We start from the raw sequence: 56303 nt of genomic DNA, 5'->3' as shown, positions 1-56303 counted from the left end.
ACAGATAAACCAAACTGAGTGACCTTGTCAGCAGTTTGGTATTAGTTGATTGTCGAACAGCCTTAGTTTCATTAAGCTAACGGCCACAAATGGACGACAATTCTCCCACAGAATCGCATTCTTGTAATTAAGATAACAATGACCAAATATGGACTCCGTGCCAGGGTCTTCACCCTGACATTAGCACCTACGCTGATTATTGGCCTACTGCTGAGCGCATTTTTCACCATGAGCCGCTATCGGGATCTTGAGCATCAGCTCATCTCAACCGGTGCCAGTATCATCGAACCTCTTGCGATTTCAACCGAATATGGGATGACAGATCACAACCGTGAAGCCGTCCGCCGTCTGATCAGTTACGCCCACCGCAAACATTCTCAGATCATCCGCAGCATTGCTGTCTTCGATGCCAACAACGAGCTGTTCGTCACTTCGAACTTCCACCGTAATTTCGAAGCCCTGATGTACCCGGATGATCAGCCGATCCCGTTGCTACTGGAAACCCGGCTCAATAAGAACTCACTGATCTTAAGGGCTCCAATCCTGAAAGAGGGCCAGTTCAACAACCCGTCTTATCCCGGCTACCGGGCTGAAGCATTGGGATACATCGCACTGGAACTAGATTTAAGCGCCCTGCGCCTGCAGCAATACCAGGAAGTATTCACCGCGCTGATGGTACTCCTGCTAGGCCTGAGTTTGTCATCACTGTTTGCCTACCGTCTGATGAAAGATGTAACTCGGCCGATATCCCATATGGTCAGCGTGGTTGACCGGATCCGGCGCGGCCACCTAGATGTTCGAATTGAAGGCCAACTGCTCGGCGAGCTCGACACCCTGAAAAACGGGATCAATGCGATGGCAGTTTCGCTGTCGGAATACCATATAGAAATGCAACAGAGTATCGACCAAGCAACGTCAGACTTACGTGAGACGCTTGAGCAGCTAGAAATCCAGAACGTTGAACTCGATATTGCTAAAAAACGCGCCCAAGAAGCAGCCCGGGTCAAATCCGAGTTTCTGGCTAATATGTCGCATGAATTGCGTACCCCGCTGAACGGTGTCATCGGCTTTACCCGCCAGATGCTGAAAACCCGCCTTAGCACAAGCCAGCAGGATTACCTGCAAACTATCGAAAAATCAGCCAACAACCTGCTGACGATCATCAATGACATCCTCGACTTCTCGAAATTAGAAGCTGGCAAATTGCTGCTGGAAAACATTCCGTTCGACTTTACTGAGTCACTGGACGAGGTCATGAAACTGTTGGCACCAAGCGCCCACGAGAAAGGACTGGAGCTGACACTGAAAGTCGACAACCGGATCCCGACCGGGTTGATTGGCGATCCATTGCGCATCCAGCAGGTGCTAACCAACCTGATCGGTAACGCCGTGAAATTTACCGAGCGCGGCAACATTGATGTCTATGTCGAGCTCAAAACCGACAAAGACGAAAATGTCGAGTTACAATTCATGGTCCGTGATACAGGTATCGGTATTTCCGAGCGCCAGCAGGCGCAGCTATTCCAGGCCTTCAGCCAAGCTGACGCCAGCATATCACGCCGCTACGGCGGTACCGGCCTCGGCCTTGTGATCACCCAGAAACTGGTTACTCAGATGGGTGGCGAAATCAGCCTGACCAGCCGCCTGCACCAAGGTTCGACCTTCTGGTTCAGCCTTCGTCTGGCCAAAACCGATCTACCCGTTTCCCAGCCGATCGACACCACCTCGCTGACCGACAAAAAACTACTGTTGATCGAGCCGAACATGCAGGCAGCCTCAGTGATCCAGCAACGCCTGATCAAGGCAGGCCTCCATGTAACATACCGCTCAACCATGCCGGACGATGCCGAGCACCACCACTTCGCCCTGCTCAACCTGACACCAGGCGAACAGCCGCCAATCGCTAGCCTGTTGGATATGGTATTCAAAGCCGAACAATTGGCAGACAAAGTGATGGTCAGCCTGCCAACTACTGAGTTGGCGCTGTCCGAGCGACTGGTCAACGCTGGAGTTACTGCCTGCCTGCCTAAACCGCTAGCCCATCGCAAGTTGCTTGAATCTTTGATTAGCGAGCCTGATATGCTGGGTGAGCCGGAACCGCAACTGCCGGAGCCTGCCGACACCATTTTGCCGCTGACCGTCATGGCTGTCGACGATAACCCAGCGAACCTCAAGCTGATTTCAGCTCTGCTCAGTGAACGGGCAGAAACGGTGATCACCGCGACAGGCGGCCGCAAGGCAGTAGAATACGCACACCAAAAAGCATTTGACCTGATCTTCATGGATATCCAGATGCCGGAAATGGACGGCGTCACCGCCAGCCAGGAGATCCACAAAACTGAACTCAATCACACCACACCGGTGATTGCGGTTACTGCTCATGCGATGGCTGGAGAACGGGAACGCCTGATCAATGCCGGCATGGACGACTACCTGACCAAACCTATCGAAGAACATATCCTGCAACAGATCCTAGCCAAGTGGACCCACCCGCAAGATGCAGGCCCTAACCAACCAATGGCCGAGGAAACCGCAGTAACAAAAACGCCAGCTCCAGCCATAGATAGCAATGTGAGCTGGGATTGGGATCTCGCCCTTAAGCAGGCGGCCGGCAAAGAAGATCTTGCTAAAGATATGCTGCAAATGCTGCTCGACTATATGCCCGAAGTCGAAATGCTGGTCAACGAAGCGCTGGATGGCAAGCATATTGAGCTATGGCCACCAATCCACAAGCTACACGGCAGCTGCGCCTATAGCGGCGTCCCTCGCCTGAAGAACCTGTGTTACACCATTGAAACCGAGCTAAAAGCTGAAGCCCCAATTGAAGACATCGAACCCGAACTGTATGAACTGATCGACGAGATGAACAATGTGGTAAAAGCGTCGAAGGCGTATCGGCATTAGAAGTGCGAAGGGTGAGTTTCAAAGATTGAAGTTCAAACAGCGAGAAAAAGAAAGGCGAGCTTAAAAAGCTCGCCTTTTGATTTTATTCGGTCCCAAGTACCTAGGATTCAAGAATCACGGTTGCCACGGCGTATTTTTTTTCATCCGCAATGGTCAGGTGGACATGGTTGGTTCCCATGGCATTGGCAAGCTCAGCCGCTTTGCCCGACAGCGTAAGGAGCGGCTTACCCAGCTCGTCATTGCTGACCGTAAAGTCATGAAAACTGACACCGCAGGCGATACCGGTGCCAATAGCTTTAGAAGCGGCTTCCTTGACCGCAAACCGCTTGGCCAGATAGCGCCCCTTCAGCTTCAGGCTATGGAATATTTCCAGCTCGGACGGTGACAATACCCGCTCGGCAAACGCATCACCAGAACGGGCATAGACCTTCTCTACCCGCTCAATATCAGCAATGTCGGTTCCCAAGCCCACGATGGCCATTAGCGACGCGCTTCCAGCATAATTGCTTTCATATCGGCAACGGCTGTTTGCAAGCCGTCGAAAGCCGCACGGCCGATGATCGAGTGACCAATATTAAGTTCATACAACTCAGGCAGCGCTGCAATCGGCTTAACATTGTGGTAAGTCAGGCCATGGCCCGCATTAACTTTAATACCCTGATCATTTGCATAACTTGCTGCCGCAGCAATCTTTTTCAACTCATCCTGCTGGGCTTCTTCGGTCTCGGCATCTGCATAGTGACCGGTGTGCAATTCAATGTACGGCGCACCACAAGCAACGGCTGCGTCAATCTGTTCACGATCAGCATCAATAAACAGTGAAACTTTAATCCCTGCTTCAGACAACTTTTGGGTTGCTGTCTTAATTTTTTCCAGCTGACCCGCTACATCCAAGCCGCCTTCAGTCGTTAATTCTTCACGCTTTTCTGGTACCAGACACACGAACTCCGGCTTAGTTTCCAGCGCTATCTTGACCATCTCATCAGTCACAGCCATTTCCAGGTTCATTCGGGTCTGGATCGTTTCGCGCAAAATACGAACATCGCGATCTTTGATATGGCGGCGGTCTTCACGCAGGTGAACGGTAATACCGTCAGCACCAGCTCGCTCTGCCACCTCTGCCGCATGAACCGGATCAGGGTAACGAGTACCTCGGGCGTTACGCAAAGTTGCAATATGATCGATATTCACGCCGAGTAAGATGTTATTCATTTTCCGGTACTCCTTCCTCTAGGGATAAATAATTCCCTGCTTTTTAATGGTTTGCCGCCAAGATACGGCTTCAAGGCTATGCGTGTAAAGCGTTTTGCAGCCCGAAGTTGTTCCGGAGTTTCAAAACGCCGGGCAGCAATCGCTTTTAGCTGGTTTCCGCGGAATGACAACTGCCCAAACACCATAGAGGCAATAAAGCCCTTTTGCTCACGGTAGTTGTAGGTCATGTCGTCTTCGACCGGTAAGCCACTGCCGACACAATGAAGAAAATCAATGCCGTAACCAAGATGCTGGAGCAAGGCCAGCTCAAAACGTCGCAATGCCGGCTCTGGATTATCCGCTTGCGCTAATTCTCGCAGCACATTCAGATAATCCAGAAACAACACTGGATAAGGAGTGTCATTTTCCAATACCCGCGCCAGTAGTTCGTTGACATACATCGCGGAATACAAAATATAGCTGCGCATAGGCAGACCGATACTGATCGGTTCGGCATGAGTCAGAACTGGCATGGAACCACGACCAGACCATTTCATAAAAAGTGGAGTGAAGGGCTGAAGTGCCCCTTTAAGATTGGAGCGCTTACGGCGCGCTCCTTTCGATAATAGCGTTATACGGCCTGATTCCTCACTGAAGACATCAAGAATCAGGCTCGTCTCGCTATATGGACGAGTATGAAGGACAAAACAGCGTTGTAGCCCCTCCATGGTGTCCCTTACAGGTCGTCAATATAACCCAGGCTTCGCAATGCACGTTCGTCATCAGCCCAGCCAGATTTCACTTTAACCCAAAGTTCCAGATACACCTTACGCTCGAACAGTTCTTCCATATCAATACGGGCTTCACGGCCAATGACTTTCATTTTTTCGCCATTCTTACCAATCACCATTTTCTTCTGGCCTTTACGCTCAACCAGAATCAATCCATTGATATCAAAACCGTTCGTACGTGGGTTGTAATCAAAACGCTCGATTTCGACCGTTACCGAATATGGCAACTCATCACCCAGAAAACGCATAAGCTTCTCACGGATAATTTCCGATGCCATAAAGCGCTGGGAACGGTCCGTCACATACTCTTCAGGGAAGTAGTATTCACCTTCAGGCAGATGCTGGCGTACGATCTTCTCAACCGCATCGACATTCGTGCCATGCTTAGCCGAAACCGGAACAACATCGACAAATTCCATCTTGCTCGATAGCTCTTGCAAGTGTGGGAACAGCTCGTGTTTATCTTTGACGTTATCAACCTTGTTAACCAACAGCACTGTCGGCAACTGACTCTTCGCCAGCTTGTTCAGTACCATCTCGTCATCTTTGGTCCACATGGTGCCGTCAACAAGAAACAGTACCAACTCAACATCAGTCAGTGAGCTGCTTGCTGCACGGTTCATCAAGCGGTTAATGGTACGCTTTTCTTCAATGTGCAAGCCCGGGGTATCCACGTATACCGCCTGATAACCATCACGGGTATCAACGCCCATGATGCGATGGCGAGTAGTCTGTGGCTTACGCGAGGTGATTGACAATTTCTGGCCAACCAGACGGTTCAATAGCGTCGACTTACCGACATTCGGTCGGCCGACAATGGCAATAAAGCCGCAATGTTGCTTATCTGTCATGATTCCAACTGCTTAAGCGCAATCTCTGCTGCTGCCTGCTCTGCCTTGCGCCGACTGCCGCCCATACCAATAACAGGCTTATCCAGGCCTGTCACTTCGCATTGTACGGTAAACTCTTGATTGTGAGCTTCACCGTGAACCTTAGTTACAGTATATGCCGGAAGCGGCAAACGACGTCCCTGCAGGCACTCCTGCAGACGCGTCTTCGGATCTTTCTGATTGATACCCGGTTGAATCGTATCTAAACGAGACTGATACCAGTCCAGCACGATCTTACGTACGGCCTCAATATCGCTATCAAGGTAAATCGCACCGATAATCGCTTCAACACAGTCCGCCAAAATTGAGTCACGGCGGAAACCGCCACTCTTAAGTTCGCCCGGACCAAGCAGCAGGTGATCACCCAGTTCGAATTCACGACCCAGCTCAGCCAGTGTTTTACCGCGAACCAAAGTGGCACGCATGCGGCTCATATCACCTTCGTCTACCGTTGGGAAGCGATGATACAGGTCGTCCGCGATAACGAAACTCAAGATCGAGTCACCCAAAAATTCCAGGCGTTCGTTATGGGTTCCGTTGGCACTACGGTGAGTCAGTGCCAACGTCATTAAATCAATATTATTAAATTGGTAGCCCAGCTTACGCTGCAGCCTATTTGCAGGAGATGTCATTTTATCCCGATCAGTTTATGCCACCGATGCGACTGAAACGCACACCGGTAGGAATCCAAGATGGAAGTGCGCTATCAGCACCACGTTCAAACTCAAAGCTGATCCAGATCCCGACCGCCTTACCAACCAAGTTGGCTTCAGGCACAAAGCCCCAATAACGGCTATCTGCACTGTTATCGCGGTTATCACCCATCACGAAATACTGGCCTTCCGGTACCACCCACTCGCTCATGCCCGGACGTGGCTGATAAGACAGTGTACGGTCGCGCTTAAGTGGATGAACAAGAATCTGATGCTCTTGCTCGCCTAATTTTTCGTTAAATTGAACCAAACGTGTCATGCCTTGGCTAAACTCGCTGTCGGTCATGCCCTCCAACGGAACAGGCATACACTCAGCAATGCCTTTAGGTGCAACACAAAGCTGCTTATGGGCACTGTAGCGAACAGTATCGCCCGGCATACCCACTACACGTTTGATGTAGTCAATTTGTGGTTGAGGCGGAAATTTAAAGACCACAATATCACCACGCTCTGGCTCGCCGGTTTCTACCAACTTATGACGGAAAACCGGATCACGCAGGCCATAGGCGTATTTCTCAACCAGGATGAAATCCCCCACGAGTAACGTCGGCATCATAGAGCCGGATGGGATCTGGAACGGCTCATAAATAAATGAGCGAAATACCATAATTAGCGCAATCACCGGAAACATCGAACTGGCTGATTCCACCCAGCTCGGTTGCGGTGCTACGGCTTGTAGGGTCTCAGCATCGACTTGATCGCCAGCATTTGCGGCTGCCATTTCAATTTTCAATTGACGTTTCGGTGCCCAGATAAATTTATCCAGAGCCCAAATGATCCCAGTCACCAGCGTCGCCAGTACCAGAATTAGCGAAAAAGTATTTGCCATTTTAATCCCTAATAAATGTAACAGTGCAGCAAGTTAACCTTGCTGCACCGCTCATTGCCAATTGCTTCAGAAAACCGAAGTTAGCTCCAGTTATTGCAATGCATACTGAGGCAATAACAATGAGTAAAGTAGTTACTTACTTGTCTTTTCCGACATGCAGAATAGCCAGGAACGCTTCCTGTGGCAGCTCGACGTTACCGATCTGCTTCATACGCTTCTTACCTTCTTTCTGCTTCTGTAGCAGTTTCTTCTTACGACTGATATCACCACCGTAACACTTGGCAATAACGTTTTTACGTAACTGCTTAACGGTTGCACGGGCAATAATCATACCGCCAATCGCTGCCTGAATCGCGATATCGAACATTTGACGAGGAATAAATTCTTTCATCTTGTCGACTAAATCACGGCCACGACCATGAGCGTTGTCTTTGTGGGTAATGATCGCTAGCGCATCAACACGCTCACCATTGATCATTACGTCAACACGTACCATGTTCGACGCTTCGTAACGCTGGAAGTTGTAATCCAGTGATGCATAACCACGCGAGGTAGACTTCAGACGGTCAAAGAAATCCAGTACCACTTCAGACATCGGAATATCGTATGTCAGGGCAACTTGCTTGCCGTGATATACCATATCCACCTGTACACCACGCTTTTCAATACACAAGGTAATTACGTTACCAAGGTACTCAGATGGTACAAGGATATTACAGCGAGCAATTGGCTCACCGATGATTTCGATATCGTTCACTGCTGGCAGCTTGGACGGGCTATCGACGTAAATCGTTTCACCGTCGGTTTTCTCGACTTCGTATACTACGGTTGGTGCTGTGGTAATTAGCGCTAGGTTATATTCACGCTCTAGACGTTCTTGGATGATCTCCATGTGAAGCATACCCAAGAAGCCACAACGGAAACCAAAGCCTAGTGCCGCAGAGCTTTCTGGCTCATAAAACAATGACGCATCGTTCAGACTTAGTTTGCCAAGTGCATCACGGAAGTTCTCGTAGTCATCTGAAGAGACAGGGAACAAACCAGCATAAACCTGAGGTTTCACTTTTTGGAAGCCCGGCAATGGTTCTTCACAGCCATCTTTCGCTAGCGTGATGGTATCACCAACAGGTGCGCCTAGGATGTCTTTAATACCACAAACAACCCAACCTACTTCGCCGGTATTCAGTTCAGTCGTATCAATTTGTTTTGGTGTAAAGATACCAAGACGATCAATGCCCCATACCTGACCAGTACTCATCATTTTGATCTTAGCGTTTTTCTTCAGTGAGCCGTTTTTCACTCGAACCAAAGAAACAACACCCAGGTAGTTATCAAACCATGAGTCAATAATCAGCGCTTGTAGTGGTGCATCGGGATCACCTTCTGGTGCAGGAATCGCAGTAACGATGTTTTCAAGAACATCTTCAACACCCAAACCGGTTTTCGCAGAACAGCGCGTCGCTTCTAGTGCGTCGATACCTACGATATCTTCAATTTCTTCTGCTACACGTTCAGGATCGGCTGCAGGCAGGTCGATTTTATTCAAAATCGGCACTACTTCCAGTTCCATCTCAATGGCGGTATAACAGTTAGCTAGGGTCTGAGCTTCTACACCCTGACCCGCATCAACCACCAGCAAGGCACCTTCACAGGCAGCCAGTGAACGAGATACTTCATAGGAGAAATCTACGTGTCCCGGTGTGTCGATAAAGTTAAGTTGATAAGTCTCACCATCTTTCGCCTTATAATCGAGCGTCACGCTCTGGGCTTTGATGGTGATACCGCGTTCGCGTTCAAGATCCATGGAATCCAGAACCTGCGCTTCCATTTCACGATCGGAAAGGCCGCCGCAGACTTGGATTAGACGGTCAGATAAAGTCGACTTACCATGGTCGATATGTGCAATAATCGAAAAGTTACGAATGTGCTTCATGAATTGGCGTGACTAACTCGTGATTAAAAATGAATGGGATCTACAGATCAAGTTGGCAGATTCTACCGAATTTCACCGCTAGTCGCTATCTTTCGATGCGGCATTTATCACCCTATCTTTCTGAATAGGATTACCAAGCACCCGAATAAGGTCTGGCTTATAGGCGGAAAGACCTTCCATACGCCTTGCCAGGCGACGCGCCAGCAGCAAACCGATCGCCGCGCTCACCGTGGAAGTCAGGATAACACCCAGCTCACCGCTATCGGCTAAATCGACAAACCACCACTGTCCAAGAACTGCTCCCAAGATCAAGAATAGCAAAGGCAGCACATAAACCAGCATCGCCGAGTGCAGCATGCTTCGCTCCGACAAGCCAATTTCCACGACGTCGCCGAGTGTCACTTGGGTTCGGGTAGGTATTTTTACGAGATGACTGCGGCCCGGTATCGCTTTACTGACAATACCAGTTCCGCAACTGTCACGGGAAGCGCAGTGACCGCAGCTTGTCTGCTGCTGACAGCTAACCGTGATGGCGCCGGGTTCAACCGCCACCACAGTTGCAAGTGAACGCATCATTGTGTGTTTTCTCCTGCCGAATTCACGGCTCCGGCGCTAAACGCAACGGATTCTGCCACACGCCGTGCCGTAGCCGGCGGAATGTCCCCGACGACAGTCACTTCTTTATCTTTCATCAGGTGGCTATGCAATGTCCGACGTCCTTGGCGAACCAGCTGTTCGCGGACAGTAAAGCTATCAGCCGCCGAGACATAAATAGAGAAACTGAACAAACCATCAGAAAACATTTTGCTCTCCACCGGACGCTCGGTCAGCATCAGGCGGTGACGATTACGGGAAACCGACTCAAAACCCTGCGGCAACCAGTTAACCTGCCAGCCTAGATTCGCCTGAGGCTGTGGCGGCAACTGTACTACTGCCGGCAACTCGACTGTTTTCAGGCTTTGCAGGACTTCTCCTACCTTCGGATTCACAACGTACGATACCGCGCGGTACTGCTCCAACGGCTCACCATCACGATCAAGTAAATCAGCCCTCATCACCAATTTGCTACGGGTATCAATCCAAAGCAAGTAGGAATAGCGTGCGCCATCCTTAGGAGCAACGCGCACTACATCACAGGCAACGCCGGCCTCGCGGGCCCGCCCCATCGGGATAAAGTCATAGTAACCGGCCAGCGCATCAATGTCCGATTTCATAATCGGCGGCAATGGTGCCACCATTTTGTTACTGTCAATTGTGAAAGGGTCGAGACCCGGTTCGAAATAGCTGACCTCGTTACCTCGCTGGATCACCTCTCGCGGTGGCCCACTGAGATAAATAAGGTGCGCATACACTTCGCCATTTTGTACTGCATGACGATAGCGTAACGGTTCAATACTATTTTTCTTAATTAGTATGTAGGACAGCTCATAGCTGAGCTCCCGGCTAGCCTTGTCCATTTGATGCAACAAAGCCTCGGCCGAAGAAACAGGCTCTTCAGCAGAGGCTTGCAATGGCACCATCAGGCTGACCAGTGTCATCACACCGACCAGAATTTTTCTCATTTATCCGCCAGATCAGTTTGTTTCAAGCAATGTTTTATCAATACTGCCATCTTCGGCATTCAATCGCAGCTGCAATTCATAATCCTGAAGCATCGCGTTAATACGGCGACGTTGTTCCATCACTTGAGCTTCACTCGGTGCATTATGATTGTTAGAGCGAACAGAATCCCGTGTCAGACTAACAGGTTCGGCAGTACCGGAAAAAGGAATGGTCTGAAGAACCGGAAGTTGTGAGTCAGCCGGTGAATTCACCACACTGTCACCATTATACTGCTGTACGCCAACAATCACGGCCAGTGATACACAGGCAGCCATCGTCACCTGACCAAACTGAGTCAGCCAAGTCGGCATCGTGCGCCTGGCCTGCAGAGGTGTCGGTTGGGCCTCAACCGCCTCTCGTACACTCGATAACTGAACGACCGGTGCCGGTTCCGTCTCAGTCAAGCCCGTATGTGCTGGCTCATTTTCCAGCGCCATAGCGACACTTGCAGCAATATCCCAATCCTTGTTCTGCGGGGCTTCTCCTCGCATCACATCACCAATCAGGTTGAAGCTCTGCCACGACTGCTGGCAGTCGTCATCAACCGCCAACGCATTGATAATGCTCTGATCCAGCTCTTCGCCATCTAATAATGCCGAGATTTTTTCTTTATCAGCCATTTTTTTCACCGTTTGGCTTTACACTTATCGCTGCATGAGGGGACGAATCCGTTTTTCGACCGCCTCCCGTGCTCGGAAAATTCGTGATCTTACCGTACCGACCGGGCAACCCATCACTTCTGCAATTTCTTCGTAGCTCAAACCGTCCAGTTCGCGCAAGGTAATTGCAGTTTTCAGATCATCCGGTAATGCTTCGATGGTACTGAAGACTACCTGCTTCAATTCATCAGACAACATTTGGTTCTCAGGGTTCGATATTTCTTTCAAGGCATTGCCACTTTCGTAGTATTCAGCCTCTTCCGCATCAACATCACTCGCCGGTGGACGACGCCCCTGAGCTACCAGATAGTTTTTCGCCGTATTCACGGCAATTCGGTACAGCCATGTATAAAACGCACTTTCCCCACGAAAAGTAGGCAAAGCACGATACGCTTTAATAAACGCTTCCTGAGCAACATCCGGCACATCACCGGAGTTGTTGACATAACGAGCCACCAGATTACATACCTTGTTTTGGTATTTTACTACCAACAAGTTAAATGCCTGCTTGTCACCACGCTGTACCCGCTCAATTAATACCTGATCAGTTTGCTGCTCGCTCATTCGAGCGTGTACTCCTATGTCTGTCTTGCACTCGTAATTTCGTACCCGCCTCGCTAATAAATAACCATTTAAGGGATTATCATCAAAAAAGCGATGCATTGCGCTTCTGCCATGTAAAGCTCAATCAAAACAGAGTCGTACGAAAATATGAGCATGAGCACTATCTAAGACTCGGGTATAGATACAAAGTTCCCGGGCATAAAGAAATTATTTCTCATTAATAGTGCGCGCATTTTTCCCCGCAATATCGCAGTATAACATTGCTATTCGCTGGGCATTATACCGTGTCAAACCAGTAAGTTGTTAATCAACAGTCAAAAATGAACAACTGCGTCGTAATTTGGTAACATAGTTCGATTACCACAGGGATATGAATCGATATGAACGAAAACCGTGAACATACATGTGATGTATTAGTCATTGGTAGCGGTGCTGCCGGGTTGTCACTCGCCTTGCGCCTCGCTCCTCTCGGAAAAGTGATGGTCCTGAGTAAGGGCCCGCGCAGTGAAGGCGCGACATACTATGCCCAAGGCGGTATTGCCGCCGTCTTTGATGAGTCGGACAGCGTTGATTCCCATGTTCAGGATACCCAAATTGCCGGGGCCCACCTGTGTGATGAAAAGGTGGTTCGCTTTATTGCAGAAAACGCCAAGCACTGTGTCCAGTGGCTAATCGATGGCGGGGTACCATTTGACCGCGAAGAAGGCGATCAAAACAATGACGAAGCTCCACGCTATCACCTGACTCGCGAAGGTGGTCATAGTCACCGCCGGATCCTGCATGCAGCTGATGCCACTGGCATGGCCGTTCAGATGTCACTGCAAGATAATGTTCACAATCATCCAAATATCGAAGTACTGGAACGCCACAATGCCCTGGATCTGATCACCAAACAGAAATTGGGGATCACCGACCAACCCAACCGGGTGCTTGGTGCCTACATCTGGGACCGGAATGAAGAACGGGTCGAAACCGTCCGTGCCAAATTTGTAGTACTGGCAACTGGCGGGGCATCAAAGGTCTACCAGTACACCTCCAACCCGGACGTTTCTTCAGGCGACGGTATTGCCATGGCCTGGCGTGCTGGCTGTCGGGTAGCCAACCTGGAATTCAACCAGTTCCACCCAACCTGCCTGTTCCACCCGGAAGCGCGTAACTTCCTGATGACCGAAGCGCTGCGTGGCGAAGGGGCCTACCTGCGTCGCCCCGACGGCAGTCGCTTTATGCCTGACTTCGACGAACGGGGTGAACTAGCCCCACGAGATGTGGTGGCAAGGGCTATCGACTTCGAAATGAAGCGCCTGGGTGCCGACTGCATGTACTTGGATATCAGCCACAAACCTGCCGACTTCGTCCAGAAACACTTCCCGACTATTTACGAAAAGCTGATGGGCTTCGGTATCGATATCACCAAAGAGCCGATCCCAATCGTCCCGGCCGCCCACTATACCTGTGGTGGTGTCCTCGTCGACCAGCAAGGCCACACCGACTTAGATGGTCTATATGCCATCGGTGAGGTCAGCTATACCGGATTGCACGGTGCCAACCGCATGGCTTCTAACTCACTGCTTGAATGTGTGGTTTATGCATGGTCGGCAGCCGAAGATATCCGCGACAAACTGAATCAGGTAGATATTCCGGCCAGCCTGCCGGGCTGGGATGAAAGCCAGGTGACCTGCTCTGATGAAGAAGTGGTGATCCAGCACAACTGGCATGAACTGCGTCTGTTCATGTGGGACTACGTCGGTATTGTCCGTACAACCAAACGGTTGGAGCGAGCTATGCGCCGAATCCAGCTGCTCAAGGAAGAAACGAACGAATACTACAGTAACTTTCGGGTATCAAATAACCTGCTCGAGCTACGTAACCTGCTACAAGTCGCCGAGCTGATTGTTCGCTGCGCGCTGGAACGCAAGGAGAGTCGCGGCCTCCACTACACCCTGGACTACCCAGTTCTGCAGGGTGACTCCAAACCGACGATTCTAGTGCCGGATCAGCCGTGCTAATAATGCATCGTTAATATAACAGATAAAAAAATCCCTGCCGAAGCAGGGATTTTTTTGTTTTAAAAGAACTTGACGTTAGGTTAGACCCGGTAGGCTGCAATAGCCTCATCCAACGACACCGCCTGATTGGCAACCGCATTCGCCGCCTGGGCATTTTCATGGGCAACGCTAGAGTTCAGGTTAGTGATATCGCGAATCGATGTGACGTTCTGGCCAATCTCTTCCGACACCAGACTTTGCTGTTCAACTGCAGCGGCAATCTGGGTGCTGGTATCCATGATCAGCTGCATATCTGCCATAATCTGGTTAATTTTAGCTTCGGCGCTATCAACCTGAGAGACACTCAACTCACCCTGTTCGTGACAGCGACCAATATGCACGACCACCTGATCAGTCTGCTCCTGAAGCGAAGCAATAATAGTGGTGATCTCTTCAGTCGACTGACGGGTACGCATCGCCAGCGAACGGACTTCATCGGCAACGACTGCAAAGCCTCGGCCTTGCTCGCCTGCACGGGCAGCTTCAATAGCAGCGTTCAAAGCCAGCAAGTTAGTTTGCTCAGCAATGTCTTTAATCACATCCAATACCGAACCAATATTACCCGACAGCGTCGACAGGCTCGCCACCTCACCACTGGTCTCCGATAATTCATCCGACAGCGAACGGATTCGCTCTTTCGTCGCCGTCACTTCGCTCAAGCCTTCCTGCGCACCGTTGTAGCTGCTGTCGGCATTAGCTGCGGCATTTTCGGTATTTGATGCAATTTCACGGATAGTCACGCCCATCTCTGTGATCGCCGTCGCCACCGAATCAGTCTCAGACTGCTGCTTGCCCATCGCCTCTTCTGACTCACGGCTACGACGCTGAAGCTGATCCGAAGCTGCACCAAGCTCAGTCACTGCTCCCTGAACATTACCAACCAACAGACGCAGGCTTGCCAGCAAGCCGTTGAAGTTCCTAGCCATATCGGCAAGCTCGTCATTACCTTCTTCATCAGCTATCTGGGTCAGATCATTACTGCTGGCAATACTAGCCATTAAGTGACTTAGTCCTTCAACTCGACGCTGGATAGACTGACTAATAACCATCGACAAACTGATCAGCATCACCATCACAACCAGCACCGCAACAATAATCCATTTTACTGTCGCACTACGCTCCGCATCGATCTTAGCTTCAAGCTGCTCGACTACTTCAGAAAATACTTTTTCAACCGAACGCGACTGACTGCGAATATCACCGCGCAGGCCTTTCTTATGGCTCAGGCCAACAGTTTGGTACTGTCGGATAATTCTCTCTGTAGTCTTAGTGAAATTGGTATAAACGATGCCAAAATCTTGTTGCAACTTTGCACCATAAAACTCAGCAGCTTTTTGGTATTCTTTCAAAAACACGTCATTACCAGTCACCACAAACAGCCTGGCTGCCTGGATCAGGCTAGAGGCTGCCAGAATATCCAGCCGCTGCTCGCTGGCTGATTCTGCCAAAACCTCTGCGTGAGTATTAAATTCACGCTTCAAGCCCTGTTTTGGCGTCAATCCCAAAGTCTGATAGCCCTGAATCAGAGTCATCATTCCTTGATGGTAGCTACTCATGGTACTAGGCAGGGCATCCAAGCTAGGTAACGATATCGACAGCGAGTCCAAGTCTGATTTCAATGCTGTCAGCAGGGAGTGGAAACTATCGTAGTTTTTCTGGAATTTCCCCTGATACTTCACATCCATCCGCATCAGGAAATCTTTTTCATTACGGCGTAAATTCAACAAAGTCACTTCTAACTGACTGACTTCTGCTGAAGAATTTTCAATCTTCATCACTCGCTCATTAGCCAGCCAAGTCATCCCTAAAACCACCAGCAAAGCCGCTACAGCCAGTGCGGTCAGTCCCATAAGTTTGTGTTTTATTTTCATTGCTACTACATCCAGCCCAATTGCTACCCCCTAGGCGAGGGTCTATTGCTGTACCACAACAGTACCGTGTTTCGCTGATATAACTTATCGACCTTTAAGACCAAAGCTTTAAGTCCGACCAGCCGCCCTAATCCGTAGGGCGCGGCATAATTGCAAAACAAACCACTGAAAATAAACATCTTTGAGTCACATTTGACCCGGTACATATTTTTAATATTTATTATTCAGAACTGCTAAAATTCACAGCACTGTAACAAATCAAAGATAGTGCACGATATGAACGCTCATCGCAGGCATCGTGACAAACCAACAGCCAGCGAACCTGTCCCGGGCGACGAATGTGCAGCAACAAGAAATAGCGATTGCGGATTTTCACCCTGTCGATATGCCACTTCTCCTGCTGCCAACGAACATCTCCACTCATACTGACAACTAAACGCCCCTGCAGCGAATGGCGGCAAACATGCAGCGTCAACCATTCATGCATCAGCATATCAAGGCAACAGAAAACAATAGGTAAAGGAAGGGAGGTGTGGAGCCAGGAAAAGAACAGTAAAACTGCCACACAGGAATAAAGGCAAGCCAGCGCGGCAGCAGAAAGGCGGGAGGGAGCTAGCTCAAAATCAACGAAGCTTGCTGTTGTTGTGGGCAACAATCTTGTCCACCATTGCCGCATGAGCTGGGTTGTCGCTTCGGCCATGCTTCATCATCCAGGTAAACAGGTCTGGATCATCACATGTCAGCAATGAGACGAAATCCTGTTGTTCCTGCTCAGACAGTTCATCAAAGCACTCTTCAAAGAACGGCATGATAAGTACATCCAATTCCAGCATACCGCGACGGCATGCCCACTTCACTCGTGCTTTTTCATCGGCACTCAACATATACAACCTCAACGTTCAACATGGTCGTTTATCCAATTGACCCAATACTAACAGTCAGAATTTACACCGACCATGCGCAAGAACAAGCAAAGCGCCAAGATGAGATCTAAGATCAAAATAACCCATCTAACGAATCAGGTATTTGGGCTGACAAATGCCAGCCAGCGTTTTAACATAGCAGGAAAAATAACATTCACTTAAAGACGTAACTTGCCGGTCCCTATTCGCCTGTCACCTATTGCCAAATTCGGGATATCCCGACAAGTTACCAGCAAATCATGGATACCCTATGAGCACCTGGTCAAATGCCTTGAACTTCAAAAAAATTGCCCTTACTGCGCAAGATAACCTACCGGATCTGGCGCTGGTCGACCTCGCTGACTGGGGTCTGGTCACCCTGTTCGGAGAAGACAAGAAATCCTACCTACAAGGACAAGTCACCTGTGATGTTGTGGCTCTGACTGCAGACGAATCAACCTTCGGCGCCCACTGCGATGCCAAAGGGAAAATGCGCACCGTATTTCGCCTGTTCCATCACCGCGACAGCTACGCCCTGCTGCAACGCCAAAGCGTGATGGCAACCCAACTACTGGAACTCAAAAAATATGCCGTATTCTCCAAAGTAGATATTGAGCAGAGCAACGATATCCTGCTAGGCCTGACTGGTAACCAAGCCACAGCAGTCATTGATCGCGAGCTAGGCGGTGAAGGTAATGTTCGTCCATTTGCAAACGGCACCGCGGTCAAAATTGACGAGCAACGCTGGCTGATCGCAATCACGCCAGAAGAAGCCGCCCCCCTGGCCAATCGTCTGGCTCCGGGGGCTGAGCTATCGGACAGCACATTGTGGGATCTGTACGATATCCAACATGCGATTCCTCGAATCGAGGCAGCGACTGAGCTGGAATTCATTCCTCAGGCAATGAACCTGCAAGCCGTTGACGGCATTAGCTTCAAAAAAGGCTGCTATACCGGCCAGGAAACAGTCGCTCGCGCCAAATACCGTGGTACCAATAAACGCGCTATGTATATCGTCAGCGGAACAGCTGATGAGTGCCCGCAGGCAGGGGATAGCCTAGAACGCAGTGTCGGTGAAAACTGGCGCAAGGGCGGAACGGTTATCACTGCCTACCAATTTGCCGATGGTCAAGCCATTGCCTTGGTTGGCTTACCCAATGATCTGGATGAAGACACCCAGTTCCGTCTGGCCGATCAGAAAGCACTATGGCAAAAGCAACCGCTACCATACTCGCTGGAAGATAATCAGTAAGCCATGCAAACACCTGTAATTATTTATTTGGAACAAGAAGGCGTCGAGTACCGACTTCTTCCTCACACCAAACCAGCCAAAACCATCGAAGAAGCGGCACAAGAGCGTGGCGTCGACCCACAGCAAATGGTGAAATCTATCCTGCTGCGGGATATGGGAGGCTTCCACGTCCTTGCCTGTGTGCCAGGACCTGCTCAAGTCGATCCCAAGAAAGTCCGGGCCATGTTCGGCTGCCGCCGTATGACCTGCGCCGATGCCAGTGATGTGGAAAAAGTGACGGGACTGGTGATCGGCACCGTGGCACCAGTCGGACTGAAAAAGCCACTGCCGGTGATTTTCGACCATAGCATCACTCATCACTCACGCGTCAATATCAGCAGCGGAGACCGCATGGCAGGTATTGAGCTTGATACCGACGATCTGTTGTTGCTCTGCGACCCAATGTTCGCTGATATCTGCCGCTAGGACAAAAAAAGCAGGGTTGCCCCTGCTTTTTACTAACGCTTTTTCTGTGGTTCCTGGATCTGGTACAACTGGTGAGTTTCACAAGTCTCTTCGCAATCGCATTCTCTGTCGATACCAACGCTCGCCAAACCGCCGCAGCTGCCCGAGATAGTCTTCTTCTTAATAATCCAACCGATGGCCATTGCTACAATTACCAGCAGAAAAATCATTAGCGTAAGCAATAATGTCATAACTTCAACCCTCCAATCTTATTCAGACCGGATAGGCTCATCTTTCTGTTCATCCCTCTTCTATGCATCATAGTGCCAACTTTCGCTGGCTGGGCTTTTTTCTTACTGCCACAGCCACAGCCACAGCCGCAATCGCCCTTTTCACGCTTACAAGGACGGCCCTGCTCCGGTGCAGTTAACTCTTCACGAGCTACCTCACCATCAAGCACCATGGATACAGGGCTGCGTGGTGGTACCCGGCTGATCTTGAAACCAGCATTAAGCAAGCGAGCCAATGAGCGCTGGCCGACATTACCGAGAACAATTTCTCTTACTCCAAGATCGCCAAGCTGACGCTGGAGCATTTTTTTATGCTTGCAGCCGATTTCCCGGCTACCGCGATTATCCAGTTGATGAATCAGTTGTCCCGCATCATCAAAAACCAAGAAGGCAGCAGCCTTGCCAAAATGACCTGCAACCTCGCTGCGAGGTGTAATTGCTATTGCTAACGACATTTTATTTGTCCTGTTTATGGGCCGAAGAACATTGTTCATCGACTCCGCCAATGAGTGATTGTTGCGAGACAGGCTGAAGTTCCAGGGCCATCCCCTTAACCAGGGCCTGCGCAACCTTATGCCTGGCACTGGCAACGATATTGCCGAGTGTCTGCCGAGAAACACCCAGCTCCTGAGCTGCAGCCTGTTGATTCAGGCCGTTTAAATCCACCAGCCGGATCGCTTCTAGCTCATCGGGAGCCAGTGCAATACTGTCGAGCTGCGACATCGGTATACCATTTGGCTTAAAGCAACTATGAGCCGGGCGACAGCCAATCCGGCGCTCTTTTTTGGGTCTGGGCATTACATCCTCTTTCTGGCATATGCCAATAACAGTTATATTATTGGCGTATGCCAAAAACTTTTTTTGATCTAAGACAGAAAAATGTAAAGAGGTAGAAAAAAGAGCGGAGATAGGAACAACTCAGACCAGAGAGTAAATTCAGAATAAAACTCTGATATAACCCGATAACAAAAAAATCCAGTTCATAAAAAAGCAGTAAAAAAGCGATACCCGTCCAAACTAATAACCGCGCCATTACTGAAAAAGTGAAGATAACGTCATAATTATCAATTAATAATTCGCTTCAATCACATTGACGAGAATAATTTTTAATTCATATTTATTATTTTAAAGATGGAATTAACAGAGCATTATTCTGTTGATTTCAGAAGACAACAAAAAATAAACCACTCAGTTAAATTTAACATCGATATTATGCTGGAATAGTCACAAAACTTTCACAGTGTTTACCTTACAATCGCCCCGTTCGAAACTTAGACAAGGCTGACAAAATATGCGCATGTTCAAACGCTACGTGCCCCAATTAATCGCAAAGCATGTAAGCCGTTTATTTAGTGGAAGGATCTACATTGATGGCCGAGGAGGCTATGAATTCAACAACGGAATGTTGCTTGTGCCAGTCAAAGCTCAGCAACGACATTTTCAGACAGTGAATGAAATTAACCGAGAAATAAAACGCCTCAAAGAATTCACGTAACGTCAGTAAAATTCTTTTTCTACTAACCAAAGCCCACTATTGTTGTGGGCTTTGCTTTTTTCACTGGCTACTCTGATTCATCAACCAGATCGAGGTAGTTATCCGCATCAAGTAAATCCGCAAATTCACTTTCATCCTCCACCTTGATCTGAAATAACCACCCATCACCATATGGATCGCTATTGAGCAGTTCTGGGGAGTTTTCCAAATCCTCATTAACCGCAACCACAAGCCCTGTCAGCGGCGCATAGACATCCGATGCAGCTTTAACTGATTCAGCAATGGCGCAGTCCTCTCCTGCTTCCGTTGCCGCATCCAGCTCAGGCAAATCAACAAAAACCATATCTCCCAGTAACGACTGGGCATGATCAGTAAGACCGACGGTAAACACACCACCACCTTCAGGACGTACCCACTCATGGGTATTGGTATACTTCAACTCAGAGGGAATATAGCTCATGGTGAAACTTCCTTATGAAAACCTGCCTATCACCTAACGTTCATAGAGATAAATGCAGAGAATAAAACACAGGTACAGCTCCTCAAACTGACATGGCTGCGATCATAATTTAGTCCATCGGACTAGTTTTCCTGTTATTTACTGTAGGTGAAAAAAATCAAAGTGTGATCAAATAATCCCTATAAATTAATGACCCATAAAAAAACCGCCTCCTGAGAGACGGTTTCTAACTCTAAAGTTACAGCTCACACAACTTATGGCTTAGCCAGATCCGGTAAGTCACCGGTCAGACCCAGGGCACGGCGCATAAATTCATCTTTCACGCCAGGAGCCTTATCGGCAATAAACATACCAATATCACGCACCAATTTTTTCGCCGGGCTGCTACCGTCAAACAAATCACGAAATGCCTGCATTGTCGTGATCATCTTGGCCGCTTCCGCTTTACGCCAACGCTCGTAATTGCGCAGGTTTGCCTTCTTGCCAATGTCTTGCTCTTGTTGCCACAGGGCCTTTAATTCCTGTGCCAGGCTGGCAGCGTCAAGCAGTCCCAAATTTACCCCCTGACCCGCCAGTGGGTGGATGGTATGGGCGGCATCTCCCACCAAAGCAACACGCTCACGCACAAAATCACGGGCATAACGCATCCTCAGCGGAAATGCCTGACGAGCACCTTCCACTTTGCAAAGGCCAAGTCGATGATCAAACGCGGCAGTCAGTACCTTGTTAAACTCCTCGTCGCTCAAGTCACAAAGATGCTCAGCTTCAAGCGGCGGCAGTGACCAGACAATCGAGCACAAATCTTTTTCCGGTAACGGCAGAAAAGCCAAAGGCCCCTTCGGGCGAAATATCTGACGGGCTGTCTCTGCATGAACTTCGCTGCAACGAATATTGGCAACTACCGCACTGTGGCCGTAGTCCCAATGAGTCAACGGGATATCCAATTGGCTACGGAGCCAGGAATTCGCACCATCAGCACCAACTACCAGCTTGGCGGTCAGGCTCTTGCCTGATGCCAGACTCAGCCAGGCTTCACTCTCACCAAAGGCAATGTTCTGACAGTGTTCCGGTGCCAGCAACGTCACATTAGGCAATTGCTGGATCCGCTCCAGCAAAGCCAGCTGGATCACCCGATTTTCGACAATATGTCCCAAATTCGGCTGAGCCAGGCGTGCCGCATCAAATTCGATACTGGCGAAGCTGTCCTGCTCCCAAACCTGCATTTTTCCGTATGGGCTCAGGCGACGCGATTCAATTCCAGGCCAGGCTCCGACACGGCGCAATATACGCTCACTGGCTCGGCTCAGAGCCGAGACACGCAAATCCGGCAATGGTGCCAGTTCAGGCTCAGGCAACTTGCCTTCAATTACAGCAACACGCAGCTCGGTATCGGCAAGCGCCGCAGCCAGGGCTAACCCCACCATGCCGCCGCCGATAATGGCAACATCAACACTTTGCATCATTATTATCTTTCTACCTGTCCCATTGCCCGCCGTATCAGCGGTGCTTTTAATGTATCAAAAAGGCTCATCACCAACAGTCCGGTATTGCGGCCAACCACCAGCGGCAAGCTGCAGTTGGCAAACAGTCCGACCAGACCTGATGTCATGCCTACCGTCGCTTCGCGATCCGGCGCACGGCGCTGGCGGTAACGGCTTAAAACCGATGTACTGCCCGGATCCTCTCCAGTTTCCACCCCGCGCACAACTTCCTCAGCAAGTGTCATAACATCACGCAACCCAAGATTGAACCCCTGACCGGCTATCGGGTGCAAGGTTTGGGCGGCATTGCCGACCACCGTCACCCGGTGGGAGGTGATCCGCTGGGCCTGGCGAAGGAGTAGCGGATAAGCACAGCGTGAGCCGGTTTTCACCAATTGTCCGAGACGCCAGCCAAAAGCCTTTTGCAACTCGGCCAAGAACTGTTCATCACTCCAGCTCAGCACTTTTTGCTGCTCTTCCGGCTGAATACACCAGACCAGCGAGCTACGGCCTTCCGACATGGGCAGCAAAGCAACCGGGCCGTAAGGTGTGAAGCGCTCAAACGCACGTCCCTTATGAACTTCAGCCGTTGTAATATTGGCAATCACAGCAACTTGGCCGAAATCATACTCACTACGGCCGATCCCCAACCTGTCACAACATCCCGACAGAGCACCATCAGCAGTAACCAGCAGCTTACCGCTGATCGAACCGCCCTGCTCCAACGTCAAGGTAACGGCTTCCTGGCTACGCAAGATGTCAGTGATCATCGCCGGGCAAAGCAAGTCAACCTGCTCAAGATCATTAAGCTGCTTGTGAAGCAAGGTACCCACATCAGCCAACTCAACGACATATCCCAAAGCATCAACACCCTGCTCACCGGCATCAATATGGGCAATACCGGCATGCCCCTGATCCGAGACATGAATATGGGAAATCGGCGTAGCAAGTTCTGCCACCTGCGGCCAAATACCGATATCCTGCAATAAGTTAGCCGATCCTAGAGACAGAGCAATACTCCGGGCATCATAACCCGGGTGCTGATCGAGCTTGGGCGCAACAGCTTCTACCACCGCAACCTTCAAGCGACCACCGCTGAGGTTATTAAGGGCTACCGCCAGTGTCGCGCCCGCCATTGCCCCACCGGCAATGACAACATCATACTGCTTCACATCCACTCCCTACCGTTAGTTTTTAATGCAGAGTTGGCTTCTTATCCTGACCAAGGCCCGGAACAGCCGGCTCCTCGACCGCACCAGGGCGCTGGCTCAATTCAACCAGGCAAGTCAGAACGCACTCAGGTACATAGGCAACCACATTTTTGAATAACTGTGCCTGCTCTGCCATATCCTCGTCTTCATCAATTCCTAGCTGAGATATTTCTTCCAGCACAGATACGGCCTCGGTCACATCCGGCGATAGTTTGGCTTTTTCCACCCCCATCAAACCCAGGCCTGAAATAAAGTTTGTTGTCCACTCGCTCAATGCTTCAGCACGCAGCATCAAATCGGCATTATCTGCCGGCAACAACAAGGAAACATTGAATTCCGCATCGGCAAGCTCTGCTGCCGTCGAACTGAACAAGGTTTGAGCCAGTTGCCCTAACTCATCAGCGGCGACATCAAAAACAGTTCGAACAATAGCTTTTGCACCATCGGTTAAAGGCTCGCCTTCATTGGCGTAGTCACTGACCGGACCGACCCAGTTTTCACCGTCAACGGCCAGACCGCCACAAACCATACCACTCAGCAGGCCGTGAAGCTCTGACGGAGATACCGCTAGGCCGTGTTCTTTCAATGCTGCATCCACAGCGTCATACGCGGGTAATTTCACTTCGCTCATGGGCTCTTAACCTTAATTTCATTGGTGCCAATTTATACTCAAGTAACCTCTTGAGTATAACTATGTTATGCTATCACTTAGGTTGAGAACAGGCTAATCGCCTGATAATCCCAAACATAAAAATTCAGCTGCAGTGACAATACAGCGGCAATGGCAAACACTGCCTTTTGACGGGCCGTTGTTTGTATCAATATGGTCAAGATCTGATTAGTCAGCCAGCATTCACCGCAAAGCGTGATAAGCAAGCTTGCATGTTGAAAAGGCTTTTTCTATATTTAGCCACCAATCGCGTATCGCAAGCGGAATGCCAAATTAATAATCTGGCACGGAGCAAGATAAAAAGTTTATGAGTACTCAGGCTGTTGAAATTCAAGTATTGGGCCGTACCCTAAAGGTAAACTGTCCAGTTGGTCAGGAAGAGGCACTGCGTGAAGCGGCACAGGATTTCGACCAGCGTCTGAAAGACTTGTCGGAACGCACTAACATTAGCAATGCCGAGCAGCTGCTAATGTTTACTGGCCTGAATATTTGTAACGAATTGCATAAAGAACGCAAAGAACAACGAGGCAATGATTCAAATTTATCCAATCGAATCAGCGAATTAGCAGAAAGTTTGGATAAAGCATTGCAAAATCAACCAAAGCGTTGATAATGAATTGACCCTGGGGTGTACGTCAGTGAATTAACGTCCCCGAGCCGATAAGCAAATACCCAGGATTGGCTGTTATTAGCTATTGAGCATGCTCAGCTCGTACTGAGAAGCCTACGGTTAATGTTGCTGATCCACCTTGAACGTCTGGTTCAAGGGCCACAATTCGCAACGGCACCTTGGGGCATACCTTCTATCTTTATTAGTTCTATCTGTTACAAAAATCGAACTATCAAGATCCTAGCACCACCTCCATCCGATACTCGCTTCTTGCAATACTCTATAATCAATACTCTATAATCGAACAAACTCTGTCATTGGATGACCTATGAGATCAGCTGTTCAACCCTTGGCTTCTCGACAACATATTCGTCAACAGATCCGTCAGCGCCGCCGCGCACTCAGCCCGGAACAACAAGAGCATGACGCCCAGGAACTCCTGATCCGCTTTCAGCAATTGCCCTGTGTGCTTGGCGCCCAGCACATTGCTCTGTATCTCTCTAATGATGGAGAAATAGATACCCAACCACTCATCGACTGGCTATGGCAGCATGACAAATCGGTTTACCTACCGGTTCTGCATCCGTTCAGCAAAGGCCACTTGCTTTTCCTGCACTATACGCCTGACACACGCATGACACAGAACAAGTACCAAATCCGGGAACCGGCTCTGGATATTCGCCAGGTAAAACCGGTCAGCGAGCTCGATCTGGTTTGCACCCCGCTGGTCGCTTTTGACTGTACCGGTCAACGGCTGGGCATGGGAGGCGGCTACTACGATCGGACTCTGAACCGCTGGCACAATGAACGGCTCGGCCCGCAACCGCTGGGACTGGCCCACGACTGCCAGCAAGTCGACAACCTGCCCTTTGAAACCTGGGATGTTCCCTTACCGGAAATTCTGACACCTTCTTATCACTTTACCTGGTAAGTGCTGCCGCGCCTTTCTCTTGCCTGTAAGTGTCGAACAACATTACTTCTTGTATTTTCTCTTTTCTGATCACGACCAAACTGAAAACAGAGATCTCGATCAAATAATTGACCTGACGTACAGGGAGCCAGTTAGCTATAATCAGCGCTCCGCGTAACGTTTGTCATCACTAGGAGAAAGGCATGACACAAGATGAAATGAAAAAAGCTGCCGGCTGGGCTGCACTGGACTACATAAAAAAAGGCAGCATTGTAGGTGTGGGCACCGGCTCAACCGTCAATCACTTCATCGACGCTCTAGAAACCCGTAAAGAAGAAATCAAAGGTGCTGTATCTAGCTCGATTGCCTCGACTGAACGCCTGGAAAAAATCGGTATCCCGGTTCTGGATGCAAACGAAGTCTCCAACCTGGATGTATACGTTGACGGTGCTGACGAAATCAACGGCGAGTTCGACATGATCAAAGGCGGCGGCGCAGCACTAACCCGTGAAAAAATTGTCGCGGCAATCGCCAAACGTTTTATATGTATCGTTGATGATACCAAGCAGGTTGACGTGCTGGGTAAGTACCCACTACCAGTAGAAGTTATTCCGATGGCACGCTCTTTCATCGGCCGTGAACTAGTAAAACTTGGCGGCGATCCAGTGTACCGCGAAGGAATCGTTACCGATAACGGCAATGTGATCCTGGATGTCCACGACATGGAAATTACCAACGCAAAAGAACTGGAAGACAAAATCAACGCCCTGCCAGGTGTAGTCACTGTCGGCCTGTTTGCCCACCGCGGGGCCGACGTTCTGCTGATGGGTTCCCCAGAAGGCGTTAAAAAGTTTGAAAAATAAATAAGTTAGCTCCTAAGCTGTACTTATTTATGTTATTTGATTACAAAACGGCATAATTTATGCCGTTTTTTCTTGGCTGTTTCGTAATATTCTTACCCAACGCGGATATTTTTTGTTACTTTAATATTCAGCATGTAGCAATCGTTTGAGTTAGCGATCTCAGGCGGCATGCAGGAAAATATCCATGCTTACTCTTTCCTGTCAGTCCTACGGGTTTATCCGCCAGATCGCCATATTCATGTTTTTAAGGATGAGAACCAATGGCTAAAGTTTCACTGGATAAAGAAAAGATTAAAATTCTCTTATTAGAAGGCCTTCACCCTTCTTCAATTGAAGTTTTACAGCAAGCCGGTTACACCAATATTGAATACCACAAGGGCTCCCTGTCAGGTGACGAACTGCTGGAAGCAGCCAAAGACGCCCACTTCATCGGTATCCGATCCCGTACCCAGCTAACTGAAGAGGTCTTTGATGCCGCGAAGAAACTCACTGCCGTTGGCTGCTTCTGTATCGGTACCAACCAAGTTGACCTTGATGCAGCAACCAAGCGTGGTATTCCAGTCTTCAACGCCCCGTTCTCCAATACCCGTAGTGTTGCCGAACTAGTATTAGGTGAAATCCTGCTATTACTGCGTGGTATTCCGGAAAAGAACGCCAAAGCTCACCGTGGTGAGTGGCAAAAATCTGCAAATCACTCTTTCGAAGCGCGCGGTAAGCGTCTCGGTATCATCGGTTATGGTCACATTGGTACCCAGCTGGGGATCCTAGCCGAAAACCTCGGTATGAAAGTCTATTTCTATGATATCGAGAACAAGCTATCGCTCGGTAATGCCACCCAAGTTCGTTCAATGACCGAGCTATTAAACAAATGTGATGTGATCAGCCTGCATGTTCCGGAAACACCGGACACCCAAAACATGATGGGCGCCGAAGAATTTGCCCGCATGAAACCGGGAGCCATCTTTATCAATGCCGCCCGCGGTACCGTGGTCGAAATTGACTCCCTATGCAGCGCACTGGAAAGCAAACACCTAGCGGGAGCTGCTGTTGATGTCTTCCCAGTCGAGCCAAAGACCAATAACGACCCATTCACCTCACCACTGACGAAATTTGATAATGTCCTGTTAACGCCGCATATAGGCGGTTCAACTCAGGAAGCCCAGGAAAACATCGGGGTAGAAGTCGCTGGCAAGCTAGTGAAGTATTCGGACAACGGCTCAACCCTGTCAGCCGTCGGTTTCCCGGAAGTATCACTGCCAGAGCACCGCGAGTGTTCTCGCCTGCTCCATATCCATGAAAACCGCCCGGGGATCCTGAACCAAATCACTACGATTTTTGCTTCTGAAGGGATTAATATCGCCGCTCAATTCCTACAGACGGGTCCGAAGATCGGTTACGTCGTTATTGATGTCGAGACCGAACGAGCCGAAGAGGCACTATCAAAACTGAAAGTCATCGACGGTACGATCCGAGCGCGAATTTTGCACTAACCAGCAAAGTAAGTGCCGTCAAAGCTCGAGCACCAAAGCAAAACATTAAAGTAAGGCTCTAGAGCCAAGCTAGCCAATATAAAAAAGGAGAGCATTTGCTCTCCTTTTTGTATCTAAGGAAACTTTAATCTTCTAACTTAAATACCACCTCAACCCGATCACGGATAGTGATCTCGGTATCCTGGTATGTCGCTGAAACCTCTGGAGCCGCATCCATCGCCATCCGCATCATTACCGGACGGGGACTTGCTACCTGATAAGTAATACGCCAAACCCCATCAAGCTTTTCACCAAACCCTTTCGCCAACGACTCAGCTTTAGCGATGGCATCTTTGATTGCGACCTGGCGAGCCTTTTCGATATATTCGGCTTCATTACTGACTTTCAGGTTGATATTGTTGATCCGGTTGATCCCATCCCCCAGCGCATTATCAAGGTAGGTATTAAGCTTATCCAACGCCCTGACCGTCACAGTCACATAACGGCTGGCTCGATAACCCGTCAGCTCCGGCTTCTTATCCTTTGGATAGTGGTACTGTGGCTGCAAGCTGATGTTTGCACTCTGAATATCCGAACGCTCTACCCCTTGCGCCAGTAAACGCTCCACAAATGCCGTTACTGCCTTATCAACCGCTTGCTTGGCTTCCTTCGCCGAGGCTCGCGTCTCTTCGACTGCAACCGAAAACTCAGCCATATCCGGCTGGGCCGTTACTTCACCACTACCGACAGTTTCAAGGTGAGGTACCGTCATTTGAGCTGACGCCGCCCCAGCAAAACCTAATGAACTCAATCCTAATACCACGGCTAACAGCTGTTTTTTCATAAGATTATCCTAGTTGGTTATACCGGTAAAAAAGTCTGTTGCCCATTCGACAACTGGGAACGACAAAAAATCCCTAACAGGCAAAATATATCGCACGACGTTTTATTTTTTACGCTACCCGACAAGCTAACATTGCACCGATTAACGGGCAGATCGTACTGGGGCGACACCTTACGGGCATGCCTGATCAACAGTTGTGACAACTCACTCAGAACTCCACTTTCCAACGCCCAGTGATGCCAGTACATCCTGCTAGTCAAAAAAACTTCCGGGATCAGGTTGATCAATAAGCCACTGTCGAGTTCATTCTGAATCTGCACCCTCGGGATCAGGCAATAAGCAACCCCCTCGACAGCCACCCTGACAAAGGCCTCGGACGATCTCACCGTATGCTTCATCACGCTCCCCAGCGGCAAGTTAAAATGCTGGTGAACAAAGCGTTCATGCATATCATCATGCTGCTCGAACGCCACCCCCGGCGCAGCCAGCAGGCTCTCCCTTGTCACTCCGTCAGAAAAATATTTCTTGGCAAACTCAGGACTGGCAACACAGAGGTAATCAACCCGACCAAGATAATCAGCCACACAGCCTGGCAAAGAATTGGATTCCATACTGATCGCCCCAACCACCTCGCCACTGCGTAATTTATCCAGAGTTCGGATTTCATCCTCAACCAGCAGGTTTAACTCTATTCGTCGTGACTTCAAAAGCGGACTCAAGGCAGGCAAAAGCCAGGTCGCCAGACTATCTGCATTTATAGCAATGAAACTTTGCTCTTTACTGTCACCCTTGGCGGTATCGCCTTCCTGACCGTCTATGGCGCCATGTCACTAAAAAGTGCCTTTGCTTCCCCGGGTCAAAAAGAACAACAACAGGAAGTCATGGCTCGCGGTCGGCGCGCCGTCATCTTAGGTGCACTTGCCGTAACTGTACTTAACCCACATTTGTATTTGGATACAGTGGTTATACTGGGCTCTATCGGCGGCCTCGTTGCAGCGATGATGTTCTTTATCGCCGCACATCTGGCATACGGCTTATGGGAGAGCTACCTTGGTTAACGCATCCGCAGCTTCACTGGAAGCTATCTATCAGAAAAATATTAACCTTTTCAGTCAAACCGGCGTGGATTATCAGTCATGGCAACACGAACCGATCCTCGACTTCGAGACCGATGCCCGAATAGCCAAAGAGCAAGGCTGGACTGCCGCGCCTACCAAGAGCCTGTTTCTGAAAATCAAGGGAGGTGGACACTGCTTGCTGCTGACCCACCGCGATAACCGTTTGGACAGCAAACTGGTTAAGCAAGTACTTGGCAAACGAGTATCCGTTTGCAGTAATGAAGAGATGATTGAAGCCATTGGCTGCGAACCCGGAGCTGTCTGTCCTTTCGGCCTGCCTGATGATATTCGTATTCTTGTGGATCCGGTTGTCTTTAGCTATCCGGAACTGATGTTCACGCCAGGCAAGCCGAACTTAACTTTTGCCTTTGCTTCATCATCCCTGATGACCCTGCTGGAAGCAATGCCAAACGCCGTCATTTTGCTGCCGGAAAAAGAAGCCGAGCAGGCATAAACATCTGCATCCCAGATAGACAAATGGAGCCATGCGGCTCCATTTTTATTGTGCTGAGTCTATCTACTTAACCGTTGAGCTTATTGAGGTGCACATCCATCTGCGGATAAGGAATACCGATATTTTCTTTATCCAGCTCTTCTTTGACCGCCTGCATCAAATCAAAATAAACGCCCCAGTAATCAGACGTTTTTACCCAAGGACGCACGGCAAAGTTGACCGATGAATCTGCCAGAGCCAATACCCCGATCGTTGGCGCCGGATCTTGCAAAATACGCGTATCCGCATCAATTACACGGGTAAGAACTTCCTTGGTATGTTTCAGATCAGCATCATAAGATACACCGATCACCAAATCGATGCGGCGAGTTGCATGGCGCGAGTAGTTAGTAATCGGGCCACCAATCACAGCAGCATTCGGCACGACCACCATTTTGTTATCCGGTGTATTCAATACCGTCGAGAACACCTGGATCGATTCAACCGAACCCGCTACACCACCAATTTCTACATAATCGCCAGACTTAAACGGACGGAAGGCCACAATCAGCACTCCGGCAGCAAAATTTGATAGCGAGCCTTGCAAAGCCAAGCCGACAGCCAAACCGGCGGCACCAATCACAGCAACCACTGAAGCGGTCTGCACTCCGACACGCCCCAAAGCCGCAATCAGTACAATAACAAACAGTAGGTAACGCACCAGCGAATGAAGGAACTCTACTACTGCATCATCCATATCCTTCTTGCGCAAAACTTTCGCAACACCGTTAGCAATTGCTTTGACAATAAGGTTACCGACAAACAAGATCAGCAAGGCAGAGATAATATTCACACCGTATTGGATCAGCAGATCCTGATTATCTGCTACCCAGTTGCCGGCATTCATCACTCCGGTGGCTAACTCATTCTCCGTAATAGTTTCGACCACAGTTTCCGCAACACTCTCTGTCATACTTTATTTTCTCTCTTTCCATTGTTGTTATGTTTGGCCGGGCGATGATCGCCACCAGCAGCAATTTATACCTGTAAAATAATACCTCTGGCTAATACAGATACCAATTAATTAGCAAACTGATGCTTTCATCCGTGAACTACAGGCAAAAAAAAACCCGCAAAAGCGGGCTTTTTCAAACTGTTTTTCGCTTACGCGGTTAACGAACTAATTACAGTACGTCGATTGCGTTAAGGTCAGCGAATGCTTTCTCAAGGCGAGCAACCATTGAAGCCTGACCAGCACGTAGCCATACGCGAGGATCGTAGAACTTCTTGTTAGGTGCATCAGGACCAGTTGGGTTACCGATCTGGCCTTGTAGGTAGTCGTGGTTCTCAGCTTCGAACTGACGGATACCATCCCAGTTAGCCCACTGAGTATCAGTATCGATGTTCATTTTGATAACACCGTAACCGATAGACTCTTGGATTTCTGCTTCAGTAGAACCAGAACCACCGTGGAATACGAAGTTTAGAGAGTTAGCTTCTAGGCCGAATTTCTCTGAACAGTATGCCTGAGAGTCACGTAGGATAGTTGGAGTCAGAACAACGTTACCAGGCTTGTAAACACCGTGTACGTTACCGAAAGAGGCTGCGATAGTGAAACGTGGGCTAACAGCGTTTAGTTTCTCGTATGCGTAAGCAACGTCTTCAGGAGAAGTGTACAGCTCAGACTGATCCATATCAGTGTTGTCAACGCCGTCTTCTTCACCACCAGTACAACCTAGTTCAATTTCTAGAGTCATGTTCATCTTAGCCATACGCTCTAGGTACTTAGCTGAGATTTCGATGTTTTCTTCTAGAGACTCTTCAGACAGGTCAATCATGTGAGAAGAGAATAGAGGCTTACCAGTTTGAGCGAAGAACTCTTCACCAGCGTCTAGTAGACCGTCAATCCATGGAAGTAGTTTCTTAGCAGCGTGGTCAGTGTGAAGGATCACTGGTACACCGTAAGTTTCAGCAATAGCGTGTACGTATTTTGCACCAGCTACAGCACCTTTGATTTGTGCTTCCTGACCTTCTAGTTTCAGACCTTTACCAGCGAAAAATGCAGCACCGCCGTTAGAGAACTGAACGATTACTGGAGCTTTAACTTTAGCAGCAGCTTCTAGAACACCGTTGATAGAGTCAGTGTTAACAACGTTAACTGCTGGAAGTGCAAATTTGTTTTCTTTTGCAACTTCAAAAACTTTCTGTACGTCGTCGCCAGAAATAACACCAGGTTTTACGAAATCGAAGATCTTAGACATAACAATAGTCCTATTTGCCTTGTTGTCTGTGTGTAATATTAAATCTTTTGCAATCGTTTGCTTTCAGCCAAGTATTCTATAAAAACTTGATCTGTTTAACAAACAATTAATGGACGGGAGCCAAAGCTCCCACCCCGTCAATTACGCTTTTGCACGCTCTTCAAGCATAGCAACGGCAGGAAGAACCTTACCTTCAACGAACTCAAGGAACGCACCGCCACCAGTAGAGATGTAAGAAACGTCAGCTTTGATACCGAACTTGTCGATAGCTGCTAGCGTGTCACCACCACCGGCTACAGAGAAACCTTCAGATTCAGCGATTGCACGAGAGATACCTTCAGTACCCGCTTCGAAGTTCTTGAATTCGAATACGCCTACAGGGCCATTCCATAGGATGGTTTTCGCATCTTTCAGGATTTTCGCCAATTCTGCAGTTGAATCAGGACCCAGGTCGAAGATCATATCGTCGTCCTGAACTTCAGATACGTGCTTGATTTCAGCTTCTGCGTTTTCATCGAAAGCTTTTGCACAAGCTACGTCAGTTGCAACAGGAATTGCACACTCATCCATTAGCTTCTTAGCAGTTCCTACCAGGTCAGCTTCGTATAGAGATTTACCAACATTGTGGCCAGCAGCTGCGATGAATGTGTTCGCAATACCACCACCAACAACTAGCTGGTCTGCAACTTTAGATAGAGATTCCAGAACAGTTAGCTTAGTAGAAACTTTAGAACCACCAACGATAGCAACCATTGGACGAGCAGGCTTGTCCATTGCTTTGCCAAGTGCATCAAGCTCGTTAGCCAGTAGAGGACCAGCACAAGCTACTGGTGCGTTCATGCCAACACCGTGAGTAGAAGCCTGAGCACGGTGAGCCGTACCGAATGCATCCATTACGAAGATGTCACACAGTGCCGCGTACTTCTTAGATAGCTCTTCTTCGTTCTTCTTCTCGCCTTTGTTGAAGCGAACGTTTTCAAGAACAACCAGCTCACCAGCGTTAAGCTCGATACCGTCAAGGTAGTCTTTTGCTAGTTTAACTTCGCAATCCAGTGCGTCGTTTAGGTAGTTAACAACAGGCTGTAGAGAGAACTCTTCCGCGTATTCACCTTCAGTAGGACGACCTAGGTGAGAAGTAACCATCACTTTCGCACCAGCTTCCACGCAGTGTTTGATAGTTGGAAGTGATGCAAGAATACGAGCATCAGAAGTTACTTTACCGTCTTTTACTGGCACGTTTAGGTCCGCACGGATAAATACGCGTTTACCTGCTAGGTCCAGATCAGTCATCTTGATTACAGACATGGTTTGTCCTCTCAACATTGATTAATTTAAAGTCAAAGTTTTTGTCGGCCCGGCGTCACTGCCAAGCCCTATAATTCTTACTCTTGTTCTGCACTGGTTTTGTGCATGGCCAACGCGGTATCTAGCATCCGGTTGGCAAATCCCCATTCATTATCACACCACACCAACATCTTAATCAGGTGCTGGTTACTAACCCTAGTCTGGGTGCCATCTACAATCGCGCTATGGGGATCGTGATTGAAGTCAATTGATACAAGTGGTGCTTCGGTGTAATCAACTATGCCAGTTAATGTACAACGAGACGCCTCCGCCAGTGATTGATTTATGTCATTAACTTTCACATTTGTTTTAACTGTGACACTTAAATCCATCGCTGTGACATTTATTGTCGGAACACGCACAGATATCGCTTCAAATTTGTCAGAAAATTTCGGAAAAATACGACCGATACCAAGATGAAGTTTAGTATCGACTGGAATAATTGACTGGCTGGCTGCGCGGGTACGGCGTAAATCAGTGTGGTAGGCGTCAATGACCTGCTGGTCATTCATTGCCGAGTGAATTGTAGTAATGGTGCCGGATTCAATACCGAAGGTGTCGTCCAAAACCTTAATTACCGGGACAATACAGTTGGTGGTACAAGAGCCGTTGGAAACAATGCGGTGTTCCGGTCTGAGCGTCTCATGGTTCACACCATAAATGATGGTATTGTCGATATCGTTAGCGCCCGGATGAGAAAACAACACCTTGTCAGCACCAGCATTAATATGTGCCTCGCCATCAGCCCTCGAGCCATAGATACCGGTACAGTCGAGCACAATGTCGACGTCGAGATCTTTCCATGGCAACAGGTTAAGGTCGGGTTGATGCAGAATTCGGATGCTGTCTTGGTCACCATTTTCCTGAGCGATAAAAAGGTGCTCCTGGTCATGGCTGACAGGCTTATGGAAACGTCCATGGCTGGTATCGTACTGCAACAGGTGAGCCATTGCTTCAGGCTCAGCCAGTTCATTGACCGCCACGACGTTGATCTGATGATTTTTGCCGCTTTCGTACAGTGCGCGAAGCACACTGCGTCCGATGCGACCGAATCCATTTATTGCGACTTTTAGTGTCATATCCGTGCTACAAATTTACTAAGCCGCGTTAGTGTATACCAAGCAAAGCAGAGAATCACCTTAATTGTGACCCCTATCACCTGATTGTTAAAAATAATTACAAATCAATAAGATGAATAATGAAAACATCACTAACTTCGGCTAAGGTTATGTGGAAAACAAGTGATGTATGTCGCATTTTAAGCAAAAAAAGACCTCTTAATGAGGTCTTTTTTTCATACATCGAAATAAATCGTCATACCAAGTAGGTAAAACGACCAATTAAGCGAGTAGCTCTTTCGCCGTATCGATAACGTTTTCAGTTGTAAAACCGAACATCTTGAACAGCTCACCTGCCGGTGCAGATTCACCGAAAGTTGTCATACCGATAATACGGCCGTCAAAACCAACGTATTTATACCAGAAATCAGCAATACCTGCTTCAATTGCAACACGAGCAGTAACATCCGATGGTAGTACCGCTTCACGGTAAGCCGCATCTTGCTTGTCAAATACATCCGTTGCCGGCATAGAAACAACGCGAACCTTACGGCCTTCAGCGGTTAGCTGTGCGTACGCTTCTGTTGCCAGCTCAACTTCAGAACCAGTCGCGATCAAGATAAGCTCTGGCTTGTCTTCGCAATCTTTCAGGATATAACCACCCTTGGCGATATCAGCAACCTGTGCTTCACTGCGATCCTGCTGTGCCAGATTCTGGCGAGAGAAGATCAGTGACGTTGGGCCGTTTTTACGCTCGATAGCGAATTTCCAAGCTACTGCAGACTCAACCTGATCACATGGACGCCATGTGCTCATGTTAGGAGTCAGACGTAATGAAGAAATTTGCTCTACAGGCTGGTGAGTCGGGCCATCTTCACCCAGACCGATTGAATCGTGAGTGTAAACCTGGATGTTCTGCACTTTCATTAGCGCAGCCATACGCATTGCATTACGTGCGTATTCCATGAACATCAGGAAAGTTGCGCCGTATGGTACGAAACCACCGTGCAGGGCAATACCGTTGATGATCGCTGTCATCCCGAATTCACGAACACCGTAGTGGATGTAGTTACCTGATGCATCGTCAGCTGTCAGTGACTTAGAACCAGACCACATAGTCAGGTTAGATGGCGCAAGGTCAGCAGAACCGCCCATGAACTCTGGTAGTAGCTTGCCGAATGCTTCCAGCGCGTTTTGAGAGGCTTTACGGGAAGCGATGTTTGCTGGGTTAGCCTGAAGCTCTGCAATAATCGCGTTCGTTGCTTCTTCCCAGTTTTCTGGTAGCTCACCAGTGCTGCGGCGTTTGAATTCTGCCGCTAGTTCAGGATATGCCGCTTCATATGCTGCGAACTTTTCACCCCAAACGGCTTCTTTAGTTGCACCTTCTTCTTTCGCATCCCATTCAGCAGCTACGTCTGCCGGGATTTCGAATGGGCCGTGGTTCCATCCCAGGAATTCACGGGCTGCGGCAATTTCTTCAGCACCTAGTGGTGCACCGTGGCAGTCGTGAGAACCTGCTTTGTTTGGAGAACCAAAGCCGATGATTGTTTTACAGCAGATAAGTGTTGGCTTACCCGTTTCAGCTTTCGCCGCTTCGATAGCAGCGTTGATTGCTTCTGAATCGTGACCGTCAACCGCAGGGATAACGTGCCAGCCGTAAGCTTCGAAACGCTTCGCGGTGTCATCTGTGAACCAACCTTCAACTTCACCGTCGATAGAAATGCCATTGTCGTCCCAGAAGGCAACGAGTTTGCCAAGGCCTAAAGTACCAGCAAGAGAGCAAGCCTCATGCGAGATACCTTCCATCATGCAGCCATCACCCATGAATACATAAGTAAAGTGGTCAACAATGTCGTGACCGTCGCGGTTGAACTGGTCAGCCATCGCTTTTTCAGCAATCGCCATACCTACCGCGTTAGTAATACCCTGGCCTAGTGGACCCGTCGTAGTTTCAACGCCAGGTGCATAACCGTATTCTGGGTGGCCTGGTGTTTTAGAATGAAGCTGACGGAAGTTTTTCAGATCACCAATCGACAGATCATAACCAGTCAGATGAAGCAGAGAGTAAATCAGCATTGAACCGTGGCCGTTTGACAAAACAAAACGGTCGCGATCAGCCCACTGCGGGTTTTGTGGGTTGTGGTTCATGTGGCTACGCCATAATACTTCAGCGATGTCAGCCATACCCATAGGGGCACCAGGGTGGCCAGAATTTGCCTGCTGTACACCGTCCATGCTCAGGGCACGGATTGCATTAGCCAGCTCTTTATTTGAAAGATGGTTACGAGAAGACATGTCTGCTCCAAAAATTCGTAGACTTTTTTGTGGTGGTTATCTGCCATATATACATACAACAAATAAACCAGGAATCAGCGGGCGGGTATTGTCGCAAAGTCTGCCCCCGGACCGCAAACGTTTTCGTCAGTAAAATAAGTCCGATATCAATAAGCTAACCACTCGCCAAAAAGCAAAAATTCGCCCTTAGGCCCTCACTAGGTAATCGTTTGCTTTGTGGTTTCTGCCATATCCTTAATATTCGTAATGTTGATTTTATAACAATCGTGAGTATTATAGACGTCTAGACGGAGGTAGCTCCATACATTCAAACGTATATCCGTATACATTATATTTAGGACTTGTCTGTCCTGAAGAGCGCCCCAATATCAACCTACATCAATATAAAAGTGAGAGCACGCATGACAAAGCACCTGTTTACTTCTGAGTCCGTATCAGAAGGTCATCCAGATAAAATTGCAGATCAGATCTCTGATGCTGTATTGGATGCGATCCTGGAACAAGACCCAAAGGCACGTGTTGCATGTGAGACCTACGTAAAAACCGGTATGGTTATGGTCGGTGGTGAAATTACCACTTCTGCTTGGGTTGATATCGAAGAATTAACGCGTAACACCGTGCGCGAAATCGGCTACGTTAACTCTGACATGGGTTTTGACGCTAACTCATGTGCGGTACTGAGTGCGATCGGTAAGCAGTCTCCGGATATCAACCAAGGTGTTGACCGCGAAGATCCTCGCGAAATGGGTGCAGGTGACCAGGGTATCATGTTCGGTTACGCAACCAACGAAACAGACGTGCTAATGCCAGCACCTATCACTTATGCGCACCGCCTGGTTGAGCGCCAAGCTAAAGTACGCAAGAACGGCACCCTGCCTTGGCTACGCCCTGATGCGAAAAGCCAGGTAACTTTTGCCTATGATCAGGGCAAAATCGTTGGTATTGATGCAGTTGTTCTTTCTACCCAACACTGTGACAGCATTGAGCTACCAGTACTGCAAGAAGCAGTAATGGAAGAAATTATCAAGCCTGTTCTGCCGTCTGAGTGGCTGAACAAAGAAACCAAGTTCTTCATCAACCCAACCGGCCGTTTCGTAATCGGTGGCCCAATGGGTGATTGTGGCCTGACCGGTCGTAAAATCATCGTTGATACATACGGTGGTGCAGCTCGTCACGGTGGCGGTGCATTCTCAGGTAAAGATCCATCAAAAGTTGACCGTTCTGCTGCATATGCTGCGCGTTACGTTGCTAAGAACATCGTTGCCGCAGGCATGGCCGACCGCTGTGAAATCCAGCTGTCTTACGCTATCGGTGTTGCCGATCCAACATCTATCATGGTTGAGACATTCGGTACCGAGAAAGTAGCACACGACATCATTGTTGAAGCAGTACGCCAGCACTTCGATCTGCGCCCTTACGGCATGCTAGAAATGCTCGACCTTCTTCAGCCTATCTATCAAAAGACGGCAGCATACGGTCACTTCGGTCGTGAAGAGTTCCCTTGGGAAAAAACTGACAAGGCTGAGCTACTACGCGACTTCGCTAAACTAAAATAAGCGATACCGTATATAAGATACGTATATAAATAGTAAAAAAGGAAGCTTCGGCTTCCTTTTTTAGTCTCAGAACAACACGGTGATTGTCTAGGCACTCACTCCTGAATTATTTATACTCTCACCTCCATCAACAGCACCAGATTTCACCTATGTCCCCACTTCAGTCCCAGGTGACCGCCAAGGTCAAACAGTGTATCGAGCATGCCAACCACCGGCTTAATAAACGCTTTTGCATGCCCGCAATCAGTTTCAGGCAAGGGGGAAAAATCGCAGGCAGTGCTCGCCTGCAAGGCTGGGAAGTTCGCTTCAATCCGGTACTGCTGGAAGAAAATCCGCAGGCCTTTCTTGAAGACGTCGTCCCCCACGAGGTAGCCCACCTGATCACCTTCAAGCTCTTTGGCAAGGTTCGTCCCCATGGCAAGGAATGGCAGACCATCATGACCGAAGTTTTTGGCGTGCCGGCCAAGACCACCCACAGCTTTGATGTCTCATCGGTGCAGGGAACCACCTTCCTTTACCACTGCCGCTGCAGCGAACACCAGCTTACAGTCCGGCGCCATAACAAAGTGATGCGTAAACAAGCTGTCTACCATTGCCGGCACTGCCATCAGCCTCTTAAAGCAGCCTGAAACCAACGTCATTTTCCGTTTTCTGTACAAAATACGTAACACCATGTAATTTACAGAATAAAAAAGAGTGAAGTGCTTCTAAAAACAACATTCAGTGATAACCTTATCAGAATAATTTCCAATGATAAGGCAGCACATGCAGCGCACTCTAAAATGGCTCACCATCGGCCTACTTTTTCCGACAGCCGTAATGGCCGACCACCCCACTTCATTCAGCAAAGCAAAGAAAATTGCCGTCAACATCTATCAGGAACACCCGGTCAGCTTCTATTGTGGCTGTGACATTAAATGGCAGGGTAAGAAAGGCATTCCGGATTTGGAAAGCTGTGGCTATAAGGTTCGCAAACAGCAGCGCCGTGCCAGCCGTATCGAATGGGAGCATGTCGTTCCGGCCTGGCAGTTCGGCCACCAGCTTCAGTGCTGGCAGGACGGCGGGCGGAAAAACTGCGGCAAAGACGCCAGATTCCGCCATATGGAAGCGGACCTGCATAACCTGACCCCTGCTATCGGTGAAGTGAACGGTGATCGTTCAAACTTCAACTTCCGCCCGTGGAACGACGACAGCGGGGCCTATTACGGCCAATGCGAAATGAAAGTTAACTTCAAACAGCGCCGTGCCGATCCACCACCAGCTGCGCGAGGAGCCATTGCCCGCACATACCTGTACATGAGCGACAGATATCCTTTTCGCCTTTCACGCCAACAACGCCAACTGATGGAAGCCTGGAATAGGCAGTATCCTGTAAGCAAATGGGAGTGCCGCCGCGATCAAAAAATTGCCGACATCCAGGGCAATCATAACCCTTATGTTGAACAGGCTTGCCTACAACTGAATTACTAAATAGTCACTTACAGCACAGCAACGCTTCCATCAAAGATGGCGTTGCTGTCAATCAGGCAAATAAACATACCCTGACAGCAAGAAATTTCTGTTCCAGCCTTGTAATTATCCCTTCCCGCATCCATCTATTACCTAGCAACCCGCATTATCGACCACCATTGATATGTTGATATAATAATGCGAGATAAAAACTAACCAGGTTATTGAGATAGCCATGAGAATCCCACGAATTTACCACCCTGAAGCACTACCGACTCAGGGCAAGATTATGCTCAGCGATGATGCGGCTAACCATGTCGGCCGTGTGATGCGCATGCAAGACGGCCAAGAACTGGTCCTATTTGACGGTAGCAATGCCGAATTTCCCGCTGTCATTACCAATGCCAGCAAGAAAAGCGTAGAAGTCGAAATTCAGTCTCGCCATGAGCATAACGTCGAGTCACCGCTGGACATCCACCTGGGCCAGGTGATCTCTCGTGGCGAAAAGATGGAATTTACCATCCAGAAATCTGTTGAACTGGGGGTCAATACCATCACGCCGCTGATTTCAGAGCGCTGCGGTGTCAAACTCAATGCTGAACGTTTCGAAAAAAAATTAGCGCAATGGCAAAAAATCGCCATCAGTGCCTGCGAACAGTGCGGCCGCAACACCATCCCGACGATCCGCCCGATCATGAAGCTGGAAGAATGGTGTGCAGAAAAATACGACGGCTTAAAGCTGAACCTGCACCCAAGAGCCACCTATTCAATCAATACCCTCCCAGCTCCAGTTAGTAAGGTTCGCCTGCTTATTGGTCCTGAAGGTGGCTTGTCTGCTGAAGAAATCGGAATGACGGAACAATACAAATTCGATGAAATCCTACTTGGCCCACGCGTGCTGCGCACGGAGACCACCGCGATGACGGCAATCACAGCTCTGCAAGTCCGCTTCGGCGATTTAGGCTAATAAAACCCTAGGAGAGAGAAATGATCAAACTGGGTATCGTGATGGACCCGATTGAGTCTATCAATATCAAAAAAGATTCCAGCTTTGCCATGATGATGGAAGCCCAACGCCGCGGCTGGGAAATCCACTATATGGAAATGAACGACTTGTCACTGGAGCAAGGCAAAGCGGTTGCCCGCACCCGTGTCGTTAGCCTAAAAGAAGACCCGAACGGCTGGTTCGAATTCCATAGCGAGCAGGAAATTGCGCTGGCCGATCTGGACGCAGTCCTGATGCGCAAGGATCCACCATTTGATACCGAATACATCTATGCAACCTATATCCTTGAGCGAGCGGAAAACGAAGGCGCATTGATCGTCAACGAACCACGCAGCCTGCGTGATTGCAATGAAAAACTGTTCACGGCCTGGTTCCCGGAATTAACACCGACAACCCTGGTAACACGCAGCGCCGACAAGATCAGGGCTTTCCACAAAGAACACGGTGACGTAATCCTGAAACCCCTCGACGGTATGGGCGGCTCTTCCGTTTTCCGTGTTATGCATGGCGATCCGAACGTGTCCGTGATCATCGAAACCCTGACCAGTCACGGCAAAAACTACTGCATGGCGCAAACCTTCGTACCAGATATCAGTAACGGCGACAAACGTATCCTGGTGGTAGACGGCGAGCCAATTCCATATTGCCTGGCACGGATCCCGGCCAAAGGCGAAACCCGCGGTAACCTGGCAGCTGGCGGCCGTGGCGAAGCCCGCCCTATCAGCGAAACTGACCGTAAAATCGCTGAAACCGTCGCTCCGGTACTAAAAGAAAAAGGCCTGATCTTTGTCGGCCTTGACGTGATAGGGGACAAACTGACCGAGATTAACGTAACCAGCCCTACCTGTATCCGTGAAATCGAAGCAGCCTTTGATATCTCCATCACCGGCAAGTTGATGGATGCTATCGAGCGCCGCGTAAACGCTTAATCCCTGCACCATCCATCTACGCAGCCCTTCTTTTGTTCAGGGCTGCGTTTTTTTAACTGACTCCGCAAGAGGATGGCGCTTAACTTCGCGTTAATACCATTTCTGAAAAATAGTCGGCATACTGTAAGTAATAGGATACGTTGTAGGTGCACAAAATGAATTTAACCAATCATTTTCTGGTTGCCATGCCCACCATGCAGGATCCGCACTTTAAAGGTAGTGTTGTTTATATCTGCGAACACAATGACGATGGCGCTATGGGCATCGTTATAAACCTGCCTATCGATATATCTGTAGGCAATATGCTTGAACAAATTGAAATCGAACGAGACTTGCCGCTAAAAGATCCGGCAAGCCTTGAACAACCGGTTTTCAATGGTGGTCCGGTATCCGGAGATCGAGGATTCGTCCTTCACCTACACCAAACCAAAGGCCAGTTCAGCTCCAGTATCGATATCACTGAAACGGTATCCGTTACCACCTCCAAAGATATCCTGCCGCTGCTTGGCACCAGCGAGTCACCGGAGAAGTTTCTCGTCGCACTCGGCTACGCAGGCTGGGGTGCCGGTCAATTAGAACAGGAGATGGCTGAAAATACGTGGCTAACCACGAAGGCCGACCCCGATGTTGTCTTTAACACACCGATCTGCGAGCGCAGGGACAAAGCCATTGCCCAGCTAGGTATCAGTTCGGCTCACCTATCCATCGATAAAGGACATGCATGAGTAACTCACGCAGCGTATTAGCATTTGATTACGGCACCAAAAGCATTGGTGTTGCGATTGGCCAAGAGCTGACAGGCACCGCGACACCTCTGGCTGCATTAAAAGCAAAAGACGGGATCCCGTGCTGGGATGCTATCGAAAAAATCCTCAAAGAATGGCAGCCGGATCTTGTCGTCGTTGGCTTACCGCTAGATCTACACGGCGGCGAACTAAAAGCCATTACCCCACGCGCCAAGAAATTTGCCAACCGCCTGCATGGTCGTTTCGGTTATCAGGTTGAGCTTCATGACGAGCGTCTCAGCACAGCCGAGGCCCGGGCCGAACTGTTTGAACGCGGCGGCTACCGTAACCTGAGCAAAGGCAATATAGACTCCCAGTCAGCAGTTGTGATCCTCGAAAGCTGGTTCGAACAACAATACGGATAATAACCACATATTAAGTTCATAGAGGTGGTGTTGTTATTCCAGCAATAACAACAACGCCTCTTCAGCCTCACAACTCGTTCCTGTACAGCTTTTCCTTACATTTCCAGCCTAAAGCTGACACTACTTTCCACGCGCTTAGGATACCTTGTTCAAACCCGCTTTGGATCTAGCTGGATCAGCCCGTACAGCTTTTGGACACATTGAACCCAAAAGCTCCACAAGCTGATCATTAATTTTAAAGCAACAGATTAAAAGCTTTTAAATCAAATATTTAATCCATATTCAACGTAACCCCATCAAGGGTACTGCTGCCTAGCTGATCTTTGTTACCGACCTTGATCATCAAGCGCAAATCATTGGCAGAATCCGCATGGTGCAAAGCATCCTGCTCTGTGATTTTCCCTTCTGTAAACAGATCATACAACGACTGATCAAAAGTCATCATTCCGGATTCTCCCGACTTGGCCATCACATCCTTGATCTCATGTAACTCACCACGACGGATCAAATCAGAGACCCGTGGCGTATTGAGCAGCAGCTCAAAGGCGGCATGTCGACCGACACCGTGCGCATCCGGGATCAACTGCTGAGCCAGAATACATTTCAGGTTCAACGACAGATCAAACAAGAACTGCTCCCGGCGCTCTTTCGGCACCAGATGCAAAATACGCTCAAGGGCCTGGTTGGCATTATTGGCATGCAAAGTGGCCATGCAGAGGTGTCCGGTCTCCGCAAAGTTCATTGCATACTCCATCGTTTCCCGCGTCCGGATCTCCCCAATCAAAATCATGTCAGGAGCCTGGCGCAGCGAATTCTTCAGAGCTACCTCGTAACTTTCAGTGTCCAGCCCCACTTCACGCTGGGTCACGATACATCGGTCATGCTTATGAACAAACTCAATCGGATCTTCGACCGTCAGGATATGACCACTACGGCTGGCATTACGAAACCCCGTCATCGCCGCCATAGATGTTGACTTACCCGAACCGGTCGCACCAACAACCAACACCAGACCACGTTTGGCCAGAGCCATCCTCTGCATATCCATAGGCAAACTCAACGAGAAGATATCCGGAATTTCAGTCTCAATCCGCCGAATCACCATGCCGGGTAACTCTCGCTGCCAGAAAGCACTGACACGAAAACGCCACTCGTCCCGAACCAAAGCAAAGTTGGCCTCGCGGGTAGAGATAAACTCTTGCTTGAGTTCACCATCCATCGTTTCTTCAAACAGACGATCAACCGCCCTGCGATCAAGCGTATCGCCCAGCGGCTGCAGGTTTCCGTCAATCCGAAGCAGGCAAGGTGCATCCACGGTAATATACAGATCCGATGCTTTGCATCGCACCATTTCCTGAAGGATCTGTTGTAAATTCATCTTCGTTCCTTATTACTCTGTTACGGAGTTTTACTTACAGCTGAACATAGGCGCTATCAACAACCCGGCGACCTTCCTCTGCTTCAACCTGTCCCTGTGCGACCAGCATTTTGACACTCTGCTCCATCGTCTGCATTCCCATTGCTGACCCTGTCTGGATCACCGAATACATCTGCGCCACTTTATCTTCCCGGATCAAGTTACGGATTGCAGGAGTCGCCATCATCACTTCATGAGCTGCCACCCGACCACCGCTAATGCACTTTAGCAGGTTCTGCGATACCACCGCACGCAGTGACTCTGACAGCATAGAGCGTACCATCGCCTTATCATTGCCCGGAAAGACATCAATGATCCGATCGACCGTTTTAGCTGCCGAGCTGGTATGCAGAGTCCCCAGCACTAGGTGACCGGTTTCAGCCGCTGTCAGCGCCAAGCTGATGGTTTCCTTATCCCTTAGCTCACCCACAACAATCACGTCCGGATCTTCACGTAACGAAGAGCGCAACGCATTATGGAAACTGTGGGTATCACGGTGCACTTCCCGTTGGTTGATCAGGCAGCGTTTACCTTCATGAACAAACTCCACCGGATCTTCAATGGTCAAAATATGGCGGTTGTAGTTCTCATTAATGTAGTCAACCAGCGCAGCAATAGTGGTCGACTTACCCGAACCAGTTGCGCCGGTCACCAGCACCAGGCCACGCTGACTTTGGGCTATCTGATAGAACACCTCAGGCACATTAAGTGATTCCAGGGTCGGTATATTGATCGGAATAGTCCGGAACACCGCTGCGGCTCCGCGGGACTGCTGGAACGCATTGACACGAAAACGGCCTACCTGTGGCAGCTCAAAGGAAAAGTCGACTTCCATCCTCTCCTCGTACTCCCTACGCTTGGCATCATTCATAATGTCAAAGACCAGCCGATGCACCTCGCCATGCTCCAAAGCCGGCAAACTGAGTTTCCTTACATCACCATCTACCCTGATCATTGGCGGAACACCTGCAGAAAGGTGCAGATCAGAGGCATTATGCTTTACACTAAAGTCCAGTAGTTCAGTGATATCCATAAATTTTCCCCACAGAATCAATTATGAGTAGTATCAAACAAAATATTGAACAGGTCATCTCCCAGATAACCTCAGCGACCGAAAAATGCGGTCGAACAGCCGATTCCGTGCAACTACTGGCGGTCAGCAAAACGAAACCAATTACAGCAATCAAAGAAGCCATTGCTGCGGGGCAGTTCGCATTCGGTGAAAACTATGTCCAGGAAGGGGTCGAAAAGGTCCAGCATTTTGCCGCCAGCAAGCAAGCCACTCAGCTGAGCTGGCACTTCATCGGCCCTATCCAGTCAAACAAAACCCGACAGATCGCCGAGCATTTCGACTGGGTACACTCTATCGACCGTGCCAAGATCGCCCGTCGCCTGAGCGAGCAACGTCCGGCAGAGTTACCACCATTGAATATATTGCTACAGGTCAACACCAGCGCTGAAGCCAGCAAGTCCGGTATCACCTTTAATGAACTGGAAGCACTGGCAGACGAAATTGCCGCAATGCCGAACCTGGTGCTGCGGGGCCTGATGTCAATCCCGCAAAAAGCCGATGATTATGACAGCCAGTACGCCGCATTCAAGGCGTTAGCCGACGCCCAGCATGCCCTGCAAAGCAAACACCCCCAGCTCGATACTTTATCAATGGGGATGAGCGGCGATATGGAAGCAGCCATTGCAGCCGGCAGTACAATCGTCCGCATTGGTACTGCAATTTTCGGTGCCAGGGATTACAGCAACAAACAATAAGGACGCAGACGAGTTTCACGTAACATCGACGGGAATTGCTGCCCGCTCGAAAACTCGGCGCTATCAACACAAGGATTTAACATGGAACAACGTTCAATCGCTTTTATCGGTGCCGGCAATATGGCCCGCTCAATCATCGCCGGACTGGTGTCCAGCGGCTACAGTCCGGATAAAATCACCGCAACAGCTCCTGGCCCTGCACGTCGCGAGCCACTAGCCCGCGACTACGGTATCCACACCAGTGACGACAACCTGCGGGCTGCTGAGCTGGCCGAGGTTATCGTACTGGCCGTCAAACCCCAACTGATGGAAGAAGCTTGCCGCCCGCTACAGGTACTCGATTTTAGTGGCAAACTGGTGATTTCAATCGCAGCCGGTATTTCAGCCCAGCGCCTGAATGAAATGCTGAATACAAAATTAAACTTGGTTCGTGTTATGCCCAATACCCCATCCCTGGTTGGTAAAGGAATGAGTGGTATGTATGCCGCGACAGCCATCACCGAAGCAGACAAAACTTTTTCCGAAAACTTGATGCAAGCTGTCGGCGAGGTTTGCTGGGTAGAGAAAGAAGCAGGAATTAACGGTATTATAGCGGCAGCTGGCAGCGCACCAGCCTACTTCTTCCTGTTTATGGAAGCGATGCAGGAAGAAGCCATCAAGCAAGGTTTTGACCCGCAGACAGCCCGGCAGCTGGTTCAACAGTCAGCCGCTGGGGCGGCGGCAATGGTCATTGCCAACCCGGAAACCGATCTTGCAACCCTGCGCGAGCAAGTGACCTCCAAGGGCGGAACCACCGCAGAAGCGATACGGACATTTAACGAACATCAACTTAGTGATACCGTAGCAAAAGCAATGCGTGCCGCAGTTTCCCGCGCTGAAGAAATGGAAAAATTATTTTAAGGTTTAGTTATGAATTCAATTGGTTTCTTAATCAGTACTCTGTTCGACCTCTACATCATGGTCGTCTTGCTGCGAATCTGGCTCCAATGGGCACGAGCGGATTTCTATAACCCGTTCTCCCAGTTCATTGTTAAGGCAACCCAGCCGGTAGTCGGCCCTCTACGTCGTATCATCCCTTCGATTGGCTCGCTGGATCTGGCGACGCTGCTCTTTGCCTATGTACTGAGTATTACCAAATTTGTCCTGCTGCAACTGGCTCTGACTGGCGGCAACATGGCCTTTAGTATCGATTTCTTATGGGTAGGAGGCCTTTCTCTGCTTAAAGCTGCTGGTGGCCTAATCTTCTGGGTACTACTACTTCGCGCGATCCTGAGCTGGGTCAGCCAGGGACGCAGCCCGGTTGAATACGTTATGCATCAGTTGACCGAACCGATGACCGCCCCAATCCGCCGCTTCATTCCTGCAATGGGTGGACTGGATCTGAGTGTGATCGTTCTGTTTATCGGCCTTCAGTTTGCCAACATCCTGATGGGTGACTTGATCGGCCCAATCTGGTATCAGCTATGAGCCAAAATGCTGTAAGCCAAAGTGGCGACGATTTAGTGATCCGCCTTTATATCCAACCCAAAGCGAGCCGCGATCAGATCGTCGGCCTGCACGGAGATGAACTGAAGATAGCGATTACAGCCCCACCGGTCGACGGCAAAGCCAATGCCCATCTGGGTAAATTTCTGTCCAAACAGTTTCGCGTTGCCAAGGGACAAGTGGTGATCGAAAAAGGTGAGTTAGGCCGCCACAAACAAGTCAGAATCGAAAGCCCACGCGAAATCCCGCAGGTGGTTTCGGAACTGCTTTCAGCCTGAAGCTCAAAAAAACCACTCAGCCCGGCCTTTGGCCGGGCTGATACTATCGACTATCAACTACAAACAACTAACAACCGCCACTAGCTATACTAAAAGGAATTTAATAACCGCCGGGTTATCAGGGGCATATTGGTACCGGTGTGTATCCAGAAGGATAAAATCATGACTCGTATCTTATATTTATTATCGGCATTACTGTTTGCTGCACTCCCCGTTCACGCTGAACAGCTGAAAAATATCGGTAACCTCGAAGTCCACTATTCCAGTTTTCCTTCAACATTTCTGACCCCGGAAATCGCCAGCACTTACCGTATCCAACGTAGCCGCTACTCAGCGATCGTCAACGTTACCGTGCTGGACAAAAGCCAAGAAGGCAACCCTGCAGTCCCTGCCGCCTTGTCCGGACAAGCAAAAAACCTGCTCGGAACTATCAAAAACCTCACCTTTCGCGAAGTCCGTGAAGGAGAAGCCATTTATTACCTGGCCGAGTTGAACCATGCCAATGAAGAGAGTTTCAGTTTCACCATTGATATCACCCGCAACGGCACCAACGGGCAAATTGCTTTCAAGCAAACCTTCTACGTCGATTAACCTATCGCCAGATACTTAGATACTTCAGAAGGGGAGCCTATCTGCTCCCCTTTACATATTCCCCTATAAACATCTCAAGGTAACAGCCTCCCAACAAGGTGGAGACCAGCAGAGATTGGTATTATCATAGCGCACCATTATTATCAGTCCTTGCGGACTCACCGAGGAACAACGATGAGCAAACTAGTACTGGCCACTGGCAATCAGGGCAAAGTAAAAGAGATGGCAAGCCTGCTTGCAGACTTTGGTTTCGATGTTGTGGCACAAAGCGATTACAATGTTTCATCTGTTGCCGAAACCGGCACCACTTTCATTGAAAATGCCATTATCAAAGCTCGTCATGCGGCGAAGGAAACCGGCCTGCCTGCGATTGCTGACGACTCAGGCCTGGAGGTAGACTTCCTCAAAGGTGCGCCAGGTATCTACTCTGCCCGCTTTGCCGGGGAAGATGCCAGTGACCAGCAAAACCTGGAAAAACTACTGAAAGAAATGGAAGGTGTGCCGGCAGAACAGCGCACAGCCCGTTTCCACTGCGTACTGGTGATGATGCGTCATGAAAATGACCCAACCCCGCTGGTTTGCCATGGCACATGGGAAGGCAGTATCCTGACTGAAGCCCACGGCGAAAATGGCTTTGGCTACGATCCTATCTTCTGGGTACCTGAAGAGCAGTGTGCATCTGCCGAGCTTGAGTCTGTGCGCAAAAAACAGCTGTCTCACCGTGGCAAGGCACTGAAACAACTATTTGCCGCCCTGAAGGACGTCTAATGCTAGTTCCACCACCACTAAGCTTGTATGTCCACATCCCCTGGTGTGTACAGAAATGCCCGTACTGCGACTTCAATTCGCATGCGTTGAAGACGGACATTCCCGAACTCGACTATATTGATGCCCTCATTGACGATTTGGAGACTGATCTGGCCGCCTACCAGCTGGAAAACGGCTACCGTCCGCTTCATTCAATCTTTATTGGTGGTGGCACGCCAAGCCTGATCTCGCCGGAAGAAATTGGCCGCCTGCTACAGGCTATCGAAGCGCGGATCCCATTCAGCCCTGATATCGAAATTACCATGGAAGCTAACCCAGGCACGGTGGAAGCCGGACGCTTCAACGCCTACCGCGAGGTCGGGGTTAACCGGATCTCCATCGGGATCCAGAGCTTCCAGGACGAAAAATTAAAACGCCTTGGCCGAATCCATGGCTGCGACGAAGCAATCCGTGCAGCTCAGCTCGCCACCGAAGCTGGCTTAAACAGCTTTAATGTTGATTTAATGCACGGCCTGCCGGATCAATCCATCGAGGATGCCCTGTCAGACCTGCAACAGGCAATCGCACTCAACCCGCCACACCTGTCGTGGTACCAGCTGACTATCGAGCCGAACACCCTGTTTTACTCCAAGCCGCCGACTCTGCCGGACGATGATGACCTATGGGATATCTTCGAGCAGGGCCATAAGTTGCTAACAGAAGCAGGCTACGTGCAATACGAGATCTCTGGCTACAGCAAACCCGGTAAGCAATGCCGCCACAACCTCAACTACTGGCGTTTTGGTGACTACCTGGGAATTGGCTGCGGATCCCACGGAAAAATCAGTTTTGCCGACGGCACAATTACCCGTACAGTCAAGGTGAAACATCCGCGCGGCTACCTGAACCCGGAGAAGCCCTACCTGGATCAGGAAACTCAAGTCGAAAACAGCGAACGGCCATTTGAGTTTTTCATGAACCGTTTCCGCCTGTTGGAATCGTTTCCGAAGAAGGACTTTATCGAACGTACGGGCCTGCCACTTAGTGCAATCGAGTCATCAATTGACTGGGCTATCAACCTAAACTATCTGGAAGACCAAGACGATAAGTGGCAGATCACCGAACACGGCAAACTGTTCCTTAACGATCTGCTGGCTGCGTTTGTGGAAGAAGACGAATAAAAAAACAAATAATAAGAGGCAAGGTTTTAAAATCATGCCTCTTTCACGATTCCTTTCACCACCCTCACATCTAAGCTCACTCCAACGTTACGCTTTGCCAACGCTTAAGTGCAGGGATCAGAGATTGGATCTCATTTTCTTTTGCCTGGCGAGTAGCAACCCTATCGCAAAGCTCATTATCAATCAGCTGAGAGTGAGAAAGAGCATAAGGCAAATCATCAAGCATCAGGCGATGGTAATCTGCTAACACTGCCATCTGCTGATCATTCAGTTTAACCTTGTGAACGCCAAAGAAGAGCTGGCCTGATGATTCGATCTTAAACGGTCGAGATTAAGCGTCCCGTCATCAAGGCTCATGGCATTGTGCCATTTCGGCTGGCACTGAAGCTCCTGAACTGCCTGGCCTCCGGCAGACATCATAAGCCCCAGCAGGGGGAAAATATAACAATTAACACGTAACGACATAGGCATCCCTAAACGATCGGGAACAACCTAAGCCATACAGGCAGTCCCTTTAGAAAATCGAGCGGCCTATCCGCTCAGCCAGTAATTCCAATGCTGCGGTTCCCGCCAGAGAGTTTCCGGATGGATCCAGCTCCGGAGACCAAACCGCAATAGACATCTCGCCCGGAACAATCGCGACAATGCCGCCACCTACACCAGACTTGCCCGGCATACCAACCCGATAGGCAAATTCACCGGCACCGTCATAAAGACCACAGGTCGCAAGCAGGGCATTGATTTGCTTACTCTGAGTCTGGCTGATAATTGTTTTTTTTGCGCCTAAAGGAAGCCCTTTATTTGCCAGGTAGCTAAATGTCCTCGCCAAGTCGACACAGCTCATCTTCAGCGCACAGTAACTGAAATAGTTGGTCAGCACCGGCATAACTTCGTTCTCGAAGTTACCAAAAGAGCGCATCAGGTAGGCAATAGAGGCATTACGGTCACTGTGCTGCATTTCAGATGCAGCCACTAGCTTATCGTAAACAATATGCGGATCACAGGCCAATTCACGAACCAACTCAAGCATCCGGTATTGCGGTGCCGACAAGCGGCTATGCAGCAGATCAGAAACAATCAAAGCTCCGGCATTAATAAACGGATTACGCGGAATACCATTTTCCATTTCAAGCTGGATCATGGAGTTGAAGGCATGCCCTGATGGCTCCTTACCTACCCGCTTCCAGATTTCCTCCGGCTGATATAAGGTCATTGCCAGTGTCAGGCTCAGTACCTTAGAGATAGACTGGATCGAGAACCTCTCCTCGCTGTCTCCCGCCTGAATAACTTCACCATCGTTGTAACATACAGCGATACCGAGCTTATTGGCCGAAACTTCTGCCAATGCCGGGATATAGTCAGCAACTTTACCCTTACCAATCAAGGGCCTGACTTCATCTAAAATCTCGTTAAGCAACGTTTCTGTTGGCTTCATTATTTTTTCTCCAAGGCTAAAAAAGCCAACACGAGGTTGGCTTCTTCTAAATTACATTTGACGCTGTCTGACTGGGGGCTATCAAACAAAGCCCTGCCAGAGGAAAATTATTCAGTTCGTTCGAACTTCATATCCCACACACCGTGACCCAAACGATGTCCACGTGCTTCAAATTTAGTTAGCGGGCGATCTTCCGGACGCGGAATATAATCACCATCAGTTGCCGTATTGCGGTAACCAGGCGCAGCATTCATAACTTCAACCATGTGCTCAGCATAGTTTTCCCAGTCTGTCGCCATGTGGAAAATGCCGCCAATCTTCAGCTTCTTACGTACCATTTCAGCAAATTCAGGCTGAACGATACGGCGTTTGTGGTGACGAGCCTTATGCCATGGGTCAGGGAAGAACAACTGAACCATATCCAGGCTACCGTCCGGGATCATATGGTCAAATACTTCAACCGCATCATGGCACATTACGCGTAGGTTAGTCAGGCTAGCTTCTTCAGCGCCCATCAGACATGCACCTACACCAGGGCTGTGCACTTCAATACCGATGTAGTTCTTCTCTGGTGCATTCTTTGCCATTTCAACAAAAGAAGCACCCATGCCAAAACCAATTTCCAGCACAACTGGAGCTTCGCGGTTATAGACTTCTTTCCAGTCCAGCATCTGCTGAGCGAAATCGATACCCATGGTTGGCCAATTGTTATCTAAAGCCAACTCCTGGCCTTTGGTCAAACGGCCCTCACGACGAACAAAGCTACGAATTTTACGTACCAGTTTGCCGTCTTCGGTAAATTCAGACATTGTAACTTCGCCTGAGGTCTTTGAAACTTCGCTCATCGTATTACCTAAACTAGAAAAGAATAAAAACTAAGCGTCGGCATTATCCAAAGTTACAGCTTAAGTGCAAGTCCGTCGTTTGCGACAGCCGTCAGTTTGTGGTGCAATCAGCACAAAAATTATCATAACGGCACGCTTTTAAAGCTTGTCAGTAAAGTGAGCTAATTTCTGTGACCAATACCTTCTCTGAAGCCATTTTAGCGTGGTACGACAAATTTGGCCGTAAAACGCTACCCTGGCAGCTCAACAAGACACCATACAAAGTGTGGCTCTCCGAGATCATGCTTCAGCAAACCCAGGTAGCCACCGTTATTCCGTATTTCGAGCGCTTTATGGATCGTTTCCCTACAGTCCGGGATCTTGCCGCCGCCGAACAAGATGAAGTTCTGCACCTGTGGACCGGGCTGGGTTACTACGCCCGGGCTCGTAACCTGCACAAGGCTGCACAAATGATTGTCTCTGAATACGGCGGCGAATTCCCAACTGACATAGAACAGGTAATTGCGCTACCGGGGATCGGGCGCTCCACGGCCGGTGCCGTATTATCGCTGTCCCTTAAACAGCATCATCCGATCCTTGATGGCAACGTAAAACGTACTCTTTCGCGCTGCTATGCCATCGAAGGCTGGCCAGGCAAGAAAGCGGTTGAAAATGCCTTGTGGCAAATCGCCGAAACCAATACTCCCGCAGACGGGGTCGAGCGTTACAACCAGGCGATGATGGACATGGGAGCGATGATCTGCACCCGCAGCAAGCCTAAATGCGAACTATGCCCGGTAACCGATATCTGCCAGGCCAAAGCCCAGCAACGCCAACTGGATTTTCCGGGCAAGAAGCCTAAAAAAACCATGCCGGAAAAACAGGCCTGGTTCGCTATTTTCCAGTGCGGCGAAGAAGTCTGGCTGGAGCAGCGACCACCAACTGGGATCTGGGGCGGCCTGTGGTGTTTCCCGCAACATGATCACCAGGATATTGACGCAATTGTCGAACAGCGCCTTGGCAGCTCGACCACACTTATCCGAGCATCGGAACAGCTCAATGCCTTCCGCCATACGTTCAGCCACTATCACCTCGATATTGTACCGGTACTGTTCCGACTCGAAGAGCTACCAAATATGGTGCAGGAGTCAGACAAAGGGCAATGGTATAACCTTAACCAGCCGCCCAAGGTCGGCCTAGCCGCCCCGGTGCAGCAAATACTTGACAGCCTGCACTATGAATTGAAGAGAGATTGACGACACTTGGTCGCTCTTGTCCTTTCCTCGTGAAATCTAGAAGCGGCCGCAGCTCTCTGGTATAACTAGCAGCGTATTGATGACGATTAAAATTGAAGGAGCCACTCAATGAGCCGTACAGTATTTTGTGCTCGTCTGAAAAAAGAAGCAGAAGGTTTGGATTTCCAGCTTTACCCTGGCGAACTGGGCAAGCGTATTTTCGATAATATATCGAAGGAAGCCTGGGCCGAGTGGCAAGGAAAACAAACCATGCTAATCAATGAAAAGAAACTCAACATGATGGATCCGGAGCACCGCAAGCTGCTGGAAACAGAAATGGTGAACTTCTTGTTCGAAGGCCAGGACGTTATCATCGACGGCTATACTCCGCCAAGCGAATAACCCCCTGACTTCACGATTTATTCATCTTCCGGTGTAATAGTCTTTACCCGGAGAGACAGAAACTGACATCATTTGCGAACTACAAGTGATGTCTTTTTTTACTGGGAATTATGAAAAAACGCGCGCTTTTATTGTCACTGCTTCTGCTCAGCGGATGCAGCCGTGAGATTGTCGAAAAATTCTATGATGTCGACTACACCGCGACCAACCGCTTTGCCAAAAACCTTGCTCCGCTGCCGGGGCAGTTTACCAAAGATGCTGCTGCCCTTGACCGCCTGATGAATAGCTTCAACGGCAAGGTTAAACGCTATTGGGGCGACCAGGATTCCCTTGTTGCCAGCAAACGCCAGTACGTCAAATATACCGACGGCTACCTTAGCCGTGCCCATGTTGATTTCGTCCGAGGGGTCGTCATTGTCGAAACAGTGGCCACCACCGAGCCGGAAAAGCACCTTAAAGAAGCCATTACCACGACCCTGCTGACGCCGGACAATCCGGCTGGAGTTGACCTGTATTCCGACTCAGCTATCGAGCTCAACGGCAAACCTTTCCTTTATGGTCAGGTGCTGGATCAGGAAGGCAAACCTGTCGAATGGTCCTGGCGGGCTAATAAGTTTGCCGACTACCTTATCAACAGCAAACTGAAGAAACGAAAGATCCGTTACCAGCAAGCATATTATGTCGAGATCCCGATGGTGGCTGATCACGTCAACAAACGTAGTTACAAATATGCCAACATAGTACGTGATGCCTCGCGCCGATATGGTATTTCAGAAGATCTAATCTACGCAATCATCAAAACAGAGAGCAGCTTCAACCCTTATGCCGTCAGCCATGCCAATGCCTACGGTCTGATGCAGGTGGTACCGAACACCGCAGGCGCAGACGTGTTTAAGCTGGTTAAGAAGAAATCCGGTAAACCGTCACCGCAATACCTGTTTGACCCGGCTAAAAATATCGATACAGGCACCGCGTATTTTTACATATTGCAAAATCGCTACCTTAAAGGCGTTCGCGATCCGCTGTCGCTACAGTACAGTATGATTTCCGCCTATAACGGCGGTACCGGCGGAGTGCTGAAAACGTTCCACAGCAATCGCAAGCGGGCTATGAATGATATTAATCGCCTGAAACCAAACCAGGTTTACTGGGCGCTGACCAACAAGCACCCTAAAGCAGAAGCAAGGCGCTATTTACAGAAAGTCACCAACTTCCAGAAAGAGTTTAATCAGGGAAAAATCTAAAGGAATGACAAAGGAATAGCCGCAAACGCCCGTAACGTTCAAAAAGCAAGCAAGCAGGCATTCCGAAATCATTTTTATTAAAAAAGTAGTTGACGAAAACGCGGAAAACCCGTTTAATAGCGCTCCGTTGCCTCGATAGCTCAGTCGGTAGAGCAGAGGATTGAAAATCCTCGTGTCGGTGGTTCGATTCCGCCTCGAGGCACCA

General features: G+C 49.3%; 60 protein-coding genes, 1 tRNA gene, 1 other RNA gene and 2 pseudogenes. 30 read left to right on the top strand and 34 right to left on the bottom strand.

All coding sequences use genetic code 11. The features are described from left to right. Window positions 1-138: 138 nt before the first annotated feature. The gene (barA, locus tag Q0852_RS18680; RefSeq protein ID WP_299020583.1) at window positions 139-2904 is read left to right on the top strand and encodes a two-component sensor histidine kinase BarA; all 2766 of its coding nucleotides are present in this window, start codon (window positions 139-141) and stop codon (window positions 2902-2904) included. Between the two features lie 100 nt (window positions 2905-3004). Here barA and acpS read toward each other — a convergent pair whose 3' ends face one another. The 11 genes from acpS to rpoE all read right to left on the bottom strand — a co-directional run bounded on the left by acpS (window position 3005) and on the right by rpoE (window position 12076). Next, complete coding sequence (acpS, locus tag Q0852_RS18675; protein ID WP_299020581.1) at window positions 3005-3385, bottom strand: holo-ACP synthase; 381 nt, start codon at window positions 3383-3385, stop codon at window positions 3005-3007. Continuing rightward, complete coding sequence (pdxJ, locus tag Q0852_RS18670; protein ID WP_299020579.1) at window positions 3385-4116, bottom strand: pyridoxine 5'-phosphate synthase; 732 nt, start codon at window positions 4114-4116, stop codon at window positions 3385-3387. The genes acpS and pdxJ overlap by 1 nt, the downstream gene beginning before the upstream one ends. Beyond that, window positions 4113-4823: a DNA repair protein RecO gene (recO, locus tag Q0852_RS18665; RefSeq protein ID WP_299020577.1), complete on the bottom strand. Its 711-nt coding sequence runs from the start codon at window positions 4821-4823 to the stop codon at window positions 4113-4115. The genes pdxJ and recO overlap by 4 nt, the downstream gene beginning before the upstream one ends. Window positions 4824-4831: 8 nt before the next feature. Continuing rightward, on the bottom strand, window positions 4832-5737 hold the full coding sequence (gene era / locus Q0852_RS18660; protein WP_299020576.1) for a GTPase Era: 906 nt from the start codon (window positions 5735-5737) through the stop codon (window positions 4832-4834). Further along, window positions 5734-6408: a ribonuclease III gene (gene rnc, locus Q0852_RS18655; RefSeq protein WP_299020574.1), complete on the bottom strand. Its 675-nt coding sequence runs from the start codon at window positions 6406-6408 to the stop codon at window positions 5734-5736. The genes era and rnc overlap by 4 nt, the downstream gene beginning before the upstream one ends. Before the next feature lie 10 nt (window positions 6409-6418). Then, complete coding sequence (gene lepB, locus Q0852_RS18650) at window positions 6419-7318, bottom strand: signal peptidase I (RefSeq protein ID WP_299020572.1); 900 nt, start codon at window positions 7316-7318, stop codon at window positions 6419-6421. A gap of 136 nt (window positions 7319-7454) precedes the next feature. After that, on the bottom strand, window positions 7455-9251 hold the full coding sequence (gene lepA, locus Q0852_RS18645; protein WP_299020570.1) for a translation elongation factor 4: 1797 nt from the start codon (window positions 9249-9251) through the stop codon (window positions 7455-7457). Between the two features lie 78 nt (window positions 9252-9329). Further along, complete coding sequence (locus Q0852_RS18640; protein ID WP_299020569.1) at window positions 9330-9827, bottom strand: SoxR reducing system RseC family protein; 498 nt, start codon at window positions 9825-9827, stop codon at window positions 9330-9332. Continuing rightward, window positions 9824-10813, bottom strand: a complete 990-nt coding sequence (rseB, locus tag Q0852_RS18635) for a sigma-E factor regulatory protein RseB (protein ID WP_299020568.1) — start codon at window positions 10811-10813, stop codon at window positions 9824-9826. The genes Q0852_RS18640 and rseB overlap by 4 nt, the downstream gene beginning before the upstream one ends. 12 nt (window positions 10814-10825) lie before the next feature. Beyond that, window positions 10826-11473 carry an RseA family anti-sigma factor gene (locus Q0852_RS18630; RefSeq protein WP_299020567.1) on the bottom strand — a complete coding sequence of 216 codons (648 nt, stop codon included), beginning with the start codon at window positions 11471-11473 and terminating at the stop codon, window positions 10826-10828. A 24-nt stretch (window positions 11474-11497) separates the two neighbouring features. Beyond that, entirely contained in the window at window positions 11498-12076 is a 579-nt protein-coding gene (rpoE, locus tag Q0852_RS18625) for an RNA polymerase sigma factor RpoE (protein WP_299020566.1), read from the bottom strand. Window positions 12077-12456: 380 nt separating this feature from the next. Here rpoE and nadB point away from each other — a divergent pair, with 380 nt between their 5' ends. Then, complete coding sequence (gene nadB, locus Q0852_RS18620; protein WP_299020564.1) at window positions 12457-14082, top strand: L-aspartate oxidase; 1626 nt, start codon at window positions 12457-12459, stop codon at window positions 14080-14082. Between the two features lie 80 nt (window positions 14083-14162). Here nadB and Q0852_RS18615 read toward each other — a convergent pair whose 3' ends face one another. The 3 genes from Q0852_RS18615 to Q0852_RS18605 form a co-directional block, all read right to left on the bottom strand. Beyond that, complete coding sequence (locus Q0852_RS18615) at window positions 14163-15992, bottom strand: methyl-accepting chemotaxis protein (protein ID WP_299020563.1); 1830 nt, start codon at window positions 15990-15992, stop codon at window positions 14163-14165. A 220-nt stretch (window positions 15993-16212) separates the two neighbouring features. After that, the gene (locus tag Q0852_RS18610; protein WP_299020631.1) at window positions 16213-16668 is read right to left on the bottom strand and encodes a protein YgfX; all 456 of its coding nucleotides are present in this window, start codon (window positions 16666-16668) and stop codon (window positions 16213-16215) included. Further along, window positions 16616-16876, bottom strand: coding sequence for a succinate dehydrogenase assembly factor 2 (locus Q0852_RS18605; RefSeq protein WP_299020562.1), 261 nt, complete (start codon window positions 16874-16876; stop codon window positions 16616-16618). Before Q0852_RS18605 ends, Q0852_RS18610 begins: the two co-directional genes overlap by 53 nt. A gap of 289 nt (window positions 16877-17165) precedes the next feature. Between Q0852_RS18605 and ygfZ the strand changes: the two genes are divergently transcribed. Both ygfZ and Q0852_RS18595 read left to right on the top strand, forming a co-directional pair. After that, complete coding sequence (gene ygfZ / locus Q0852_RS18600; RefSeq protein WP_299020561.1) at window positions 17166-18146, top strand: tRNA-modifying protein YgfZ; 981 nt, start codon at window positions 17166-17168, stop codon at window positions 18144-18146. 3 nt (window positions 18147-18149) lie between these two features. After that, window positions 18150-18611 carry an aminoacyl-tRNA deacylase gene (locus Q0852_RS18595; RefSeq protein WP_299020560.1) on the top strand — a complete coding sequence of 154 codons (462 nt, stop codon included), beginning with the start codon at window positions 18150-18152 and terminating at the stop codon, window positions 18609-18611. Between the two features lie 32 nt (window positions 18612-18643). On the opposite strand, the gene nqrM is transcribed toward Q0852_RS18595, so the two are convergent. Genes nqrM through Q0852_RS18580 form a run of 3 tightly spaced genes read right to left on the bottom strand, consistent with a single transcriptional unit; the run spans window position 18644 to window position 19678 of the window. Continuing rightward, the gene (nqrM, locus tag Q0852_RS18590) at window positions 18644-18841 is read right to left on the bottom strand and encodes a (Na+)-NQR maturation NqrM (RefSeq protein ID WP_299020559.1); all 198 of its coding nucleotides are present in this window, start codon (window positions 18839-18841) and stop codon (window positions 18644-18646) included. Next, window positions 18838-19335 (bottom strand): NifB/NifX family molybdenum-iron cluster-binding protein, encoded by a 498-nt coding sequence (locus Q0852_RS18585; protein WP_299020558.1) that lies wholly within the window; start codon window positions 19333-19335, stop codon window positions 18838-18840. Before Q0852_RS18585 ends, nqrM begins: the two co-directional genes overlap by 4 nt. 1 nt (window position 19336) lies before the next feature. Next, complete coding sequence (locus tag Q0852_RS18580) at window positions 19337-19678, bottom strand: DUF134 domain-containing protein (protein WP_299020555.1); 342 nt, start codon at window positions 19676-19678, stop codon at window positions 19337-19339. 493 nt (window positions 19679-20171) lie between these two features. On the opposite strand from Q0852_RS18580, the gene Q0852_RS18575 reads away from it, so the two are divergent. Next, window positions 20172-20375 (top strand): DUF1107 domain-containing protein, encoded by a 204-nt coding sequence (locus Q0852_RS18575; protein ID WP_299020553.1) that lies wholly within the window; start codon window positions 20172-20174, stop codon window positions 20373-20375. Window positions 20376-20442: 67 nt separating this feature from the next. Here Q0852_RS18575 and gcvH read toward each other — a convergent pair whose 3' ends face one another. From gcvH to Q0852_RS18555, 4 genes are all read right to left on the bottom strand, one after another. After that, window positions 20443-20826 (bottom strand): glycine cleavage system protein GcvH, encoded by a 384-nt coding sequence (gcvH, locus tag Q0852_RS18570; RefSeq protein WP_367278171.1) that lies wholly within the window; start codon window positions 20824-20826, stop codon window positions 20443-20445. A gap of 263 nt (window positions 20827-21089) precedes the next feature. Beyond that, complete coding sequence (locus Q0852_RS18565) at window positions 21090-22298, bottom strand: FAD-dependent 2-octaprenylphenol hydroxylase (protein WP_299020546.1); 1209 nt, start codon at window positions 22296-22298, stop codon at window positions 21090-21092. Window positions 22299-22300: 2 nt separating this feature from the next. Beyond that, window positions 22301-23488: a 2-octaprenyl-6-methoxyphenyl hydroxylase gene (gene ubiH, locus Q0852_RS18560; protein WP_299020545.1), complete on the bottom strand. Its 1188-nt coding sequence runs from the start codon at window positions 23486-23488 to the stop codon at window positions 22301-22303. Window positions 23489-23510: 22 nt separating this feature from the next. Further along, the gene (locus Q0852_RS18555) at window positions 23511-24158 is read right to left on the bottom strand and encodes a UPF0149 family protein (protein WP_299020542.1); all 648 of its coding nucleotides are present in this window, start codon (window positions 24156-24158) and stop codon (window positions 23511-23513) included. A gap of 346 nt (window positions 24159-24504) precedes the next feature. Between Q0852_RS18555 and zapA the strand changes: the two genes are divergently transcribed. The 5 genes from zapA (at window position 24505) to serA (ending at window position 28070) form a co-directional block, all read left to right on the top strand. Beyond that, complete coding sequence (gene zapA, locus Q0852_RS18550) at window positions 24505-24807, top strand: cell division protein ZapA (protein WP_299020540.1); 303 nt, start codon at window positions 24505-24507, stop codon at window positions 24805-24807. 7 nt (window positions 24808-24814) lie between these two features. Further along, window positions 24815-24996, top strand: a non-coding RNA gene (ssrS, locus tag Q0852_RS18545) — 6S RNA. Window positions 24997-25135: 139 nt separating this feature from the next. After that, the gene (locus tag Q0852_RS18540; RefSeq protein ID WP_299020538.1) at window positions 25136-25738 is read left to right on the top strand and encodes a 5-formyltetrahydrofolate cyclo-ligase; all 603 of its coding nucleotides are present in this window, start codon (window positions 25136-25138) and stop codon (window positions 25736-25738) included. Window positions 25739-25920: 182 nt separating this feature from the next. After that, entirely contained in the window at window positions 25921-26580 is a 660-nt protein-coding gene (gene rpiA / locus Q0852_RS18535; protein ID WP_299020535.1) for a ribose-5-phosphate isomerase RpiA, read from the top strand. Between the two features lie 260 nt (window positions 26581-26840). Beyond that, entirely contained in the window at window positions 26841-28070 is a 1230-nt protein-coding gene (gene serA / locus Q0852_RS18530; RefSeq protein WP_299020532.1) for a phosphoglycerate dehydrogenase, read from the top strand. A gap of 124 nt (window positions 28071-28194) precedes the next feature. Here the strand turns inward: serA and Q0852_RS18525 are convergent, their stop codons facing one another. Further along, on the bottom strand, window positions 28195-28893 hold the full coding sequence (locus Q0852_RS18525) for an oxidative stress defense protein (protein WP_299020530.1): 699 nt from the start codon (window positions 28891-28893) through the stop codon (window positions 28195-28197). A 185-nt stretch (window positions 28894-29078) separates the two neighbouring features. Continuing rightward, window positions 29079-29657, bottom strand: a pseudogene (locus Q0852_RS18520) (ArgP/LysG family DNA-binding transcriptional regulator); the annotation flags it as partial. Between Q0852_RS18520 and Q0852_RS18515 the strand changes: the two are divergent. Both Q0852_RS18515 and Q0852_RS18510 read left to right on the top strand, forming a co-directional pair. Then, window positions 29655-29951 (top strand): annotated as a pseudogene (locus tag Q0852_RS18515) (LysE family transporter); the annotation flags it as partial. The pseudogenes Q0852_RS18520 and Q0852_RS18515 overlap by 3 nt on opposite strands. Further along, window positions 29944-30465 (top strand): YbaK/EbsC family protein, encoded by a 522-nt coding sequence (locus tag Q0852_RS18510; protein WP_299020528.1) that lies wholly within the window; start codon window positions 29944-29946, stop codon window positions 30463-30465. The pseudogene Q0852_RS18515 and the gene Q0852_RS18510, both read left to right, overlap by 8 nt. Window positions 30466-30532: 67 nt before the next feature. On the opposite strand, the gene mscS is transcribed toward Q0852_RS18510, so the two are convergent. From mscS to tkt, 5 genes are all read right to left on the bottom strand, one after another. Further along, the gene (gene mscS, locus Q0852_RS18505) at window positions 30533-31417 is read right to left on the bottom strand and encodes a small-conductance mechanosensitive channel MscS (protein ID WP_299020525.1); all 885 of its coding nucleotides are present in this window, start codon (window positions 31415-31417) and stop codon (window positions 30533-30535) included. A gap of 211 nt (window positions 31418-31628) precedes the next feature. After that, window positions 31629-32705: a class II fructose-bisphosphate aldolase gene (gene fbaA / locus Q0852_RS18500; RefSeq protein ID WP_299020522.1), complete on the bottom strand. Its 1077-nt coding sequence runs from the start codon at window positions 32703-32705 to the stop codon at window positions 31629-31631. A gap of 141 nt (window positions 32706-32846) precedes the next feature. Next, window positions 32847-34010, bottom strand: a complete 1164-nt coding sequence (locus tag Q0852_RS18495; RefSeq protein ID WP_299020520.1) for a phosphoglycerate kinase — start codon at window positions 34008-34010, stop codon at window positions 32847-32849. A gap of 77 nt (window positions 34011-34087) precedes the next feature. Continuing rightward, the gene (gene epd, locus Q0852_RS18490; RefSeq protein WP_299020517.1) at window positions 34088-35128 is read right to left on the bottom strand and encodes an erythrose-4-phosphate dehydrogenase; all 1041 of its coding nucleotides are present in this window, start codon (window positions 35126-35128) and stop codon (window positions 34088-34090) included. 261 nt (window positions 35129-35389) lie between these two features. Then, window positions 35390-37402: a transketolase gene (tkt, locus tag Q0852_RS18485; RefSeq protein ID WP_299020515.1), complete on the bottom strand. Its 2013-nt coding sequence runs from the start codon at window positions 37400-37402 to the stop codon at window positions 35390-35392. A gap of 401 nt (window positions 37403-37803) precedes the next feature. On the opposite strand from tkt, the gene metK reads away from it, so the two are divergent. The 7 genes from metK (at window position 37804) to ruvX (ending at window position 43492) form a co-directional block, all read left to right on the top strand. After that, a complete protein-coding gene (gene metK / locus Q0852_RS18480) occupies window positions 37804-38958 on the top strand; it encodes a methionine adenosyltransferase (protein ID WP_299020513.1) in 1155 nt (384 codons plus the stop codon). Between the two features lie 149 nt (window positions 38959-39107). Next, window positions 39108-39587 (top strand): SprT family zinc-dependent metalloprotease, encoded by a 480-nt coding sequence (locus Q0852_RS18475; RefSeq protein ID WP_299020629.1) that lies wholly within the window; start codon window positions 39108-39110, stop codon window positions 39585-39587. A gap of 136 nt (window positions 39588-39723) precedes the next feature. Beyond that, window positions 39724-40428, top strand: coding sequence for a deoxyribonuclease I (endA, locus tag Q0852_RS18470; protein ID WP_299020511.1), 705 nt, complete (start codon window positions 39724-39726; stop codon window positions 40426-40428). Between the two features lie 214 nt (window positions 40429-40642). Beyond that, window positions 40643-41374 (top strand): 16S rRNA (uracil(1498)-N(3))-methyltransferase, encoded by a 732-nt coding sequence (rsmE, locus tag Q0852_RS18465; RefSeq protein ID WP_299020508.1) that lies wholly within the window; start codon window positions 40643-40645, stop codon window positions 41372-41374. Window positions 41375-41394: 20 nt separating this feature from the next. After that, window positions 41395-42342 carry a glutathione synthase gene (gshB, locus tag Q0852_RS18460; protein ID WP_299020505.1) on the top strand — a complete coding sequence of 316 codons (948 nt, stop codon included), beginning with the start codon at window positions 41395-41397 and terminating at the stop codon, window positions 42340-42342. A 155-nt stretch (window positions 42343-42497) separates the two neighbouring features. Next, window positions 42498-43067, top strand: coding sequence for a YqgE/AlgH family protein (locus Q0852_RS18455; protein ID WP_299020502.1), 570 nt, complete (start codon window positions 42498-42500; stop codon window positions 43065-43067). After that, the gene (ruvX, locus tag Q0852_RS18450) at window positions 43064-43492 is read left to right on the top strand and encodes a Holliday junction resolvase RuvX (protein ID WP_299020499.1); all 429 of its coding nucleotides are present in this window, start codon (window positions 43064-43066) and stop codon (window positions 43490-43492) included. The genes Q0852_RS18455 and ruvX overlap by 4 nt, the downstream gene beginning before the upstream one ends. 271 nt (window positions 43493-43763) lie before the next feature. On the opposite strand, the gene Q0852_RS18445 is transcribed toward ruvX, so the two are convergent. After that, window positions 43764-44870 carry a PilT/PilU family type 4a pilus ATPase gene (locus Q0852_RS18445; RefSeq protein WP_299020495.1) on the bottom strand — a complete coding sequence of 369 codons (1107 nt, stop codon included), beginning with the start codon at window positions 44868-44870 and terminating at the stop codon, window positions 43764-43766. A gap of 34 nt (window positions 44871-44904) precedes the next feature. Next, window positions 44905-45942 (bottom strand): type IV pilus twitching motility protein PilT, encoded by a 1038-nt coding sequence (locus tag Q0852_RS18440; RefSeq protein ID WP_299020492.1) that lies wholly within the window; start codon window positions 45940-45942, stop codon window positions 44905-44907. A 23-nt stretch (window positions 45943-45965) separates the two neighbouring features. On the opposite strand from Q0852_RS18440, the gene Q0852_RS18435 reads away from it, so the two are divergent. The 7 genes from Q0852_RS18435 (at window position 45966) to hemW (ending at window position 50958) form a co-directional block, all read left to right on the top strand. Continuing rightward, window positions 45966-46676 (top strand): YggS family pyridoxal phosphate-dependent enzyme, encoded by a 711-nt coding sequence (locus Q0852_RS18435; RefSeq protein WP_299020489.1) that lies wholly within the window; start codon window positions 45966-45968, stop codon window positions 46674-46676. Between the two features lie 81 nt (window positions 46677-46757). Further along, on the top strand, window positions 46758-47576 hold the full coding sequence (gene proC / locus Q0852_RS18430; protein ID WP_299020488.1) for a pyrroline-5-carboxylate reductase: 819 nt from the start codon (window positions 46758-46760) through the stop codon (window positions 47574-47576). Window positions 47577-47585: 9 nt separating this feature from the next. After that, entirely contained in the window at window positions 47586-48143 is a 558-nt protein-coding gene (locus Q0852_RS18425; protein ID WP_299020485.1) for a YggT family protein, read from the top strand. Further along, window positions 48140-48439, top strand: a complete 300-nt coding sequence (gene yggU / locus Q0852_RS18420; RefSeq protein ID WP_299020482.1) for a DUF167 family protein YggU — start codon at window positions 48140-48142, stop codon at window positions 48437-48439. The genes Q0852_RS18425 and yggU overlap by 4 nt, the downstream gene beginning before the upstream one ends. 162 nt (window positions 48440-48601) lie before the next feature. Then, window positions 48602-49030, top strand: coding sequence for a DUF4426 domain-containing protein (locus Q0852_RS18415; protein WP_299020480.1), 429 nt, complete (start codon window positions 48602-48604; stop codon window positions 49028-49030). 174 nt (window positions 49031-49204) lie between these two features. After that, window positions 49205-49798, top strand: a complete 594-nt coding sequence (locus Q0852_RS18410; protein WP_299020478.1) for an XTP/dITP diphosphatase — start codon at window positions 49205-49207, stop codon at window positions 49796-49798. After that, window positions 49798-50958 (top strand): radical SAM family heme chaperone HemW, encoded by a 1161-nt coding sequence (gene hemW, locus Q0852_RS18405; RefSeq protein WP_299020476.1) that lies wholly within the window; start codon window positions 49798-49800, stop codon window positions 50956-50958. Before Q0852_RS18410 ends, hemW begins: the two co-directional genes overlap by 1 nt. Window positions 50959-51034: 76 nt before the next feature. Here hemW and Q0852_RS18400 read toward each other — a convergent pair whose 3' ends face one another. The 4 genes from Q0852_RS18400 to trmB form a co-directional block, all read right to left on the bottom strand. Continuing rightward, the gene (locus tag Q0852_RS18400) at window positions 51035-51214 is read right to left on the bottom strand and encodes a hypothetical protein (protein ID WP_299020473.1); all 180 of its coding nucleotides are present in this window, start codon (window positions 51212-51214) and stop codon (window positions 51035-51037) included. Between the two features lie 11 nt (window positions 51215-51225). After that, window positions 51226-51423 carry a hypothetical protein gene (locus Q0852_RS18395; protein WP_299020471.1) on the bottom strand — a complete coding sequence of 66 codons (198 nt, stop codon included), beginning with the start codon at window positions 51421-51423 and terminating at the stop codon, window positions 51226-51228. Window positions 51424-51472: 49 nt separating this feature from the next. Next, window positions 51473-52393 carry a glutaminase B gene (gene glsB / locus Q0852_RS18390; RefSeq protein ID WP_299020468.1) on the bottom strand — a complete coding sequence of 307 codons (921 nt, stop codon included), beginning with the start codon at window positions 52391-52393 and terminating at the stop codon, window positions 51473-51475. Between the two features lie 107 nt (window positions 52394-52500). After that, window positions 52501-53238 (bottom strand): tRNA (guanosine(46)-N7)-methyltransferase TrmB, encoded by a 738-nt coding sequence (gene trmB, locus Q0852_RS18385; protein WP_299020466.1) that lies wholly within the window; start codon window positions 53236-53238, stop codon window positions 52501-52503. Between the two features lie 170 nt (window positions 53239-53408). Between trmB and mutY the strand changes: the two genes are divergently transcribed. From mutY to Q0852_RS18365, 4 genes are all read left to right on the top strand, one after another. Continuing rightward, the gene (gene mutY / locus Q0852_RS18380; protein WP_299020463.1) at window positions 53409-54473 is read left to right on the top strand and encodes an A/G-specific adenine glycosylase; all 1065 of its coding nucleotides are present in this window, start codon (window positions 53409-53411) and stop codon (window positions 54471-54473) included. Between the two features lie 108 nt (window positions 54474-54581). Continuing rightward, window positions 54582-54854 carry an oxidative damage protection protein gene (locus tag Q0852_RS18375; RefSeq protein WP_075763156.1) on the top strand — a complete coding sequence of 91 codons (273 nt, stop codon included), beginning with the start codon at window positions 54582-54584 and terminating at the stop codon, window positions 54852-54854. A gap of 110 nt (window positions 54855-54964) precedes the next feature. Then, the gene (gene mltC, locus Q0852_RS18370; protein ID WP_299020456.1) at window positions 54965-56098 is read left to right on the top strand and encodes a membrane-bound lytic murein transglycosylase MltC; all 1134 of its coding nucleotides are present in this window, start codon (window positions 54965-54967) and stop codon (window positions 56096-56098) included. A 129-nt stretch (window positions 56099-56227) separates the two neighbouring features. Further along, a tRNA-Phe gene (locus tag Q0852_RS18365) sits at window positions 56228-56303 on the top strand.

This window comes from uncultured Photobacterium sp. (assembly GCF_947502415.1).
In the GTDB taxonomy this organism is placed as follows: Bacteria; Pseudomonadota; Gammaproteobacteria; order Enterobacterales; family Vibrionaceae; genus Photobacterium.
Note: the sequence above shows the minus strand (reverse complement) of the source record. Positions and strands in the feature narration are given on the sequence as shown.

What these genes read in the sequence shown, in the direction of transcription:
- metK (WP_299020513.1), top strand. Translation starts at nt 37,804, where the DNA reads ATGACAAAGCACCTGTTTACTTCTGAGTCCGTATCAGAAGGTCATCCA.
- Q0852_RS18435 (WP_299020489.1), top strand. Translation starts at nt 45,966, where the DNA reads ATGAGTAGTATCAAACAAAATATTGAACAGGTCATCTCCCAGATAACC.
- rseB (WP_299020568.1), bottom strand. Translation starts at nt 10,813, where the DNA reads ATGAGAAAAATTCTGGTCGGTGTGATGACACTGGTCAGCCTGATGGTG.
- serA (WP_299020532.1), top strand. Translation starts at nt 26,841, where the DNA reads ATGGCTAAAGTTTCACTGGATAAAGAAAAGATTAAAATTCTCTTATTA.
- recO (WP_299020577.1), bottom strand. Translation starts at nt 4,823, where the DNA reads ATGGAGGGGCTACAACGCTGTTTTGTCCTTCATACTCGTCCATATAGC.
- zapA (WP_299020540.1), top strand. Translation starts at nt 24,505, where the DNA reads ATGAGTACTCAGGCTGTTGAAATTCAAGTATTGGGCCGTACCCTAAAG.
- rnc (WP_299020574.1), bottom strand. Translation starts at nt 6,408, where the DNA reads ATGACATCTCCTGCAAATAGGCTGCAGCGTAAGCTGGGCTACCAATTT.
- Q0852_RS18455 (WP_299020502.1), top strand. Translation starts at nt 42,498, where the DNA reads ATGAATTTAACCAATCATTTTCTGGTTGCCATGCCCACCATGCAGGAT.
- Q0852_RS18525 (WP_299020530.1), bottom strand. Translation starts at nt 28,893, where the DNA reads ATGAAAAAACAGCTGTTAGCCGTGGTATTAGGATTGAGTTCATTAGGT.
- gshB (WP_299020505.1), top strand. Translation starts at nt 41,395, where the DNA reads ATGATCAAACTGGGTATCGTGATGGACCCGATTGAGTCTATCAATATC.
- Q0852_RS18400 (WP_299020473.1), bottom strand. Translation starts at nt 51,214, where the DNA reads ATGGCAGTGTTAGCAGATTACCATCGCCTGATGCTTGATGATTTGCCT.
- Q0852_RS18640 (WP_299020569.1), bottom strand. Translation starts at nt 9,827, where the DNA reads ATGATGCGTTCACTTGCAACTGTGGTGGCGGTTGAACCCGGCGCCATC.
- Q0852_RS18495 (WP_299020520.1), bottom strand. Translation starts at nt 34,010, where the DNA reads ATGTCTGTAATCAAGATGACTGATCTGGACCTAGCAGGTAAACGCGTA.
- pdxJ (WP_299020579.1), bottom strand. Translation starts at nt 4,116, where the DNA reads ATGAATAACATCTTACTCGGCGTGAATATCGATCATATTGCAACTTTG.
- Q0852_RS18555 (WP_299020542.1), bottom strand. Translation starts at nt 24,158, where the DNA reads ATGAGCGAAGTGAAATTACCCGCGTATGACGCTGTGGATGCAGCATTG.
- Q0852_RS18605 (WP_299020562.1), bottom strand. Translation starts at nt 16,876, where the DNA reads ATGTTGAGTGCCGATGAAAAAGCACGAGTGAAGTGGGCATGCCGTCGC.
- proC (WP_299020488.1), top strand. Translation starts at nt 46,758, where the DNA reads ATGGAACAACGTTCAATCGCTTTTATCGGTGCCGGCAATATGGCCCGC.
- Q0852_RS18425 (WP_299020485.1), top strand. Translation starts at nt 47,586, where the DNA reads ATGAATTCAATTGGTTTCTTAATCAGTACTCTGTTCGACCTCTACATC.
- Q0852_RS18610 (WP_299020631.1), bottom strand. Translation starts at nt 16,668, where the DNA reads ATGCGGCAATGGTGGACAAGATTGTTGCCCACAACAACAGCAAGCTTC.
- fbaA (WP_299020522.1), bottom strand. Translation starts at nt 32,705, where the DNA reads ATGTCTAAGATCTTCGATTTCGTAAAACCTGGTGTTATTTCTGGCGAC.
- mscS (WP_299020525.1), bottom strand. Translation starts at nt 31,417, where the DNA reads ATGACAGAGAGTGTTGCGGAAACTGTGGTCGAAACTATTACGGAGAAT.
- lepB (WP_299020572.1), bottom strand. Translation starts at nt 7,318, where the DNA reads ATGGCAAATACTTTTTCGCTAATTCTGGTACTGGCGACGCTGGTGACT.
- lepA (WP_299020570.1), bottom strand. Translation starts at nt 9,251, where the DNA reads ATGAAGCACATTCGTAACTTTTCGATTATTGCACATATCGACCATGGT.
- hemW (WP_299020476.1), top strand. Translation starts at nt 49,798, where the DNA reads ATGCTAGTTCCACCACCACTAAGCTTGTATGTCCACATCCCCTGGTGT.
- rpiA (WP_299020535.1), top strand. Translation starts at nt 25,921, where the DNA reads ATGACACAAGATGAAATGAAAAAAGCTGCCGGCTGGGCTGCACTGGAC.
- era (WP_299020576.1), bottom strand. Translation starts at nt 5,737, where the DNA reads ATGACAGATAAGCAACATTGCGGCTTTATTGCCATTGTCGGCCGACCG.
- ruvX (WP_299020499.1), top strand. Translation starts at nt 43,064, where the DNA reads ATGAGTAACTCACGCAGCGTATTAGCATTTGATTACGGCACCAAAAGC.
- trmB (WP_299020466.1), bottom strand. Translation starts at nt 53,238, where the DNA reads ATGAGCGAAGTTTCAAAGACCTCAGGCGAAGTTACAATGTCTGAATTT.
- Q0852_RS18440 (WP_299020492.1), bottom strand. Translation starts at nt 45,942, where the DNA reads ATGGATATCACTGAACTACTGGACTTTAGTGTAAAGCATAATGCCTCT.
- Q0852_RS18445 (WP_299020495.1), bottom strand. Translation starts at nt 44,870, where the DNA reads ATGAATTTACAACAGATCCTTCAGGAAATGGTGCGATGCAAAGCATCG.
- Q0852_RS18630 (WP_299020567.1), bottom strand. Translation starts at nt 11,473, where the DNA reads ATGGCTGATAAAGAAAAAATCTCGGCATTATTAGATGGCGAAGAGCTG.
- Q0852_RS18575 (WP_299020553.1), top strand. Translation starts at nt 20,172, where the DNA reads ATGCGCATGTTCAAACGCTACGTGCCCCAATTAATCGCAAAGCATGTA.
- Q0852_RS18595 (WP_299020560.1), top strand. Translation starts at nt 18,150, where the DNA reads ATGCAAACACCTGTAATTATTTATTTGGAACAAGAAGGCGTCGAGTAC.
- epd (WP_299020517.1), bottom strand. Translation starts at nt 35,128, where the DNA reads ATGACACTAAAAGTCGCAATAAATGGATTCGGTCGCATCGGACGCAGT.
- Q0852_RS18375 (WP_075763156.1), top strand. Translation starts at nt 54,582, where the DNA reads ATGAGCCGTACAGTATTTTGTGCTCGTCTGAAAAAAGAAGCAGAAGGT.
- Q0852_RS18540 (WP_299020538.1), top strand. Translation starts at nt 25,136, where the DNA reads ATGAGATCAGCTGTTCAACCCTTGGCTTCTCGACAACATATTCGTCAA.
- Q0852_RS18410 (WP_299020478.1), top strand. Translation starts at nt 49,205, where the DNA reads ATGAGCAAACTAGTACTGGCCACTGGCAATCAGGGCAAAGTAAAAGAG.
- tkt (WP_299020515.1), bottom strand. Translation starts at nt 37,402, where the DNA reads ATGTCTTCTCGTAACCATCTTTCAAATAAAGAGCTGGCTAATGCAATC.
- Q0852_RS18415 (WP_299020480.1), top strand. Translation starts at nt 48,602, where the DNA reads ATGACTCGTATCTTATATTTATTATCGGCATTACTGTTTGCTGCACTC.
- nqrM (WP_299020559.1), bottom strand. Translation starts at nt 18,841, where the DNA reads ATGACATTATTGCTTACGCTAATGATTTTTCTGCTGGTAATTGTAGCA.
- ygfZ (WP_299020561.1), top strand. Translation starts at nt 17,166, where the DNA reads ATGAGCACCTGGTCAAATGCCTTGAACTTCAAAAAAATTGCCCTTACT.
- endA (WP_299020511.1), top strand. Translation starts at nt 39,724, where the DNA reads ATGCAGCGCACTCTAAAATGGCTCACCATCGGCCTACTTTTTCCGACA.
- yggU (WP_299020482.1), top strand. Translation starts at nt 48,140, where the DNA reads ATGAGCCAAAATGCTGTAAGCCAAAGTGGCGACGATTTAGTGATCCGC.
- Q0852_RS18585 (WP_299020558.1), bottom strand. Translation starts at nt 19,335, where the DNA reads ATGTCGTTAGCAATAGCAATTACACCTCGCAGCGAGGTTGCAGGTCAT.
- rpoE (WP_299020566.1), bottom strand. Translation starts at nt 12,076, where the DNA reads ATGAGCGAGCAGCAAACTGATCAGGTATTAATTGAGCGGGTACAGCGT.
- Q0852_RS18475 (WP_299020629.1), top strand. Translation starts at nt 39,108, where the DNA reads ATGTCCCCACTTCAGTCCCAGGTGACCGCCAAGGTCAAACAGTGTATC.
- Q0852_RS18565 (WP_299020546.1), bottom strand. Translation starts at nt 22,298, where the DNA reads ATGATGCAAAGTGTTGATGTTGCCATTATCGGCGGCGGCATGGTGGGG.
- Q0852_RS18395 (WP_299020471.1), bottom strand. Translation starts at nt 51,423, where the DNA reads ATGTCGTTACGTGTTAATTGTTATATTTTCCCCCTGCTGGGGCTTATG.
- mltC (WP_299020456.1), top strand. Translation starts at nt 54,965, where the DNA reads ATGAAAAAACGCGCGCTTTTATTGTCACTGCTTCTGCTCAGCGGATGC.
- rsmE (WP_299020508.1), top strand. Translation starts at nt 40,643, where the DNA reads ATGAGAATCCCACGAATTTACCACCCTGAAGCACTACCGACTCAGGGC.
- barA (WP_299020583.1), top strand. Translation starts at nt 139, where the DNA reads ATGACCAAATATGGACTCCGTGCCAGGGTCTTCACCCTGACATTAGCA.
- glsB (WP_299020468.1), bottom strand. Translation starts at nt 52,393, where the DNA reads ATGAAGCCAACAGAAACGTTGCTTAACGAGATTTTAGATGAAGTCAGG.
- Q0852_RS18615 (WP_299020563.1), bottom strand. Translation starts at nt 15,992, where the DNA reads ATGAAAATAAAACACAAACTTATGGGACTGACCGCACTGGCTGTAGCG.
- acpS (WP_299020581.1), bottom strand. Translation starts at nt 3,385, where the DNA reads ATGGCCATCGTGGGCTTGGGAACCGACATTGCTGATATTGAGCGGGTA.
- Q0852_RS18580 (WP_299020555.1), bottom strand. Translation starts at nt 19,678, where the DNA reads ATGCCCAGACCCAAAAAAGAGCGCCGGATTGGCTGTCGCCCGGCTCAT.
- nadB (WP_299020564.1), top strand. Translation starts at nt 12,457, where the DNA reads ATGAACGAAAACCGTGAACATACATGTGATGTATTAGTCATTGGTAGC.